The following is a 57671-nucleotide window of genomic DNA, read 5'->3' as shown; positions in this document are numbered from 1 at the left end:
GAGCGCGGTGTGGGGCTGCCAGCCGGGTGCGCGGGCGGCGGCGGCGGCCATGGCCCCGCGCAGCTGGGCGTAGGTGGCGGGCATGATCATGGCCATGTAGCCCAGCGCCTGGGCCTCGCCGCTGGCCAGCGGGGCCTGCTGCCTGCGGTCGCCGCGGTAGCGCTCGCTGAGCGCCTGGGCCTCGCGCACCCAGCGGGCCTCGGGCTGCTCGTCTAGCTGGCGGCGGATGGCCTGGGCCAGGTCGTCGGGAAGCGTGAGCATGGGCGCGCTCCTATGGCTGTGCGGTGGGCAGGTCGGCGGTCGGCTCGGGCGTGGGCGGCTCGGGCGTGGGCAGGTCGGCGGTCGGCTCGGGCGTGGGCGGCTCGGGCGTGGCGCTCGGCGGCTCGCCTGCGGGCGTGGCGGTGGGCAGGTCGGCGGTCGGCTCGGGCGTGGGCGGCTCGGGCGTGGCGCTCGGCGGCTCGCCTGTTGGCGCGGCGGTGGGCAGGTCGGCGGTCGGCTCGGGCGTGGGCGGCTCGGGCGTCCAGGTGGGCCAGACCGGCTCGGGCGTCCAGGTGGGCCAGACCGGCTCGGGCGTCGGGATGATCGGCGCGGCGGTGGCCGACGGCTCGGGCGTGGCCGTGGCGGTGGCCGTAGGTGTGGCCGTGGCGCTGGGCGTGGCGCTGGGTGTGGGCGAGCGCGTGGCCGTGATGGTGGGGCGGATACTGGGCACGGCGGCGGGCGCGGCGGTGGGGCGGAACAGCCCGCCGGTGTTGACGCCCTGGAACATGGCCACGAACACCAGCACCAGCAGCACCAGGCCGCCCGCCACGCCGATGCGCCACGCCATGCTGCCGGAAAGCTCGGCGGGCAGCCGCGCCATGCCGTGGCGCTCGGCGGCGCTGCGGGGCGGCGGCCTGCGCTCGGGCGGGCGGGGCGGCTGCATGTCCTCGGCGCGCTGGGTCGGCTCCTGCGCGCTGCGCAGCGGCTCGGTGAGCAGCTCGGCCAGCATCGGCTCGGGGGTGGGCTGGGCGCGCGGCGTGGCCAGCTCGGCCAGCTGGGCCTGGGCCAGCGGGCGGGTGCCGTGACGCTGGGCCACGCTGTTCAGGGCGGCGGCGAAGGCGGCGGCGCTGGGGTAGCGCTGTCCGGGGCTTTTGGCCATCACGCGGGCCATCACCGCATCCAGCTCGGGCGGCAGCCCCGCGCTCAGCGAGGATGGCGCGGGCGGAGGCTTCTGCACGTGGGCCACGATCAGCTGCGGCGTCGCGCCCGCGAAGGGCACCTTGCCGGTCAGCATCTCGAAGGTCGTCACCCCCAGCGAGTAGATGTCGCTGCGACCATCCAGCGGCTGGGCCGAGGCCTGCTCGGGCGAGATATACTCGGGTGTGCCCATGAACACGCCGGTGCGGGTCAGGCGCTCGCCGCCCTCGTGCTCGGTGGCCTGGGCGATGCCGAAGTCGGTGAGCAGCACGCGCCCCTCAAGATCGACCATCACGTTATGCGGCTTCACGTCGCGGTGGATGGCCCCCTGGCGGTGGGCGTAGTCGAGCGCCGCGCCCACCCGTGCTGCAATAGCGGTGGCGGCGGCCAGCCCCAGCGCGCCGCGCTCCTGGATGATCGTGTGGAGCGTGCGGCCCTCCACGAACTCCATGGCGATATAGCGCACCTCATCCTGCTCGCCCACGTCGAAGATCGCGACGATGTTGGGGTGGCGGAAGTTGGCGGCCGTCACCGCCTCCAGCGCGAAGCGCTGGGCGAACTCGGGGTCGGCGGCGAGCTGGGGCGCGAGCACCTTCAGCGCCACGGGGCGCTGGAGCAGCGTGTCGGTGGCGCGGTAGACCCGCGCCATGCCGCCGCGCCCGATCTCGGCCTCTATCTGGTAGCGGCCGATCCGTCGGCCAACGAGGTAGGTCATAGTTGATGCGTCGGTGTCAAGCGTTCGGCCTGGCGAAGTGCGGGCGGGCGGGGGCGTGGCGGCATTCCAGGGCCTGCGCATGTGGGCTTGGCGCTGTAAACTGCCGTGTCGTTTGCTGCGAATCTCGATCCTAGAACCGAGAACGGTGCCGCACGCCCTATGGTATAATCCCTTACAGCTAGCGCGATTGTACCATATTGCGCGTCGGATTTAAAGCTGCTGCGCTGGCGAAGGTTTCTGGAGGTTTGCAACATGGTGCCATCTCCCTCACCGCTGCTGGTCATACGTCGTCAAAACTCCAGCCCTACCCAGATCGAGTGGGCGCAGACCGCGCTCTCCATCGGTCGCGATACGGCGAACGATATTATTATTGATCATCCGCTGGCCTCGCGCCGCCACGCCCGCCTTGAGTACGATGGCGACGGCTACACCGTGCGCGATCTGGGCAGCACCAACGGCACCTTCGTGAATGGCGACAAGGTCGATGGCGCACGGATGCTTCATAACCAAGATCGGATCTGGGTGGCGGACACAGAGATTATCTTCAATGACCCCGAGGCGACCCAGAAGGGGCCGCTGCCCATAGAGATACTGAAGCAGGTTCAGTCGGCGGTCGAGTCGCCGCTGCGGATCGATAGCCGCGCGAAGGAGGTGTATATCTCCGGCGTGCAGCTCGACCCGCCGCTGACGGTGAAAGAGTTCCAGCTGCTTGAGCTGCTCTACAGCCACATCGGCGAGGTGATCAGCAAAGAGGAGATCGCCAAGAGCGTGTGGGACTACGAGGTGTACGACTACAACGCGATCGACGCCCTGATCTACCGGCTGCGCCAGCGGATCGAGATCGACTCTGGCCTGCCCAAGTTCATCGTGACGGTGCGCGGCTTTGGCTATAAGCTGGTGCTGCCGAGCTAGCGGGCTTCGGCGTCTGGATCTTGGGTGCCCGGCCGATGTGGCTGCTGGCGAAGGAAGAGGGCGCTGGCGTGCAGAAGATGCGGCCAGCGCCGCTGTATAGAGGGATGCTCCTCATGCCACAGACTGTGACGCTCTCGCCGCCGCGCCGCCTGCGCGGCACCATCGAGGTGCCCGGCGACAAGTCGATCTCGCACCGCGCCGTGATGTTCAACGCGCTGGCCAGCGGCACCGCCGAGATCACCCATTTTCTCACCGGGGCCGACTGCCTCTCCACCATCGGCTGCATGCAGGCCCTGGGCGTGCCGGTCGAGCGCGATGGCGACCGCGTGGTGGTGCATGGGGTGGGCCTGCGCGGCCTGCGCGAGGCCGCCGACGTGCTGGACTGCGGCAACTCGGGCACCACGCTGCGGCTGCTGGCCGGGCTGCTGGCCGGGCAGGATGGCATGTTCTCGCTGCTCACCGGCGACGCCTCGCTGCGCTCGCGCCCGCAGAAGCGCATCGTCGGGCCGCTGCGGGCCATGGGCGCAACCCTGGATGGCCGCATGGGCGGCGACCGCGCCCCGCTGATGGTGCGCGGCGCGGCCCTGCGCGGCGGCTCGTACGAGCTGCCCGTGGCCTCGGCCCAGGTGAAGAGCGCGCTGCTGCTGGCCGCGCTGGGCGGCGCTGGCCCGCTCACGCTCAGCGGGCGCACCGACGGGCGCGACCACACCGAGCGCATGTTTGCCGCCATGGGCCTCGACATCCGCAACGATGGTGGCACCATCACCTTCACGCCGCCCGCCCGCGATGCCCAGCTCCAGCCGCTCTCGCTGCGCGTGCCGGGCGATCCCTCCTCCGCCGCGTTCTGGTGGGTGGCCGCCGCCATCCACCCCGACGCCGAGCTGACCACCCTGGGCGTGTGCATGAACCCCACCCGCAGCGGCGCGCTCGACGCGCTGCTGGCCATGGGGGCCGACATCACGATCGCCAACCAGCGCACCGAGGGCAGCGAGCCGGTGGCCGACATCACCGTGCGCTCGTCGCGGCTGCGCGGCACCACCATTGGTGGCGCGCTCATCCCCCGCCTGATCGACGAGATCCCCGTGCTGGCGGTGGCCGCCGCCTGCGCCCAGGGCGAGACCCTGGTGCGCGACGCCGCCGAGCTGCGCGCCAAGGAGACCGACCGAATCGAGACGGTGGCGGCGGGCCTGGAAGCGCTGGGCGCCACGGTCGAGCCGACCGCCGATGGCATGGGCGTCGGCGGCTCGCGGCTGCGCGGCGCGACGCTGCAGAGCCACCACGACCACCGGCTGGCGATGGCCTGGGCGGTGGCCAGCCTGGTGGCTGAGGGCGAGACCCATATCGAGGGTGCCGAGGCTGTGTCCGTTTCTTACCCGGCGTTCTGGCAAACACTGGAGCAGATCACACAATGACAGACATGTTTACCCACCGCGTCGAGATCTTCACACAGAGCCTGGTGATCGCAGGGTCGTACGATCTGGCCATCTACCGCCGCATGAGCGACGCTATCAACGGCGAGCAGCGCCGCTACATCCCGCTGCGCGACTCGTCGATCGCCCCGCTGGAGCGCCTCTCGCAGGCCCAGCGCGTGCCCAACCTGCTGGTAGACCGCCAGGATACCATCCTGGTGGCCACCGTCGAGGAGGCGCTGCCTCCGCCTGACTACCCTCGCGAGGAGCAGCTGCGCGGCGTCGTGCCGGTGGCCGCCATGTTCTTCACCGAGGCCTTCGTGGTGCGCGGCACCTTCCACAAGCGGCCCGACCTGACGCTGCCCGAGATGCTGGAGCGCATCACCGACGACTTCATCCCGCTCAGCCACGTGCAGGTCTTCCCGCTGCTGGGCGGCAGCGCCCCGATCTCGCGCGACTTTGGCGCGCTGGCCCGCGAGAAGGTGGTGGCGCTCTACCCGATCGCCGAGCCGAAGCCCGCCGCGCCTGTGCCTATGCCCCCGCCGCCCGCCGCCGAGGAGCCCGCCGCCGAGGAGCCCGCCGCCGAGGAGTAGCGCCCGCGCAGCATAGCAAAGGCCCCGCAGGTGTAGCCTGCGGGGCCTTGCTGCGCCGCCTAGCTGAGGTACTCGCGCAGGTGGCTGCCAAACGCCGAGCCGCGCAGGCGACGCAGCGCATCCGACTCGATCTGGCGGGCGCGCTCGCGGGTCATGCCCATCTCGCGCCCCACCTCCTCCAGCGTGCGGTGTCGGCCATCCTGGATGCCGTAGCGCAGGCTCAGCACGCGGCGCTCGCGCTCGTTCAGCTCGCCCAGGGCGATGGCCAGATCCTGCCGCATCAGCTGGCGCGTGGCCTGGCTGGCCGGCGACTCCTGCAGCTGGTCCTCGATGAACTCGCCCAGCGTCGACTCGCCCGCCTCGCCCACCGGAAGCTCCAGCGAGATCGGCTGGCGCGAGGCGGCTAGCGCATCGCTTACCTTCTCGGGGGTGCTGCCCAGCACCTCGGCGATCTCGGCGGGGCTGGGCTGTCGCCCCAGCGTGTGCGCCAGCCGCTCGCCCGCGCGGCGGATCTGGCTGATCGAGTCGCCCAGGTGCACCGGCAGGCGGATGGTGCGCCCGTGCTCGGCGATCGAGCGGCTGACGGCCTGGCGGATCCACCAGGTGGCGTAGGTGGAGAAGCGGTTGCCCTTGGTGTAGTCGAACTTCTCCACCGCCCGCATCAGGCCGATGTTGCCCTCCTGGATCAGGTCGAGCAGCGACAGCCCACGGCCCACGTGCTTCTTGGCGATGCTCACCACCAGCCGCAGGTTGGCCTGGATGAGCCAGGCGCGGGCCTGCTCGCCGCGCGCCACGTCGGCGAGCAGTGCGGCCCGCAGCGGCGGAGCCAGATCCTCGCCCGAGGCCAGCCGCCGCGCCGCAGCCTTGCCGCGCTCCATCCGCTGGGCCAGGTCCACCTCCTCGGCGGCGGAGAGCAGCGCCACCTTGCCGATCTCGTTCAGGTAGGACTGGATGGCGTCGAGCGTGGCGGGCTGCTCGCCCGCCAGGTCGACCGCCGTGTCCTCCAGCTCCTCCATCCCATCTTCGTGCTGCTCGGCTGCGGCCTTGTGTGTATATTCCCGCTTGCTCTCGGTGTTGAAGAGCATATGCTCACGTCTCGCCATGGTTCCCCTCCTTTGCGCCTATCTGCGCGTATGCTGAGGTGCTATCTGGCACGGGCTGTGCCATGGGTCTGGGGGCACAGCGAAAGCAGGCTGGCGCGGGGCCGCCAGCCTGCCGAGAAAGCGGGGTGGGTGGCCGCTAGGCGCTCTGCTCGCTGCGCATGTGCAGCTCGCCATCCAGCACGCCGCCCTCCTGCACCACCAGCATGGCGGTTGTCACCTGGCCGTGTACGCGGCCCGTGCCCATGATCTCCAGCCGCTTGCGGCACTCGATGGTGCCGTGGAACTCGCCCGCGATGGTGATCTCCTCCGCCGACAGGCTGGCCTCGACGTTGGCCCCGGCCTCGACGAAGATGTACTGCCGCGACTCGATCGAGCCGCGCGCAGTTCCCTGCAGTCGCACACCGCGCTCGGATCGGTAGTTGCCATCGAAGAAGTCCTCTGGCCCGATCACGCTCTCGACCCCCGACTTGGGCCGCATCGCCGCAGGCGCGGGTGTGGGCGCAGGCGCGGCCGCGAAGCTGGTGGGCACCGACGTGCTGAACGTCGACGTGGGCGCAGGCGCGGGCGCTGGGCTGGGCTGGGCGACCGACGCCGTGCCGCTCAGGCTGAAGGGCGCTGGGCCGCTCGGCATAGTAGGTACGAAGACGCTGGGCGTAGGGATGTTGGGCTGGAACGATGCTGGCTCGCCCTGGGGCGCGCGCTCGGCGGGCTTGCTGGCCAGCAGCATGTCGGGCAGGTCGGGCAGTATGTCAAGATCCACGCTGTCGTCCTCGGTGGGGCTGGCGGGCGCGGCGGGCAGCGGGGAGTCGGTGGTGCGTCGTCCAAACATTGCGGTGCTCCTTCACAAACAGGTAGGGCTGGCGGTCGCATACATCTCTTTCTGATCCAGATTGTATGATCTGGGCCAGCGCCGATCAATCAAAAATTCTTACAGTTCGATTGCAGGCGCTGGTAGTACGCGGCCTAGCGGTGGGCCGTACCCGCCTATCTGTTGCCAATTTTGGGCGAATCTGGCCAAATGGCGGTTTTTTTGACAGACTCTGCTGGCGGATGTGGTATGCTGATGCGTGGAAAACAGCGCATCGAAAAGTGAATACGTTCATCCATGTCTGATGCTATGTTTCCTTGTGGATCGTTCTGCTGTGAGGAGGCTATGAAAGAAGTTACGCGACGCACGTTCCTGAAGCGAGTTGTTGTTGGTGGCGCAACAGTGTCGTGGCTTTGCACGGGTATCGAGTTCGCGCACGCAGCCGGGGCGGAGACCTTCGACCTCCGCATCATCCACACAAACGATCATCACGCTCGGATCGAGCCGGTGTACAACGGTACCCACCCTGTCCACGGTGGCGTCTCGCGCCGCAAGACCCTGATCGACGCCATCCGCAGCGAGGGCGGCAACCAGCTGCTGATCGACGCCGGCGATGTGTTCCAGGGCACCCTGTGGTTCACCCAGTACCAGGGCCTGGCCGACGCCGAGTTCTACAACGGCCTGGGCTACGAGGCCATGACGATCGGCAACCACGAGTTCGACCTTGGGCAGCAGCCGCTGGCCAACTACATCAAGTCGGTCAACTTCCCGGTGCTGAGCGCCAACCTGGTGGTCGAGCCGAAGTCGCCGCTGTATGGCCTTGTGAAGCCCTACATCGTGAAGAGCTACGGCAGCGAGCAGGTCGGCATCTTCGGCCTCACCACCGAGGAGACGTCCACGCTCTCGAACCCCGGCGCGGGCGTCTCGTTCGCCGACCCGGTGGCCACGGCCCGCTGGGTGGTGGCCGAGCTGCACGCCAAGGGCATCAAGAAGATCATCGCGCTGACCCACATCGGCAACGATGCGGACCTCGACCTGGCCCGCAAGGTCGAGGGTATCTCGCTGATCATCGGCGGCCACAGCCACACCCCGCTTGGTCCCCAGGCCGACCCCAAAGGCCCCGCGCTGCCCTACCCGCAGGTGGTGGCCTCGCCATCCGGCCACCCGGTGGTGGTCGCCACCGACTGGGAGTGGGGCCGCTGGCTGGGCGACGTGGAGGTGGGCTTCGACGCCGATGGCCACGTGACCCGCGTGATCGCTGGCCATACCCAGCAGGTGGCCGACACCATCGAGCCGCACGAGGGCTTTGAGGATCGCGTGCTGGCGCTGCGCAAGCCGCTGGATGCGCTACGCACCAAGGTGATCGGCTCTTCCAGCGTGCTGCTGAACGGCGCGCGCACCGATGTGCGTGGCAAGGAGACCAACCTGGGCAACCTGATCGCCGACGCACAGCTGGAGAAGACGCGGCCCAACGGCGCGCAGATCTCGCTGGTAAACGGCGGCGGCATCCGCACCAGCATCGCCGCCGGCGAGGTGACGCTGGGCAACGTGCTTGAGGTGATGCCGTTTGGCAACACCCTGGTGGTGCTCGACCTCACGGGCGCTCAGGTCAAGCGCGCGCTGGAGAACGGCGTGAGCCGCTTCCCCGCCGCCGAGGGCCGCTTCCCGCAGGTGGCCGGGCTGCGCTTCTCGTTCGACCCCAGCAAGGCCGAGGGCAGCCGCATCGTGAAGATCGAGATCGGCAGCGGCAAGGAGTACGCGCCGATCGACCCGGCGGCCACCTACCGCATCGTGGTGAACAACTTCGTCGCCACCGGCGGCGATGGCTACGCGGTGATGGTCGAGGGCAAGAACATCGCTAACGCGGGCTTCGTGGACTCGGATGTGCTGGCCGAGTACATCGCCAAGCACTCGCCGGTCAACCCGCAGGTCGAGGGCCGCATCACCAACGTGTCGGCCACCGCCTCGGTGCAGAGCATCAGCTACCCCGAGTTTGCCTAGCCGCCTAGGCCCGCGCGCGCAGCGCCGCCCCGTCAGCCTCGGCTGGCGGGGCGGCGCTTGTTTGTTGCTTTACCACCAAGATTCTTTATCACGAAGGCGCGAGGCGGGGGATCGATCTACCACCAAGACACCAAGGGCGAGAAAAGAGCTCGGAAACAGCAAAGGGCTAACTCTTTCCGCATGGCCCATGCGGCGAAGGTGCCGCTCGTGTTTTGATGGCCATATGCACGAACATCAGCTGCCAGGGGTCGGCATAGGAACGCTCAACATTGGGGGATCGAAGGGGGTACACCCCCTCGCGGGGTTCCGAGGGGCAGGCCCCTAGGAACCCCGCGCAGGGCATCCACCAAGCAATCAATAACCACCGCTGTCAACGAAAGCGCACCCGAGTCGACCCGACGGCTACGCACATGTTCACCAAAAGGTGCACTGCAAACTCTCGTTGGGCCGACCTGAGGGCACATACCACGAGGACGCGAAGGCGTGAGGCGGGGGACCGATCTACCACCAAGACACCAAAGTTTTGAGGGGCGAATACCAATCCCCAATCCCTATTCCCCGATCCCCAGATCCTCGGGCGTGTTGATGCTGCGGAAGGCCCGCGAGCCATCGGCGAGGCCCAGCTGCTGCGGCGACACCAGGATGGTGCCCGGGCCCCGCAGCAGGGCGTGCATGGCCCGCTCGCCGCTGGCCAGCAGCGCCTGGGCGCGCGGCAGCAGCGCGGCGCGGTAGATGGCGTGCAGCGGCTCGGCGCGCAGGCGGTTGCGCGGGCCGCCCGCCAGCTGCGGGGCCAGCGCGTCGTAGGGGCGCGGCCAGGCCACCATGGCCGCTAGCGCGCTCTGGTCGAGCCAGGGCATGTCGCAGGCCAGGGCCAGGGCGTAGGGGTGTGCTGCGTGGGCTAGCCCGCTGGCCAGCCCGCCCAGCGGCCCCGCGCCGGGGTAGGCGTCGCCCACCAGCCGCGCGGGCAGGTGGCCCCAGCGCTCGGGGTCGTTCAGCACCACGATCACCTCGGCGCAGGCCTGCGCAGCCATGCCCACTGTGTGCTCAAGCAGCGTCGGCCCCGCATCGCCCCACAGCCGCAGCGCGCGCTTGTCGCGCCCCAGCCGCGTGCTTCCTCCGCCCGCCACCACGATAGCGCTTGTCTGCTCTCTGCTCATTCCCGCCCCATAAACCCAGTGCGCAGCGCGATCTCCCAGTCGGGCCTGCCGCTGCGCGCGGCTTGGCCCGCTGCAGCGTGGTGGTCGTAGGGCACCGCCCGCAGCTCGAAGGCCCAGCCGCGCTCGCCGCGCTCGATCAGGGCGTAGCGGGCCAGCGGCGACCCCGCCTCGCTGGCGTGCTGGGGGTCGTCGTCCTCGTAGGCGGGCAGGCCCACGCTGCCGGGGTTCAGGATGGCGGTCTCGGCGTCGAGCTGGAAGAGGCGCTGCTGGTGGGTGTGCCCGCACAGGATGAGCGGCGCGCGCACCTGGCCCAGCCGCTGGCGCACCTCGGCGCGGGTGGCTGGGCGTAGCCGCTGGCCCGCCACCGTCTCCAGCAGGTACTGCGCGTCGCTGTGCGGCGTGCCGTGGCACAGCAGCGTGCCGTCGGCCAGCGTCGCCGTGGCGGGCAGGGCGCGCAGCCAGCCCAGCTGGGCCTCGCCCAGCCGCTCGTGGGCGTAGCGGTCTGAAGCGCCCATCTGCGCGGGCGGGGTGCTGAGCAGCTGGCGCTCGTGGTTGCCCGCGATGCTCTGCCAGCCCTGCCGCATGAGCAGATCGACGGTCTCGGCGGGCCACAGCGGGCCGGATGCGTGGTCGCCCAGGTTGATTACCTCGGCGGCACCGCGCCGCGCGATGTCCTCGATCACGGCCTGGAGCGCCAGCAGATTGCCGTGGATGTCGCTGATGATCGCAATTGGTGGCATAGGCCGCCTTTCCTATCGGGCGCTGGTACGCCGATTGCAGTGCGTGTAGCGCCTATTTTTGACCTACCTGTAGCTGCTGTCAACCGGCAAAAGGATGAAGCTCTATGGCGAGCAAAAACGAGACGCTGCACGGCCAGGCTCCGGACACCGCTCCGGCGGCGCTGCTGGTGATCGATATGATCAACGATCTGGAGTTTGTGGATGCCGACCTGATCTTCCCCCACGCGCTCGCGGCGGCGCACGCCATCGCGGCGCTCAAGCGGCGCTGTCGCCAGCACGGCATCCCCACGGTGTACGTGAACGACAACTTTGGCCGCTGGCAGTCCGACATGGGCAAGCTGGTGCAGCACTGTCTGGAGGACGATGTGCGCGGCAGGCCGATCGTGGAGCTGCTGCGGCCCGAGGAGGATGACTATGTGGTGCTGAAGCCCAAGCAGTCGGGCTTCTTCGCCACCACGCTCGATACGCTGCTGCAGTACCTGCAGGCCAGGGCGCTGATCGTCACCGGCATCGCCGGGGATATGTGCGTGCAGTTTACGGTGGGCGACGCCTATATGCGCGACTTCGACCTCTTCATCCCGCGCGACTGCGTGGCCTCCAACACCGCCGAGCGAAATGAGGCCGCGCTGGGCTATATGCGGCAGGTGCTGCGGGCATGGGTCGGGCCGTCGGCCTCGCTCGATCTGGCCGGGCTGGCGGGCGGGGATGCGGGCGAATCTGACACTGCGAATGCTTAGTGTCTTATTGACAACACAGCGCTGATTCGTCGTATAATGACAGCAAGATATTCGCCACTCTCAGCAAGCGAGGGCACAACAGTATGGCTCAGCCATTTGACTCGATCTACTCACACGGGTTTATCCGCGCGGCGGTGTGTATCCCCTACGTGCGCGTGGCCAACCCTGCCTATAACGCCCAGCGCACCATCGGCCTGGCGCGGCGCGCATCCGAGCGCGGCGCGGCGGTGGCGCTCTTCCCCGAGCTGGGCATCGCCGCCTACACCAACGACGACCTGTTCCACCAAGATGCTCTGCTGGATGCCACGCTTGCGGCGCTCGGCCAGATCCGCGAGGCCAGCCGCGATCTCACGCCGGTGCTGATCGTGGGCGCGCCGCTGCGCTTCGAGCACAAGCTGTTCAACTGCGCGGTGCTGATCTACCGTGGCGACATCCTGGGCGTGGTGCCCAAGACCTACCTGCCCAACTACCGCGAGTTCTACGAGAAGCGCCAGTTCACCTCGGGCCGCGACGCGCTGGCCCGCGAGGTGGTGCTGCTGGGCCAGCAGGTGCCGTTTGGCAACGATGTGATCTTCGCCGCCGATAACATCCCCGACTTCAGCATCCACGCCGAGATCTGCGAGGACGTGTGGACGCCCATCCCGCCATCCACCTACGCCGCGCTGGCCGGGGCCACCGTGCTGGCCAACCTCTCGGCCTCCAACATCACCATAGGCAAGGCCGACTACCGCCGCGACCTGTGCGCCACCCAGTCGGGGCGCTGCGTGGCGGCCTACCTCTACTCCGCCGCCGGGCCTGGCGAATCCACCACCGACCTAGCCTGGGATGGCCACGCCCTGATCTACGAGAACAACGAGCTGCTGGCCGAGGCCGAGCGCTTCCCCGCCGAGGAGCAGATGATCGTGGCCGACATCGACCTGGAGCGGCTGGCCCAGGATCGCATGCGGCTGGGCAGCTTCAACGACACCGTGGGCGACTACCGCGAGCAGCTGCGCGCCATCCGCCGCGTGGGCTTCAGCTTCGCCATCCCGCAGGGCGAGCTGCCGCTGGAGCGCGCGGTCGAGCGCTTCCCCTACGTGCCCAACAACCCGGCCCTGCGCGACGAGCGCTGCTACGAGGCCTACAACATCCAGGTGCACGGCCTGATGAAGCGCCTGAGCGCCACCGGCATGCAGAAGATCGTGATAGGCGTCTCGGGCGGGCTGGATTCGACCCACGCGCTGATCGTGGCCGCCAAGACCATGGACCGCCTGGGGCTGCCGCGCACCAACATTCTGGCCTACACCATGCCCGGCTTCGCCACCAGCGACACCACCTACCGCAACGCGCTGGGCCTGATGGCGGCGCTGGGCGTCACCGCCGAGGAGATCGACATCAAGCCCTCGTGCATCCAGATGCTGCGCGACCTGCGCCACCCCTTCGCCAGCGGCGAGCCGGTCTACGATGTGACCTTCGAGAACGTGCAGGCGGGCGAGCGCACCTCGCACCTGTTCCGGCTGGCCAACTACCACAACGCCTTCGTGCTGGGCACCGGCGATCTGAGCGAGCTGGCCCTGGGCTGGTGCACCTATGGCGTGGGCGACCAGATGTCGCACTACAACGTGAACGCCTCGGTGCCCAAGACGCTCATCCAGTTCCTCATCCGCTGGGTGATCGCCACGCGCCAGTTCGACGACGCGGCCAGCCGCATCCTCCAGTCCATCCTCGATACCGAGATCTCGCCCGAGCTGGTGCCCGGCGACGCCAAGGACGCGCCCAGCCAGTCGACCCAGGCCAAGATCGGCCCCTACGAGCTGCAGGATTTCAACCTCTACTACATCACGCGCTACGGCTTCCGGCCCAGCAAGGTGGCCTTCCTCAGCCAGCACGCCTGGGCCGACAGCGCGCGCGGCAGCTGGCCCGAGGGACTGCGCGAGGACCAGCGCAGCCAGTACGACCTGGCCCAGATCAAGCGCTGGCTGGATGTGTTCCTGTTCCGCTTCTTCCAGATCAGCCAGTTCAAGCGCTCGGCCATGCCCAACGGCCCCAAGGTCGGCTCGGGCGGCTCGCTCTCGCCGCGCGGCGACTGGCGCGCGCCCTCGGACTCCGAGGCGACCATGTGGCTGGAGGAGCTGCGGGCCAACGTGCCGTAGGGGGCAGATTCACCACGAAGATGCGAAAGGGAACCGATTCACCACGAAGACACGAAGGCGCGAAGGGGAGAACCGTTTACCACCAAGACACCAAGACACGAAGGGGTGAAAAGATGTGGGAAATTGCGGCCCCATACGGTTGCGACCCTGCCGCGCCCGCGATGCCATCATTGCCGTAGGGGCGGGCTTCGTGCCCGCATCGCGGGGCACGTTGCGGGGCGCATCGTATTGCGCTGTGGGCATCGCGCACATCGCGGGCGGGTGATAGCGATGCCCATATCGCGGAGGTCGTCGCAGGGCGCATCGTATCGCGCCGTGGAAGGGCATACAGCCCGCCCTTTCACGGCCTGCCGAAAACGCAGAACCGCGCGAAAGTTGCTGGCAGAATCATCGTCGGCTACACTAGGCGCAGCCAACCCACCAGCGATACGATCACCCATCATTGCCCGACAGACAAGGGGAAAGAGCGCCATGCGCATGGAACTACCCGGCCTCCAGCGGCTGACAGAGCACCAGCTCGATGCAGCGGTTGATAGCCTCACTACCGCCTTTCAGGTTGACCCTTCCACCCAGCTCCTGCTCAACGCCCAGCGCCCCAGCCTCGCGAGGGTGCGCGCCTTCTACCGCTTCACCATGCGGGTGGCGTTGCGCCACGGCCATGTGTTTGCGGCGGGCGACCGCGCCCAGGGTGTGTGCGCCTGGCTGCCGCCCGAGCATGTGGATGTGAGCGCGTGGATGTTCCTGCGCGCCGGGGGGGTGCGGCTGGGGCTGGATGTCGACCTGGGCATCTACGCCCGCCTGCTGCGCTACGAGGGCTACGCCGCGCGCATGCACGCCCGGCACGCGCCCTTCCCGCACTGGTACCTGTTCACCATCGGCGTCGCCCGCGACCACCAGGGCCAGGGCCTCTCGGGCAGGCTGCTGCGCCCGGCCATGGCCTTCCTCGATCGGCATGGGCAGCACAGCTACCTTGAGACACACAGCGAGCGCAACATCACGTTCTACCAGAAGTATGGCTACCAGGTGGCCGAGGTGGGCCGCCTGCCCGGCACCGGCGCGCCGCACTGGTGCATGCTGCGCCGCCCGCAGGGGTGATCATTCTGCGCTGGTATGTATGGTCAACACAGCGCTCAGGATACAACATCCTGAGCGCTGTGTTGTCATAGTTTTAGGTCTGTGCCTTGGTACTAACTCCAAGGTTCATTGGCTGGGTCACCAAAACCACGATATAAATTCGGTCCGGTATCGGAAACTAGGATCACCCCATGTTGAGCTGCTATGTTTGATCTTGATGAAATAGACACCATCTTCTAGCGCCGTGAAGTCTACAGGTGGACTGAGAAGAAAATAGGCGTCGTCGATAGACATAAGCAGATTCATGCCAGTGCTATCATAACCATTGTTGCTAGTTTTAGCTTGAACATTTGTTCGAATCGTCAGCGTGTTGGTAGGCAAAAAAACATGTCGTTGTTCCTGGTATGATGTGCGGTGACCAAACCAACCACATACCGAAGGAGCAACCACATGTTAACGGAAGAGATTATCATCCGTCTGTTCTGTATGGTAGACGATACCATTGGTCCTGTCGAAAAACGCTCAGATGCCAAGTTGCATGATAGCGAGATTGTGACCATTGCACTGGTATTTAGCTTACGTGGCGGTCTCTATCGGCGCTTCTATCGTTGGTTGAATCACAACTATCGCTTCTTGTTTCCCAATCTCCCAAGTCTGTCACGCTTGCTGCGCGTATTCAAACGTTGTGCCCAATATACCGATGCATTTTTAGCGGAAGCGACGTTTTTTACGGTTGCCGATACCTATGGCATCGAACGCTGCCACCCACGGCGGGAAGGCCGCAGCGCGCAGCAGGTTGGGAAAAAGGGTCTATCAAATGGTCGTTGGATGATTGGTGTCAAACTGGGTTGGCTGATCAACAATGCGGGGAAAGTGGTGACATGGCAATGGGATACGGCAAACGTGAGCGACCGTGAGTTTCGCGATATGGCGTTGGCCTACAACGGCCAAACCATTACCCTCTGTGATGGTGGATTTCGTCAGCATGCTGCTGTACATGAAAACATGCTGTTTTGGGCAAAGGGGACGTGGAACGAACGATTCATGATCGAAACAAACTTTAGTTGGGCCTGTCTCAGCTTTACCATCAAGAAGATATATCATCGCAAGTCAAGATATATTGATGCGCGGCTTGGATATGTGACTGCACTTATCAATTGTTTACTTGAACTCACATCGAAATCGCGCTCTCTTACGGAATTTGTCATCTAAAAACTAGCAACAATGGTTAAATATGTCTGTGACTTTGTAGTCTGCTTTGAGCGCGGGGTCATCGTCAGTACAATGGGGGAGATCAGAAGTAGCTCGACGCGGCTGATCTGCATGTGCCGCTGTTGCAACCGATGTGTTGAACGGCACTACCATGGATAAAACCAGCGTGAGCATCAGGATAATGTTGAATAAAGCCTTTTGCATCATAGCCCTCTATTGATCAGTAGTTATCTGGAAAGATCCGAGATTGAGATGGTTGGCGTGGGCACGGCAGTTGGCATCTCTGAACAAAGCCATGAAGGGCCTGGTAATAACCCTCCTGACTTGACACCTACATAAAGCGACTCATCAACCATGAGCGGACGTCCTGCAAATTGCGCATTTGTCGCAATACGCGCAATAATCCCATTATTAATTGAACCATATTGACCATATGCGGCATCGGCATGCCACTGCCATTGGTAGGAATGGCTTTCTCCTGGTTCGATCTTGGTAATCATCTGCGCCGGATAAGTAGGGCTCTCTGACCAGCGTATTGGTGCGATTGGTTGTGTGGGATCATCCGTCGCAGGAGTGATGACAATATCAACTGGTGGGTTGCTATCAAGATTGATTGGCTCACGATAGTTATTTTCTAGGCGTACCGTGAAGGTGATGACCTGTCCGATATCGGCACAGTTGGTAGTGGATGAGAGCACAAAATTCATCATGCTAGGGTTAATCCGTTGTCTTGTTGTTATCGGCCCGCGCGTCGGGGGGGTATTGTCCTGCGGGCCGCAGGCGCGTAGGTTCGCCAGGGGCAGCAGGCAGAGCAGCATGCAGCGGCTGGCCAGCAGGGGCCAGTGGCGGGTGGGTGGTGCATCAGGCATGGGCGTTCTCCTTGGGCGGCACCAGGGGCGGCGGGCCGCACCGGCGGGGTGCCGTGGGCTATTTCGTTGGGTGATCTATTCAGGCGGGGCAAGTATAGCCGAGGTGCGGCGTGGTGTCAACGCGCGGTCAGGCGGCGCGTGGGGTGGGGCAATCCGCTACTGCGAACGATCCAAGACATATACGGTGGGCGTGGGCACGGCGGTTGGTAGTTCGGTGCAGAGCCATGGGCCGCGACGGGTTGCATACAATCTTTGTATGCCAACATAAAGCAACTCCTCAACCATAAGGGGTCTATTTGCAAATTGGGCATTAGTTTCTATATGTACAGCTATGCCATCACTCGACCAGTGATCATTCTCATATGCTTCATCGGCACGCCACTGCCATTGGTAGGAGTGGCTCTCTCCTGGTCCGATCTGGGTGATCATCTGCGCCGGATAGGTGGGGCTTTCCGACCAGCGCACTAATCCAATGGGGGCGTCGGGATTGTCTTGAACTGGCGAGATAACCATATCAACTGGTGGGTTGCCATCAAAGGTGACTGGCTCACGATAGTTATTTTCTAGGCGTACCGTGAAGGTGATGACTTGACCCACATCGGCACAGTTGGTGCTGGATGAGAGCACAAAGTTCATCATGGTTGGTTCTATCCATTGTCTCGTCGTTATCGGCCCGCGCGTGGGGGGGGTATTGTCCTGCGGGCCGCAGGCGCGTAGGTTCGCCAGGGGCAGCAGGCAGAGCAGCATGCAGCGGCTGGCCAGCAGGGGCCAGCGGCGGGTGGGTGGTACGTCAGGCATGGGCGTTCTCCTTGGGCGGCACCAGGGTCGGCGGCGGGCCGCACCGGCGTGGGTGCCGTGGGCTATTTCGTTGGGCGATCTATTCAGGCGGGGCAAGTATAGCCGAGGTGCGGCGTGGTGTCAACGCGGGGTTAGGCGGCGCGTGGGGCGGGGCAATCAGCTACCGCGAACGATCCGAGACATACACGGTGGGCGTGGGCACGGCGGTTGGTAGCTCGGTGCAGAGCCATGGGCCACGATGTGCCTATTGTGATTCACCGCAGGCATCGCCCCCATCGCGCGGGGCCTCGATGGGGGCGATGCCTGCGGTGATGGCAGTGCGGGCGGACACCAGATCCGCCCCTACACCCATGGTCGCGCATCGTGGGCATCGGGTGGAAGCGCGATGCGGGCCATGTGGGCGATGAGCGCGGTGCGAGCGGTCACCAGGGCCGTCGCTACGACGCTGAACAGAGATTGCTGATGGAATATACGCGCCGCCCCGACCTGGCAACATCGCACGTTGTGATGAGACTTCATGGCGATGATAGTATTTATCACGCACGAGCATGCTTTTGTGTCGATTTCTTCTCTTTTCGCTACCAATTTGAACGTATCTTTATTATACTGATGATAGGTATAGATGAGAGCAGATGTACCTGAAGCATGCATGGGCAAAGGATACAACCGTGACTGTTGACCAGAATCCTTCATCCACCACGTCCCTCGCTCAGCGCGTCGCCGAGCTTGAGCAGCAGCTCGCGGCGCTGCAGCAAGAATACGCACTTATCACCGACATTCTCGACCACGTGCCGAATCTTGTGCTGTGTAAAGGTCCGCACTCACACATCGTCTATGCCAATCGCGCCTTCCGCGAGTTCTACGGCATGGATCAGCAGCAGATGCAGGGCCTGATCGACGCGCCGTTCGCCGAGCCGGACCACACGCAGCAGTATATCAAAGACGACACCTATGTATTTACGACTGGTGAGACGCTGATCATCGAGGAGCCGGTGAAACATCACGATGGCGATGTCCACCTGTTCCACACGGCGAAATTCGCCCTCCGCGACCCACAGGGCCAGATCACGCACACGCTCGGCATCTCCGAAGACATCACCTCGCGCCGCGAGGTCGAGTCGCGCATCCATATCTACGAGACGGTTGTTAAGAATTTCCCGATCGGCGTGATGGTGCTTGAGATGGATGAGGATGCTGCCGCCTCGTCATCCCGCCTGATCATGGCCAACGCCAGCGCGAGCCGCTTCACCGGCATCGATCTGCAGTCGCAGGTAGGCCGATCGGCCCGCAGCATCTTCGTCACCGGCGAAGATCGGGCGCTTCTGCAGCGCTATGCCGAGGTCATCCACACCCAGCAGGCCAGCCGCCTGGGCGAGCACGCCTATGACTCGGATGAGCTGAGCGATGGCACCTACGCCATCTACGCTCTGCCGATCTCGGGGAACCAGGTGTGCGTGATGTACGAGGATATCACCGAGCACAAGCACGCCGAGCAGGCGCTGCGCAATAACATTCTGCAGGAAGAGGTGATCCGCGCGCAGCAGGCCGCGCTGGAGGAGCTGTCGACGCCGCTGCTGGCGATCAGCGATACGATTGTGGTGATGCCGCTGGTTGGCTCGATCGACTCGGCGCGCGCGCAGGCCGTGATGGATGCCCTGCTGGAAGGGGTTGCTGCGAATCACACCAAAGTCGCCATTGTCGACATCACGGGCGTGCCGGTGGTGGATACGGGCGTCGCGAATGGCCTGATCCGCGCCGCGCAGGCCGTCCAGCTCCTGGGCGCGCGGGTGGTGCTCACGGGCATCCGCCCCGAGGTGGCGCAGACCCTGGTTCAGCTGGGCGTGGAGCTGCGCACGATCGTCACATGGGGCACGCTGCAGGCTGGCATCGCCTTTGCGCTGAAGCAATGATCGGCCCAACGATAACGAATGTGGCAGGCAGGGCGTGATCTGCATCACGCCCTGTTTTTTGTGCGTGCGGCGCTACGACTCGGCGCGATCGATGCGGTGCAGGAACGTCGGCCGGGTGCGATGATCGGCAGGGAGCTAGCTCTTTTTCGGCTAGGGTTGGCTGCCCGCCACGCGCTTGGCCAGCAGGATGTCGGGCTTGCCTGGGCCATTGGCATCGGGCACCACGCCGATGATCGTGAAGCCGCACTTCTGGTAGAACTCGTAGGGGTGGCGGCGCAGGTTTCTGATGCGCCCGATCTGGCCCCAGAGGTCGGCGTACAGATCGCTGCCGCTGAGCGAGGTCATGTTGTCGTCGTCGTCGCTGCCGAGCAAAATAGTTAGGCCGCCGCGCTGCCGCACCTGCGTCTCGAAGTCGGCCAGCAGCGCGCGCCCCACGCCGCGCTCCTGGGCGCTGGGGTGCACCACCAGCGGGTGCAGCTCCCACACGGCGGCGTAGGAGTGGTAGCCGCCGACCCAGCCGAGCAGCCCGCCGTCGTCGCCGAAGGCGGCGCGGCAGATCTTCTCGGGTTCGAGCGCCTCAAGCACCTCGGCGCGGGCCTCGGCCAGGGTGGGCCACGCGGTGGGCCAGTGCTCGCGGAAGCCATCGAACAGCGCGGCGGCGGCCTGCTCGATAGCTACGTTATCGTTGGGCTGTAGGTCTTCAATACGCATAGCTATTCTCCTTCGTGATTCCATAAACCATATTGCGGGCATCGGCTCGGGGGCGGGTTGTATGACTGCCCCTCCGGCGATAAGGCCTGCCCCTAGGAACCCTGCGAGGGGGCATCGCCCTCACATGGTGTCACTTTTCCCGTCGGCACTGGGCGTTTTTTCCTTCAGCGATGGCGGTGGTAGGTGTTTGGTGGGTGTGTGCCCTGCGCGGGCAGCGCCTCGGGGCCAGCCCCTAGGAACCCCGCGAGGGGGCGTTGCCCCCTTCGAAACCCCCAATTTGGAGCATTCCTATGCCGGAATCGGGCATCTGGTGTTCGTGCATATGGCCAGTTGGCCTGAGTGGCACCTTCGCCGCATGGGCCGGGTGGGTGAGATCGAGAATCTTCCATGCGGTGCATGGCCTGGCACGCGTTCTCTCGTCATGTGCCGCATCCGAATGCTCCGCCAGAGAAAGTGACACCATGTGAGGGGCATCGCCCCTTTGACCCCCCAATTTAGGGCGTTCCAATGCTACTCGCTGGCGGTTGCTGTTGGTGTATATGGCCATCAAAACACGAGCGGCACCTTCGCCGTATGGGCAGGCCTTGTGCCCGCCCCGTTGCCTGTGCCGCCCGTATCGCAATCCTACCCGCATGACGCGGCGCGGGTGGGCCTCGTGGTCTGGTGCTCGCGTACGCAGCGGCTGAAGAGGATAACGGAGGTGCATGCCCTGGCACGCTGGATGAGGTACGCCCCTGCTTCCCGACGGCCTGCCAGAGCAGTGGCATCTTCTGAGGGTGAGGCCAGCAAGGCAATCGCTCCTAGTGGTATAGTCGATTAGATACCTAACTAGATATTGTTATCTTATCGTTGGGCTGAAGCGTATCAATATGTGTCGTTGGTTTTCTATCGAAGCAGCTGAGAGATGATAGATTACAACCTAACTATTAAACGGCGCGCACATTATCGTTGGGCTGTATATTAGTCACGCGTATAGCTTTTTTGTAAAGGCCAGTCAATTTCACAAAATTTCCGCCTAACTAATAAGCCTTGATTGGGTCGAATGGTGAAGGTAGATACTCCGCCCACCTTTCCTAACGAAGACCTTCGACATAGTCCTTGGCCTCTTTGAGGCCCCAGCCGGTGGCCTCGCGCACCGCCTTGATCGCGCCGATAATGTTGCCTTGGGCGATCAGCGCGCGCGCCGCCTGCTCGATGTCGCCGGGGGCGGGCGGCGTGGGCGGGGCTGCGCTGGCGGGCGCGGCGGGGCGCTGGCCGCTGCGCTCCCACTCGTCCACATAGTCCTTGGCCTCTTTGAGGCCCCAGCCGGTGGTGTCGCGCACATGCTTGATCGCCTGGATCTTGTTGCCCTGGGCCAGCGCATCCTGGGCGGCCTCGAAGCCGCCGCGCGCTGCCGTGGGGCGCGGCGCGACGGCCATGGCGGCGGGCCTGCCGCGCTCTAGCCCCTCGACATAGTCCTTGGCCTCTTTGAGGCCCCAGCCGGTGGCCTCGCGCGCCACTTTGATCGCCTGGATCTTGTTGCCCTGGGCCAACAGTGGCCGCACCGCCTGCTCGACCTCGGCCATGTTGGCGCTGGGCGCTGGGGGCAGCTCGTGCACCCCGGCGTCGGCGCTGTAGCGGCGGCGGATCATGATCGACGCGATCACAACTGCCACGATGACGATGGCGGCCAGCGGGATGATCGGGATGTCCTGCATTGTGTTCCTCCTTGGTTGTGCGTAGAGGAGTATTTTTTGGCGTATGCTGTCTTTCGCTACCAAACAGCATAAACGATCAGCCGGGCGGCTTTTTGTGCGCTACGAGCAGCATATTGGCGGGGTGATTACCATAACGACACCACCGCTGAGCTTTTGCCAAACGATCAGCCGCCCTCGCTGCTACGCGCCGCGTCGGCGTGCTGATCGGCCAGCTACCAGGGCAGCTGGCCGTGCTCGTCAAAGAAGCCGCCGGATGGCCCATCGGCTGCTAGGGTCGCGAGCCGCGCGGGTATGGCCGCGCCCTGCTCGACCGTGCGGACGCCGCCGGGCGACATGTCGGCGAGCACATAGCCGGGGTTCACGGCATTGACCTTGATGCTGGTGCCGCGCAGCTCGGTGTCGAAGTGGACGGTGATGGCGTTCACCGCCGACTTGGATGAGTTGTAGGCCAGGGTGTTCCACTCGGGCCGCCAGTCGGGCTGGCTGGTCAGCGTCAGCGAGCCAGCGCCTGCGGACATGTTGACGAGCTACGCCGCCGGGGCGCGGCGCAGCAGCGGCAGCATGGCCTGTGTCACGGCTGCCAGGTCAAACCCATTGGTCTCGTAGGTGCGGCGCAGGGTGTCGATGGCCAGCTGGCGGGCGATCTCGAAGCCGATGCCCCTGTTCGCTCCTGTGATCAGCGCGACCTTTGCGATGGCGGTCATCGTCCCTGGCCTCCTTGTGCGGATCGTTGGGCTAGTATGGAAACCGCATACGAGAGCTACACCGCCGCTACCCCATCGATTCTAGGCGGGCGAAGCTGGCCAGCAGCCGCTTCACGCCCTTGCCGTCGAAGGCCACCGTCACCTCCTCATCGCCCTCCACCAGCTTCGAGCTAACCACCACGCCATCGCCAAAGGTGGCGTGGCGCACCTTCTGCCCGGCGAAGAACGCCGCCACGGTCGGCCCCTGCGGCTTGGGCGGGGGCTGGCGCTGCTGGCTGGCCGCCGTCAGGCGGGTGCGCGCCGCCCGCGCGGTGCTGCCCGCGCCCAGGCCGCTGCGCTGGGTGAACATGGACGACTGCTGGGCCTCGGCGAAGCTGCGCTTGGGCAGCTGGCGCACCTTGTCCTTGGGGATGTCGGCCAAAAAGCGCGAGGGCTGGGCGATGTTGGTGCGCCCGTAGGTGGTGCGCTTGAAGGCGTAGTAGAGGTAGAGATGCTGCTTGGCCCGCGTCGCGCCCACGTAGAACAGGCGGCGCTCCTCCTCGAGCGCGCTGCGGTCATCCAGCGAGCGCGAGTGGGGCAGCAGCCCCTCTTCCAGGCCTATCAGGAACACCACGGGGAACTCCAGGCCCTTGGCCTGGTGCAGCGTGATGCAGGTGATCGCGTCGCGGTCCTCCTTCACGTCGTCGATATCGGAGACCAGCGCGACCTCCTCTAGGAAGGTGGCCAGCTGGGCCTCGATCGGCATGTTCTCGTAGTTCTTGGCCACGCTCTGCAGCTCAAGCACGTTGTTCCAGCGGTCTGCGCCCTCCTCCTCGCCATACTCGCGCAGCAGCGCCTGCTCGAAGCCCACGCGCTGCAGCATGAAGGCCAGCATGTCGGGCAGGCTCTGCTGGTGGCGGGCGGCGATCAGCTCCTCGATCAGGCCCAGGAAGTCGAGCAGCAGGCCCTTGATGCGGGCGGCGAAGGGCGCAGGGGCCACGCTCGGGTCGGGCATGTGGCCGGGCTGCTCCAGCTCGGCCAGATAGCGCAGCGCCTCGTAGAGCGGCACGCCCAGCTGGGCCGCCCAGCGCACCAGGTCGTCCTCGGAGCGCTGGCCGATGCCGCGCGCGGGCCAGTTGATGATGCGGGCCAGGCTCACGCTGTCGAAGGGGTTGTAGGACACGCGCAGGTAGGCCAGTGCGTCCTTCACCTCCTTGCGCTCGTAGAACCGCGTGCCGCCCACGATCACATAGCGCAGCCCCTGGGCGATCAGTGCCTCCTCGACCGCGCGCGACTGGGCGTTGGTGCGGTAGAGCACCGCCATGCTGCCGGGCGCGTAGGTGCCGCTGGCCACCAGGCGTGCGGCCTCGCTGCCCACCAGCTGGGCCTCCTCATCCTGGTCGTAGCCCTCTTGGATGGAGACCACCGTGCCCTCGCCGTTCTGGGTCCACAGGTGCTTGTCGCGCAGGCGCTTGGGGCTGCGGTTGATCACGGCCTGGGCCACATCCAGAATGGCCTGGGTGCTGCGGTAGTTCTGCTCCAGCAGCACCACCTGGGCGCTGGGGTAGTCGTCCTCAAACGACTGGATGTTACGGATGTCGGCCCCGCGGAAGGCGTAGATGCTCTGGTCCTCGTCGCCCACCACGAACAGGTTGTGGCGCAGCGCCGAGAGCTGCTTGAGCAGCATGTACTGCACCTTGTTGGTGTCCTGGTACTCGTCGGCCAGGATGTGGCTGTAGCGCTGGTGGTACTTGGCCAGCACGTCGGGGTGCTCCTCGAACAGGCGAACGGTCTGCACCAGCAGGTCGTCGAAGTCGAAGGCGTTGGCCTCCAGCAGCTTGCGCTGGTACTGGGTGAAGCAGCGCGCCGCGATCTGCTCGTTGTAGCTGCGGGCGCTGGCCGCGAAGGCCTGCTCGTCGATATACTCGTTCTTCGCGCCCGAGATGGCCGAGAGGATGGCGCGCGGCGAGAACTTTTTCTCGTCGATATTCAGCTCGCGCAGCACCTGCTTCATCAGGCGCTGCTGGTCGTCGCTGTCGTAGATCGCGAAGTCGCGCGCGCGGCCCAGGTGGCCGATGTCGCGGCGCAGGAAGCGCACGCAGATGCTGTGGAAGGTGCCCACCGTCAGGTCGGCGGCGCGGCCACCGCCCAGCAGCGCGTCGAGCCGCTCGCGCATCTCGCGGGCGGCCTTGTTGGTGAAGGTGACGGAGAGGAGGTTGAGCGGGTCGATGCCGCACGCTTCGATCAGGTAGGCGATGCGGTGGGTGAGGACGCGAGTCTTGCCGCTGCCCGGCCCTGCGAGCACCAGCACTGGCCCATCGGTCGCCTCCACCGCGGTGCGCTGGGCGGGGTTCAGGCCGTGCAGCAACGCTGAGCTCATGGGTGTTTCCTTTATCATGTCGAACAACTGTGTGTATAGTAGCGGCCACCTAGGGCTGTGTCAAGCACAGGGCTGCATTTTTTACCACCAAGGCACGACGGCGCGAGATTAGATCCGAGAGCCGTGTACCACCAAGGGCCTAAGGAACAAAAGTGGGCGAAGAACTATGAGGACGCGAGGACGCGAAGGGTGTAGGGGAATGGGAATGGGGATCAAGAGTCACTATCCCCCCCATCCCATGCGGCGAAGGTGCTGCCGATGTTTTGATGGCCCTATGCGCTAACATCAGATGCCTGATTTCAGTATAGGAGTGCTCCAAATTGGGGTGCCGGGGGGTATTGACCCTCGCGGGGATCCAAGGGCGCGGAGCCCGTGGTGCCGCCCGCACAGGGCATGCACCACCAGCCAAAAATAACTGCTAGCGACGAAGGTGCACCCTGACCGAATTAACGGTAGCGGGCCACTTCATCGAACATGCCTTGGAACACCTGAATAAAGAGACACCATGTGAGGATTACAACCCCACATGGTGTCTCTTTTTCCATCGGCGCTGGGCTTTTTTCTATAAGCGATGGCAGCCGTATGTGTTCAGTGGGTGGATGCCCTGCGCGGGCAGCGCCTAGGGGCCAGCCCCTAGGAATCCCGCGAGGGGGTGTCACCCCCTTCGAAACCTCCAATTTGAGTCGTTCCTATGCTGTTTTCCTGGCGGCTGGTGTTCGTGCATATGGCCAGTTTGCGTGAGCGGCACCTTCGCCGCATGGGCCGGGTGGGTAAGGTTTCCCAATCTGGCGTGCCGTGCATGGCTTGGTACTCCATCTTTTGTCATTTGCCGCATCCGAATGCCCTATGCGAGAAAATGACACCATGTGAGGGCGATGCCCCTCACATGGTGTCACTTTTGTAGGCGAGGCTTCTGAATGCGACAAAGCGAACAAGCTGGCGTGCCAGACCATACACAAAGGATCACATCTTCTAAAAGCGCTCCCTACACCTCATTCGCGCTAACCCATGATCGCGGCATACCAGCCCTCCTTTCCCATGCGGCGAAGGTGCCGGTGATGTTTTGCTGGCCCTATGCACGAACATGAGCTGCTTGATTTCGGCAGAGGAATACTACAAATTGGGGTTCCAAGGGCGCGGAGCCCGTGGTGGGGTTCCAAGGGCGCGGAGCCCGTGGTGCCGCCCGCACAGGGCATCCACCACCATCCAAGAATACCCACTATTCCACGAACGCCCACCCAAGCCAAACGGCCGTTTCGCTAAAACGGCCTCGGAACACCCGATAAAGTGACACCTATTGAGGGGCTACGCCCCCGGCGGGGTTTCTAGGGCGCGGAGCGCACAGGGCATGCACCACCGATGAAGAACCACCATCCGTATCGAAGCCGCAGCCGGGTCATCCCGACCGTAGGCAATGCTGCAAGCATTGCCTACGGTCGGGATGACCCCAAATAACGCGGAAATATCCCCAAAAGCGACACCATGTGAGGGCGAAGCCCCCTCGTGGGGTTCACAGGAGCATGCCCCAGGTGCCGCCCACGCAGGGCATCCACCCACCATGCCAGAACTACCGCCACTGACTACGCTGGGCCGGTCGGTCTAGCACCACGCGCCGCCCTGCTCCTGAACAGGTTTACCTAACAGACGCCCCCGATTATATCCACTTGTTGCCATTCTGTACGCCTCCTGCATCGTTTTCGCACGTATCTTTCTGGCGCTACTACCTACAATCCTAGATACAATACTGTCGCAACTGCTGTGCGCGAGGAGCACCAATTCATGGAGGCTATTCTCACCACAATGGATTGCCTGACGGCGATCTTGACCGGTGCGTTGGGGATGGGCCTGATCGCCGCCGTGTGGCGCGATCGGGCGCACCAGACATACTGGCAGTGTATGATCGCAGGCACCCTGATTGTCGCCTATGCCTTTCGGCAGCTGGCCGATGCGCTGTCGGGTATGATGCTCTGTCTATCGGATGATGGTTCAGCCGCCGCGCGCCTGCTCTGGGATACCATGATGCTCCTGCCGCCGATGGCCTACATCCTGTTCTCCTCGCGCCTAGTTCCCCGCGCCGCCACCCTGGGCCTGAGCCTGAGCCACTGGCGGCAGGCCGAGGCGAAGCTCCAGCAGGAGAACGCGCAGCTGGCCGCCACCGTGCGCGCCCTGGAGCTGCGCACCGAGCAGATGCGCTCGATGAACGAGCTGAGCGAGCTGTTCCAGGCGGCTCAGACGCTGGAGGAGATCGGCGCGATCACGCGGCGCATGGCCTGCGACCTGCTGCCAGTGGATGCGGGCGCGATCTATGTGGCCGACACGCCAGGGGCCGAGCCGCAGCTGCTGGTGGCCTGGGGCATGCACGCCGCGCCGGGCGGGCTGCGCGGCGCGCTGGCCTACACCAGCGCGCCGACGGCGCTGGCCCCGCCGCAGCCCAAGGGCTGGCTGCGCGTGCCGCTGCGCTCGCAGGCCGACGTGTGGGGCGCGCTGGTGCTGCACCTGCCCGAGGCCACGCCCGCCGCCCCCGACGACCCGCTGGAGCAGGCCACCGCCTGGCTGGTGCAGGCCCTGGCCGATCAGGCGGCCTTCGCCGTGGCCAACCTGGCCATGCGCACCTCGCTGCGCGAGCAGGCGATGCACGATCCGCTGACCGGCCTGTGCAACCGGCGCTCGATGGAGCTGTTCTTCTCTAGCGAGATCGGCCACGCCGCGCAGCAGCATAGCTCGGTGGGCGTGCTGCTGATCGACATCGACTACTTCAAGCGCATCAATGATACCTACGGGCATCTGGTCGGCGATGACGCGCTGCGGCTGGTGGCCCGCGCCCTCAAGGATTCGAGCCGCCGGAGCGACGTGGTCTGCCGCTACGGCGGCGAGGAGTTTGTGGTCATCCTGCCCGACGTGAGCGCGCCGGTGCTGGCCGCCCGCGCCGAGCAGCTGCGCACCGCCATCGCCCAGGTGGCCGAGTGCGGCGAGCTGCCCATCCGCAGCATCACGGCCTCGGTGGGCATCGCGCTCTACCCCCAGCACGGCGACACCACCACCGCCGTGCTGGCCAGCGCCGACGCGGCGCTCTACGCCGCCAAGCAGCGCGGGCGCGACCAGTGGGTGCTGGCCGACTACCCCTGAGCCAGCGAGACTATGCCCGGCGGTAGTAGCGCGCCGCAGGCTGTGTTGAAATTGTCATGTTGTTTCAACGTTGCACGGTGGTAGTAGGGGGCGTCGTATCGCTACAATGGTCGTATTCCAAGAGCATATGCAAGCGCCCTACGGCGACGGGAACGACCATGACACTGCGTAGCGAAGATCCTGAGGCACCGCGTGGTGACGATCAAGAAGATCAGCGCATCCCTTTTGACTCGGCATATGGCGAGGCGCTGCGTTCGCATATTATCGACCTTGAGCAGCAGCTCGCCGATCTGAAGGCCATAGGCGACTATTTCGCGCCCTTCTTCACCCACTCGCTGGCGCTGCTGTGCGTGGTGAACACCGAGGGCGTGTTCAAGCACCTGAACCCGCGCTGGCAGGACACGCTCGGCTACCCGCTGGATGCCATCCGCGCCATGTCGCTGGCCGACCTGCTGCACCCCGACGATCTCGCGCCCGCCATGGCGGGCTTCCAGCAGCTGCTAGAAGGCGAGCTGCCCCAGGTGCAGCTGGTGAACCGCTGCCGCTGCGCCAACGGCAGCTACAAGATGCTGCGCTGGCACGCCTCGTTCGACCCCGCCGTGCAGGCGATCTACGCCAACGCCGAGGACATCACCGTGCAGCACCTGGCCGAGGAGGCCACCCAGCGCCACGCCAGCCTGCTGCAGCTCATCCTCGACAGTATGAGCGACGCCGCCGTGGTGGCCGACGACGAGGGCCACATCCTGCTGATCAACCCGGCGGCGGCGGCCATGTTTGGCGATCAGGGCGGCCTGTTCGTGGCCCGCACATCCGAGGATGCGGGCCTGCTGCTGCCCGATGGCCTAACCCCATGCCCCCCCGATGCCATGCCGCTGGCCCGCGCCATCCGCGGCGAGCCGACCGACAATGTGGAGCTGATCCTGCGCAACCAGCTGGCCCCCCAGGGCCGCTGGCTGGCCATGAGCGGGCGACCGCTGCTGGAGAAGGGCGTGCCGCGCGGCGGCGTGGTGCTGTGCCGCGATGTGACCCAGCGCAAGCTGGCCGAGGACGCCGCGCAGATCTACGAGCAGACGGTCTCGAATATGCTGGTGGCCATGCTGGTGTGCCAGCTGGATGAGCCGGCCAGCCCGGCCTCGCTGCGCCTGATCGCCGCCAACGCCGCCGCGCGCATGTACACTGGCGTGGATGCCCCGGCCCGCCTGGGCGAGCGCATCGCCGACATGTTCCCCGCGCTGGCCACCCCCAGCCTGCTGGCCACCTACGCCGACATCGCGATCAACGGCGGCATGTGCGACCTGGGCGATGTGCCCTATGGCGCGTCGTTCTTCTCGCTGCGGGTGTTTGCGCTGGCCGGGCAGCGCGTGTGCATCTCGTTCGAGGACATCACCGAGCGCAAGTATGCCGAGGAGGCGCTGCGCCAGGCCACCGTGCAGGAGGAGATCATCCGCGCCCAGGCGGCGGCGCTGGCCGAGCTGTCGACCCCGCTCATCCCGCTGAGCGAGCACGTGGTGGTGATGCCGCTGATCGGCACGGTGGACAGCAAGCGCGCCCAGCAGGTGATGGACACGCTGCTGCACGGCATCTCTGAGACCCGCGCACGCACCGCCATCCTGGACATCACCGGCGTGAGCGTGGTGGATACCCAGGTGGCCAACGTGTTTATCAGCGCGGCGCAGGCGGTGAAGCTGCTGGGCGCGCAGGTGTTGCTCACCGGCATCCGCCCCGAGGTGGCCCAGACTCTGATCGGCCTCGGCGTGAACCTGGGCGGGATTGTCACCCACAGCTCGCTGCAGAGCGGTATTGCCATGGCGCTGGGGCGCGGCGGCCTGAGGTAGTCTGGCGATTATTCTTGGGCGGGAGGTTCGAGCCTCTCGCCCCTTTTTTGTGGGGCGCGGCGGGTGGTAGAATAGCGGCGGTGCTCGCTTGCTGGGGGCTGCGATGATCCTTTTTAAACGAAATATCCTCTACGTGTGGTTCGACGCCGATACTATCTCGGTGCGCGCGTCGCACAGCGGGCAGGTGCACACCGAGCGGGCTGCGCTGGCCCTGAGCGCCGAGAACACCGTGGTGGCCGTGGGCGAGTCTGCGGCGCAGGCTGTGGCGCTCAGCCCATCGCTGCGCATATGCACGCCCTTCGCCCACCCGCGCATGCCGGTGAGCAATACCCCCGCCGCTGCTGCTTTGCTGCGCTACTGTATCGCGCACCTCCAGCGGCCCAGGCTGCAGCTGCTGAAGCCGCATATCATCATCCACCCGCTGCGCGCCGCGCTGGATGACCTGACGGATCTGGATCTGCTGTCGTACATCGATCTGGCCCAGAGCGCGGGCGCGCGCAGCGCCCATGTGTGGGTGGGCCGCCCGCTGGGCGAGGAGGAGCAGCGGCTGCTCCAGTTCCCCGCCAGCGCGGGCCGCGCGTTCGATAGAGACACCGCGCAGCGGTTTGTGGCGGAGCGCTAGGCTCTACCTATCCCTTGAGCCTATGCGCTCTACCCTAGAAAGTGCGGCATTCGAACACCTTTTGTGGTAGGGCGCGAATCATTCTTTTTTCCTCTGCTCCCCCTTCGCGTCCTCGCGCCTTTGTGGTGAACGTTCCCCACCTTGGAGCCTTGGTGGTCTATTGTTCTCTCTCCGGCCTTCGTGTCTTCGCGTCTTCGCGGTGAAGAATCGCTACCCCTCTGCCGCCACGCGCTCGGCCAGGGCGCGGATGTAGGCCAGGTTGCCGCGCACGCGCTCGGCCAGCGGCTGCTCGGTCGAGAAGTCCTCGAACGAGAGCCAGCCGTCGTAGCCCACCTGCCGCAGCGCCCGCAGCAGCGCCGCGAAATCCACCGCGCCGCTGGTGATGCCCGCCCAGCCCGGCTGCCACTCGGCGCTGCCGTCGGCGCGCCGACCCACCTGCCGCCACGCCGCATTCTTCAGGTGGACGTGGGCCAGGTGCGGCCCCAGCTGCTCCAGCCCCAGCCGGTAGTGCTCGTAGCCCTCGTAGACCATGTTGCCCGCGTCGTGGATGACGCCGACCTCTCGCGGGTCGAAGGGGGCCAGGAACAGGGCGGCGGCGCTGGCGCTGGGCACCAGGTTGCCCATGTGGATCTCGATCAGGGCGCGCAGCCCGTAGCGCCGCGCCATGGCGGCCACCTCGCGGTACTGGGCCTGGGCGCGGTCGCGCTGTTTGACGTAGCTCTCCTTCGGGTCGAAGGCGGGCACGTTGATGCGCAGCTGCCCGACCCCCAGCGCCGCCGCGCCGCGCATGGCCAGGTCCACCGCCTCGGGCTGGGCGCACGAGGCGTAGGTGCCCAGGCTGGGCATGGCCAGCCCCGCGCCCTCGGCGATCTGGCGGATGCGCGGCGCATCCTCCACCAGCGTGGCCAGCGGCCAGGTGCAGCGGTTGCCCGCCCAGAAGCCCGGCTGCTCCGCCGGGGCCTGGTCGATCACGCGCCACTCGATGCCGTCGTACCCGGCCTCGGCTAGGGCGGTGGCCCCCTGCTCGGGCGTGTAGTCCGGCAGGCTCACGGTGAAGATGGCGTATCTCATAGGTGTGCCTCGGTTCTATTCGGCAGGCGAGATATCGCGCCTACCCTCGATTGCTCGTTATAAAGTGTTGGATGAAGACGTGCGGGCGTTGGATGAAGGCTTGTGCACGTTGGATGAAGGCTTGTGCACGTTGGATGAAGGCTTGTGCACGTTGGATGAAGGCTTGCGCACGTTGGATGAAGGCTTGCGCACGTTGGATGAAGGCTTGCGCACGTTGGATGAAGGCTTGCGCACGTTGGATGAAGGCTTGCGCACGTTGGATGAAGGCTTGCGCTCGTTGTTGGCACATCGCCCACATCGCAGCATGCGATGCGGGCGATGTGGGCGGACACAAGATCCGCCCCTACATCGTTGATTGGCGCTGCGATCATTGGGTTCGCTGTTGGCCGGACATAATGCCCGCCCACCGCCCGCTGAACACACCAATGCCCTGTCTCTCCAAATCTTGGAGCCTTGGAGTCTTGGTGGTAAAACGGTTCCCCTTCACGCCTTCGCGTCTTCGTGGTGAACGTTTAACGTGCCAGCAGCCCGCGCAGCGCCCGCGCCGCCACGCGCATGCCCTCCTCGCCGCTGAAGCCGCCGGAGGGGCCAGCGAACTGCAGGTGCGGCTCCAGCGTCAGGTAGCCCTGGTAGCCGCGCTCGCGCAGGGTGGCCAGCAGCTGGGGCAGCTCGCCGTCGCCCTCGCCCGCCGGGGTCACGTAGCCCGTGTCGAGCTTGGCATCTTTGATGTGGATGTGGGTGGTGAACTCGGCCAGCGCGTCCCAGCCCTCGGTCATGGGGCGCACGCCGCACTGCACGAAGTTGGCCGGGTCGAAGGCCATCCGCAGCGCGGGCGACCCCACGCTGGCCAGGATGTCGCGGCAGCGCGCGGGGATGTCGCCGAAGATGCCCTTCTCGTTCTCGTGGAACAGCGTCACGCCCTCGGCGGCGGCGCGGGCGGCCAGCGCGCCCATGCGCGCCACCACCTCGTCGCGGCTGGCGGCGGGGTCGGCCTCATCCACATAGTACGAGAACACGCGGATGTTGCGCGTGCCTAGCGCGTCGCAGGCGCGGATGGCCTGCTCCAGCCGCCCCAGCTCGAAGGCCGCATCCTGCGCGATCGGCGACTTGCCGATCGGGCTGCCCACCGCCGAGACCGCGAAGCCGTGGCGGTCGAGCAGCGCGCGCGACTCCCGCAGCTGGTCGGCGGTCAGGTCCAGCACGTTGATGCCCCAGGCGCTGCGCAGCTCGATGGCCCGGATGTCCTCCGAGGCCAGCACGCGCAGCTGGGTCTCTAGGTCGGCGTCGATCTCATCGCCAAAGGCGCTGATGGTGAACCGATGATCTGCCATGGTGCCCTTCCTTTCTATGCGGTTCGCTAGGCGCTGCGAAGCTGCGTGAGCAGCTGGTGGTACTCGTCGCGGTCGACCGGCAGGCGGATGGCGCGCTCGGTGTGGCTAGAGAGGATGATGGCGTTGGCCAGCTCCAGCGACATCATGGCCTGCTGGCCATCGGCGCGCGGCGCGCTGCCGGTGAGGATGGCGCGGCGCAGGTCGTGGTGCACAGCCACATGGTCGCCATGGCCGCCCGCCGGGATGGCCTGCGCGCCCTGCCCTGGGCTGAGGCTGAAGTGCTCGGTGGTGGCCTGAGGCGCGGCCCACAGCTCGGGCGAGCTGGCGCGGAACACGCTCTGCGGCTGCTCGTAGCGCGTCACGCTCACGCCGTCGCCGCTCAGCTCTAGGCTGGCCTTGTCGCCGAAGATCTGCAGGATCTCTTTGCCGGTCTCCACCGTGCTGCCGTAGAGGTAGCCGGGCGCGCCGTTGGCAAATTCCAGCATAGCCTGGGCGGTGTCCTCGCACTCGATGGCGTGGGCGCGGGTGCTGGCGATGCCCCAGACCTTGGTAGGCATGCCCGCCAGGTGGCACAGCAGGTCGAGGTTGTGGGGGGCTTGGTTCAGCAGCACGCCGCCGCCCTCGCCCTTCCAGGTGCCGCGCCAGCCCGCCGAGCGGTAGTAGGTGGCCGTGCGGAACCACGGTGCGACCATCAGCACGCGCACCAGCTCGCCCAGCTCGCCGCCCTCGATGAATCGCTTCATGAACTCGATCTGGGGCCGGAAGCGCTGCTGGAAGTTGACCGCCAGGATCTTGCCCGCCGCGCGGGCGGCGGCCACCATCGCGTCGCCCTCGGCTGGCTCCACCGCCATGGGCTTCTCGGCCAGCACGTGCGCGCCCGCCCGCAGGCAGTCGATGGCGATGGCCGCGTGCGAGGGGTGGGGCGTGCAGATCACGGCCACGTCGGGGCGGAACTCGGCCAGCATAGGCTGGTGGTCGCGGAAGAAGGCGCAGCCGAGCTGGGCGGCCCGCTCGCTGCCCTTCTGCTCGTCTAGGTCGCTGATCGCCACGATCTGCGCGCCGGGGGTCTGCGCCAGGGCCTGGATGTGGGTCTGGGCGATGCCGCCCGCCCCGCCGACGATCACATAGCGAAGTAGCTCTCCGTAGTCGGTGGTCATAGGCTCTTTGCTCCTTTGCAATTCCGTATTTCAACACGTGTGTGTGCGCGATACCGACAGTTTTTTGCTAGGCACCGCCGCACGACTCGCGCACGTGCAGGGTGAAGCCCAGCGTGATGTGCTGGGCGCAGGGCTGCTCGCCGCCCGCCACCCAGCCCAGCAGCGTGCGGGCGGCGATGCGGCCCGCCTCGGCCACCGGCAGCGAGAGGCTGGTGAGCGCGGGGTAGGTGTAGGCGGCCTGGGGCGGGTCGTCCACGCTCACGATCGCCAGATCGGCGGGGATGCGCGCGCCCGCCTCGTGCAGGGCCTTGAGCGCGGCGGTGGCCATGGTGAAGTTGCTGGCGAACAGCGCGGTGGGGCGCTGGCCCTCGGCCCAGGGGCGGGCCAGGAACTGGCGCACGGCCTGGTAGCTCTGGGCCGCGCTGTAGCCGCCGTCGATCACCCACTCGGGCGGCGGGCGGATGCCGCGCTCGGCCAGGGCCTGGAGCCAGCCCGCGTGGCGCTCGGTGGCGCTGCGCGGGGCCTCGGGGCCGCCCAGCGGCCCGGCCAGCGTGGCGATGCGGGTGTGGCCCAGGCCCAGCAGGTGCTCGGTGGCGGTCACGCCTGCGCCGTGGTCATCTAGCAGCACCTGGCTGATCGCGCGGTCGCGCAGGTGGCGGTTGATCACCACCAGGGGCATGCCGTCCTCGCGCAGCTGGCTGAGGTGCGGGCTGGGGTGGGGCTGCGAGTAGAGCAGGAAGATGCAGCCGGCCACCTGCTGGGCGCGCATGGTCTGGATGGCCTGCTGCTCGGCCTCGATGGTGGGCGCGCTGGTGAGGATGATCTGGAACCCGGCGGCGCTGGCCGCCTCCTCCACGCCCTGCATCACCTCGGCGTGCACCGAGTTCACGATGTCGCTGACCACCAGGCCGATGGTGGCGGTGCGCCGCCGCGCCATGCTGCGGGCGATGGCGCTGGGGCGGTAGTCGAGCGCGCGCATCACGGCCAGCACGCGCTCGCGGGTTTCGGCCCCCACGCGCTGGGTGTTGCCGTTCAGCACATGCGAGACGGTGCCGACCGAGACCTTGGCGGCTTTGGCGATGTCGGTGATGGTGGCGCGCTTGCTCATCGTGGCTGCTCTCCGCTAGGTGAAGCGTTTTACCAATACTAGCGACCATGGCCTGATTTGTCAACATGGGGGACGATTTACCACGAAGACACGAAGACGCGAAGTGAGAAGAGAACCGGTTTACCACCAAGACTCCAAGACACCAAGGGGACAACAGCGGACGAATACCACGAAGGGATCGGAGATCGGGGTAGAGAGAACCGTTTTACTACCAAGACGCCAAGACACCAAGGGGACGAAAGAGGATTTCTACCACCAAGACACGAAGGATGGGGAAAAAGGGATCAGGGATCAGAAAACAAGCAAAATAATGCGAATCCTATTCCCTTCCAAACCTTGGAGTCTTGGAGTCTTGGTGGTTAGAAACTTTGTGGTAAACAGTTCCCGCGATGTGGACTTTTCCGACATGGCCAGCAGCGCGTAAAAATCACGGCGGGTTCGATTGACATGGCCTAGCTTTTTGCGTATGCTACCCTGGTAAAACGATTTACTGGAGATGACCATGCTGGGCGTCCTGGCCACCGTGCTGCTGCCGATCATCGTGGTGGTCGCCGCCGGGTACCTGCTGCGCCAGCAGATGCCGATCGACCTGCTCACGCTCAACCGCATCACCATGTATGTGCTGAACCCCGCGCTGGTGTTCACCTCGCTGGTGGATGCGCAGGTGAGCGGGGGCGACGCGCTGCGCATGGTGGCGCTCTCGTGCGCGCTGATGGTGTGCCTGGGCCTGATCACCATGGCCTGCGGGCGTGGCCTGGGCCTGCGCGGCGGGCAGCTGAGCGCGCTGCTGCTGGCCTGCCTGTTCATGAATACCGGCAACTTCGGCCTGCCGCTGGCCCACTTCGCGTTTGGCGAGGCTGGCTTCGAGCGGGCCGTGCTGTTCTTCCTGCCGCAGAGCATTCTGTCGCAGACCATCGGCATCGGCGTGGCGGCGGCGGGCGCGAGCGCGGCGGCCAGCGCCCGCGACCACGCGCGCACCGTGGTGCTGCGCGTGCTGCGCATGCCGCAGATCTACGCGGTGGCCCTGGCGCTGCTGGTGCGGGCCAGCGGGCTGCGCATGGCCCAGGCGGGCGGCGCGCTCGGCGGCCTCTACCATGGCGTCGACCTGATGGCCGATGCTGCGCTGCCGCTGATGCTGCTGGTGCTGGGCATGCAGTTGGCCCAGCGCGCCGCCTCGTTCGAGCAGCCCCGCCTCACCGCCCTGGCCGTGGCGATGCGCCTGGTGGTCTCGCCGCTGGTGGCAGCGGGGCTGGCGCTGGCGCTGGGCATGCAGGGCCTCGACATGCGCGTAGGCGTGCTTCAGGCCGCCATGCCCACCGCCGTGAATATGACCTTGATCGCCCTGGAGTTCAACATCCACCCGCCATTTGTGGTTAGCGCGGTGGTTGCCTCGTCGCTGGGCAGCCTGCTGACGCTGGCCGTGATCATCACGATGATGCAGTAGAACGTTTCACCAGAACGTTGGCGCAAGAACAAGGAGGTTTATGATGTCCCAACGATGGAGCCTCTCCCCCGACCGCTGCTTCAGCCCCGAGCCGTCGCGCCGCGCCCTGGCCCGCGAGCTGTACGCCCAGGTGCGCGACCTGCCGATCGTCAGCCCGCACGGCCATGTCGACCCGGCCCTGCTCTCCAGCGCCAGCGCCGGGTTCGGCTCGCCAGCCGACCTGTTTATCATCCCCGACCACTACGTGTTCCGCATGCTCTACAGCCAGGGCATCGCGCTGGATGCGCTGGGCGTGCCCCGCGCCGATGGCACGCCCAGCCAGGCCGATCACCGCCAGATCTGGCAGCACTTCGCCGAGAACTTCGCGCTGTTTCGCGGCACGCCCACCGGCCTGTGGCTCGCCGCCGAGCTGACCGAGGTGTTTGGCATTGAGGAGAAGCCCAGCGGCGAGAACGCCCAGCGCCTGTACGACCAGATCGCCGCCAAGCTGGCCCGGCCCGAGTTCCAGCCGCGCGCCCTGTTCAAGCGCTTCGGCATCGAGGTGCTCTGCACCACCGACGCCGCCACCGACACGCTCGACCACCATCGCCGCCTGCACACCGAGGGCTGGCAGCAGGTGCGCCCGACCTTCCGCCCCGACGGCGTGGTGAACCTGGACGCCCCCGGCTGGCGCGGCAATATCGACCGGCTGAGCCAGGTGTCGGGCGTGGATGTGGCCAGCTACGCCAGCTTCATCCAGGCGCTAGAGCAGCGGCGGGCCTTCTTCCGCGAGCTGGGGGCCAAGGCCACCGACCACGCCGCGCTGACCGCCTATACCCAGCGCCTAACCGATGTGGAGGCCGAGGCGATCTTCGCGCGCGCCCTGCGCGGCCAGCCCCAGGCCGACGACGCGGCCCGCTTCACCGGCCACATGCTGATCGAGCTGGCCCGCATGAGCGCCGAGGATGGCCTGGTGATGCAGCTGCACGTGGGCAGCGCGCGCAACCACAACGCGGCGGTGTTCGAGCGCTTCGGGCTGGACAAGGGCGCGGACATCCCGCTGGCCACCGAGTGGACTCGCGCGCTCCAGCCCCTGCTGAACGCCTACGGCAACGACCCGCGCCTGCGCCTCATCCTCTTCACCCTGGATGAGAGCAGCTACAGCCGCGAGCTCGCGCCGATCGCCGGGCACTACCCCGCCGTGCTGCTCGGCCCGCCCTGGTGGTTCTTCGACAGCGTGAACGGCATGCGGCGCTACTTCGACAGCGTGCTGGAGACGGCGGGCCTGTTCAACACCGCTGGCTTCAACGACGACACGCGGGCCTTCGCATCCATCCCCGCCCGCCACGATGTCTGGCGGCGCGTCAGCTGCGACTGGCTGGCCGGGCTGGCGCTGGAGGGCCAGATCGACGAGGACGACGCCCACGCCATGGCTCGGCTGATGGCGGTGGATCTGGCCAGGCGCGCCTATCGGCTCGATGCGTGACAATTCTGAGCGACTCTTGTCACACTTTTGCAAAGGAGTGCGCACATCCGCTCGGTATAATTTTGGGGTGAGATGTCTGTATGGCAGGCTGAAGGTTTGGCGCTTGCCAATGCGCCAGCCCCAAAAGGAACCAGCTGATGAGCGCACCACTCCAACGTGTGATGATGGTTGAAGATGAGCCAGATATCCAGACCATCGCGCAGATGGCGCTTGAGGTGCTTGGCCAGTTCACTGTCGAGATCTGCAGCTCGGGGCCAGAGGCCCTGGCGAAGGCACCGATCTTCCACCCCGACATCATCCTGCTGGATGTGATGATGCCGATGATGGATGGCCCGACCACGCTCAGCGAGCTGCGCGCCAACCCGGCGACGGCGGGCATCCCGGTGATCTTTATGACCGCCAAGGTCCAGTCGCACGAGATCGCCCAGTATCAGGCGATGGGCGCGCTGGATGTGATCAGCAAGCCATTCGACCCCATGCGGCTGCCCGCCAACATCCGCGAGATCTGGGCGCGCAGCTGCACATAAGCGAATCTTTCTGCCGGGGGGACCGAGCGGCCACATGCCTACGGGCGTGTGGCCGCTCGGTTTATGGCGTGGTGAAGAGGTCGGCGGTGCCTCGGTAGGTCTGCTGGTTGAAGGGGGCCAGGCTATCCACCACCTGCTGCAGCTCCTCGTAGCTGAAGCCAAACGACTCGATGATGGTGACGTGCTGCTGCGACCGCTGGCCGGTGTTCCACACCACCTGCGTGCCATAGTGTTGGTGCAGGCCGGGCTTGATCGCGATCAGCGCGCTGTCGCTGTGGCGGAACTCCATGGGCTGAGATGAGAGGTTGGAGAAGATCATGGCCGCGTCGTCGTCTACGGGCGCTGGGATGCCGGGCAGCATGGGCGTGGATGGATCGTACTGCGAGGAGAGCGCCGCCGCCAGCCAGGCGATGGTGCGGCCAGGGTTGAAGGTGGGGCTGTAGATCACCAGCCGCTTCTGGGGGCCAAGATAGATCGCCGCACGCTTGCCATCGACCTGCTCCACCATCATGGCGCGGTCGACGCCTGCCGGGGGGCTGGCGGGCAGCATCCAGCCCCGCTGGTCATCCTCTCGCACCAGCATCTGCGCCCGCATCTCCACCCAGTCGATCAGGAAGGGGATGGTCGGCACGTATAGATCCGCTATGTTTTCGGCGCGGGCAAACGACCCGGTGCCATTGTAGGCCAGCTGGATGCTGAACAGCGTGGCGGTCTGCTCTTCGGGGATCGGCTCCCCGGCGGTGAGCCGCCACATGGTGCGGCTGGCCAGCTGGCCGTCGCCCTGCGGCGTCAGCTCGCGGATCTCGCGCAGCCGCCCGCTGGCCTCGTCGATAGCCAGCAGGATGGTGACGGTGGGCGGGTGCTCCTGGGGCATGCTCAGGCTGGTGGGGCAGGCCGCCTCGAAGCCGATGATGATCTGCTCGCTGCCGTCGGCGCCGCGCTGGCGGCCCCAGCTGCGCAGCGACTTGGCTTGCAGCCCCAGCTCAAGGTAGCGCTGGGCCAAGCCCCACGCGCCATCGGCCAGCCGGGCCTGCAGGAACGGGCCGCGCTGGGCCTCGGGCAGCTTGAACTGAATGTTGGGCGTGTCGGCGGGGTAGAGCAGGCCGTAGATCGACTGCCCGTAGGTGGGCGTGGCGCTGTACCAGGTGTCCTCGCCGCGCGCCAGCAGCAGCTCGTAGGGCGCGCCGCCAGCCGCGTGGGTCAGCTGGGCGCGGTAGCGCTGCTCGCCCTGGTCGAGCCAGAGATCGCCGACCAGATTGGCGTAGAGCTTGTCGCTGAAATCCCAGCGCATCTCGTAGCGGCTATGCCACGTGGGCTGGCCCTCGGGCGCGGTGTAGAGCGTGGCGCGGGCCTGCTCGATCAGCTGGCGCGGGGTGATGCTGGTGCTGCCCATGGCCTGCTGCTGCGGCCTGGGCAGGATGAGCGCGGCCATCAGGCCCAGCACGGCCAGCAGCAGCAGGCCCTGCATCACGATCGGCTGGCGCAGCAGCTGGGCGGCCCTGGCCGCGCGCGGCGCGGGCGCGATGATCGCCTGGATCTGCTCGGCCAGGCGGGCGGGCATGGGCGTGCCGCGCATGGCTCGGCGCATGGCCTGCTCGGCCAGCGCGCGCACCTGGCCGATGGCCTGCTCGGCGGCGCGGCAGCTGGCGCAGCTGGCCAGGTGGCCGCGTATGTGGGCGTTGAACGAGGTGTCGGTGCGGGCGGCCAGGGTGCGGCGCACCAGCTGGCATGTCTCGGGGGCGGCATCCAGCTGGCGCAGCGGCTCGGGCAGATCGGGCAGCGCCGCCGGGGCGACGGCCAGCAGCGCGCTGGCGAGCGCCTGCTCGGCGCGCTGCCGGTCGCCCCCGAACAGCGCGGCCACCTGGGCGGGCTGGTAGTCGTAGCGCAGCGCCATGTCGAGCGCCAGCCGCTGGGCGGCGGGCAGCGCCGCCAGCGCGGCCAGCGGCGGGGCCGGGCTGGCGGCCCAGGGGCCGCCGGGTGCGGCGCTGGCCTCGGCCTCGGGCAGGGCGGCCAGCAGCGCCGCGAGCGCCCCTGGCAGATCGAGCTGGGCGGGCGGCGCGGCGGCCAGCGAGCGCGCGGCGCGCAGCAGCAGCGCCTCGGCCCGCCGGGGGCTGGGGGCGAGCAGCAGCGCGGCCTGGTAGAGCTCGTCGCCGTAGGTGCTGAATGCCTGGGTCAGGGTGCTCTGCTCGCTCACGGTAGCGCTTTCTCCGCTGTAGATGCTAGCCTAGTGCGCCGACTCGACCTCGGCCAGCGGCATGATCGGCACGCGCTGGTCGAGCTGCTGCAGGATGTGCTCGTAGGCCTCGATCGACGCGGCGGGGTCGAACACCTGGCGGGCCTTCTCCCAGCGGGTCTTGTAGACGGTCGGGTCGGAGACCATGTGGATCAGGCCCTCGGCCAGGGCCTGCGGGTCGAGCGGCGGCACCAGCTTGCCCATCCCGGTCACCTGCACGGCCTCGCGTGCGCCGGGGATGTCGGTGGTGACGCTGGGCGTGCCGCAGACCATGGCCTCGATCTGCACGCTCGGGAAGCAGTCGGTGCGCGAGGGCAGCGCGAAGATGTCGCACATGGCGTAGAAGTTGGCCAGATCCTGCGGGCTGTGCAGCAGCCCCAGTGGGGTGAGGATGTCCTTGTTGGCCTCGATCATGGGGTGGCAGGACTCGTAGAACTTCTCGTACACCACGTTGATCTCGCCCGCGAACACGAAGTGCACATCGGGCACGGCCTGCTTGACCAGCGGCATGGCCTGGAGCAGGATGTCGAAGCCCTTCTCCTCGACGAAGCGGCCCGCGAAGCCGATGATCTTCTTGTCCTCGATCCCTAGATCGCGCTTCTTCTGCACGATCGCCTCAAGATCTGGCTCGGGCAGGATGACAGGCGGGTAGATCGCGCCCAGCTTGTGCTTGAACTGCTGCAGGAAGGTCGAGTGGCGGCCATAGTCGGCGTTGTGCACCACCACATAGTTGGAGACATGCAGGCCCAGCGAGAGCACGCGCACGCCCTGCTGGATGATCTGGTTCTTGAAGCCCTTGGGCATCACCACATCGCCCTGGTGGGTGACAAGCGAGGGCTTGCTGAACAGCCGCCCCAGCGCGGTGAGGATGATCGTCTCGGGCATGGGGGTGTGGATGTGGATGACGTCGGTCTCGCGCACCAGCTGGGCGGCGATGATCGGGAAGAGCGGCATGATCACGCCCCGGCTGAAGCGCCCGGCGATCGGCACGCGCACCACGCGCACGTTGTTGATCGTCTCCTGGATGGGCAGGTAGGACTCGTGCTGGGATGCCAGGACCGTGACCGAGTGGCCGCGCTGGGCCAGGCCCTCGGCGATGCGTTTGGCGTAGGCGGTCAGGCCCGTCCAGTGTGGGTAGTAGTAGTCGAGCGCGACAAGTATCCGCATGGGTCTTACCCTTTCATTGTGTGGGGTGCGAAGGATGGCGCGGGAGCTGCAAATATATCGTTTACTCTTTTTCGCCGAGCTAGCCCTGGTTTATATCGCCGCAGCGGCTTGGAATCTTGAATCGTGCTGCTGGCGCTGGCAGCCGTATGATACTATGAAGGTCGCCAAAGCGCTATAGGTATCGAGGTACTACATCACCAAGATTCCAGGCCCTCAGGGGCAAGAAAGCCAGATCGCCACGCCGCGCAGGGGAAAACGGTCGGAAAAATGAGCCTGCCAGCGCTGGGCGCAGCCTTCCCGCTGCGGTGGGGCATATGGCCAGCAGGCATATGCGTGCACCTTCGCCGCATGGGCGAGGCCGCGCGACGCAATCGGCTTCCGGCGTGACGCAATCGGCTTCCGGCGTGACGCAATCGGCTTCCGGCGTGACGCAATCGGCTTCCGGCGTGACGCAATCGGCTTCCGGCGTGCTGCAATCGGCTTCCGGCGTGCGTTCGATGCGCCGACAGCTCTCTACCATCAATATGCTTGGGTGCCAAAAAGGTGAAGCGTGATTCGTGGTGGCGGTTGTGCGATTGGCGGGGATGTGGGGAACGTCGTTGTTGGCAGCCATGGGCTGTTGCTCACTTCCAGGTGGGCGCTTGGGCATCCCTACAGGGCGGCGCGGGGGGCAGGCCCCCGCGCCATGGTCGCTAGTCCTCGGGCGTGCCGCGCGGCTCGCGGTTGATGCTCTCGGGGGCCTCGATCCAGCCGCGCCGCAGGGCGTAGAGCACGGCCTGGGTGCGGTCGTTCAGCGAGAGCTTGCGCAGGATGGACGAGATGTGGTTTTTGACCGTCTGGGTGCTGATCCCCAGATGGTCGGCGATCTCTTTGTTGCTGCCGCCCTGGGCGATCCGCTCCAGCACCTCGATCTCGCGGTCGCTGAGCGGGGTGAACAGCGGGAAGTCGGCGTCGGGCGCGGTGGTGACATCCTGCGGCAGGTTGCGGAACTGCGAGAGCAGGCGGCTGGCCACCTTCGGCTCCTCCAGCACCACGTCGTTGATCACGTACTCGCCGCGGGCCACGCGCCGCAGCACCTCGGCCAGATCCTTGGGGTTGATGTCCTTCGAGCGGTAGGCGGCGGCACCGGCCTGGAGCGCGTTGAATGCCTGCTCGTCGCTTTCGTGGATGCTGAGGATGACCACGCCCAGGTTGGGGTAGTGCTGGCGCATCTGTCGGGTGACATCCAGACCGCTGACGCCGGGCAGGTTCAGGTCGCACAGCACCACGTTTGGCTCCTGGTTGGGCGTGGTGCCCTCTATCCAGGTCAGGGCGTCCTCGCCCGAGCCGGCCTCGAAGACGATGTTGATGTCGTCGTACACCGAGAGGGCGAAGCGCACGCCTTGGCGGAACAGCGGGTGGTCATCCACAATCAGCAGCCTTACGGAAACGTTGGGGGGCACGGCATTGGCTCCTTTCCCTGGGCAGCAAGCCAGCGGCGGTATGCTTCGGCTGGGTCGACCAGCGCGCTCAGGCCGCAGGCGGCCAGCAGCGCGTGGGTGCGGGCGAGCGGCAGCCCCACCACGTTGGTGTAGCTCCCGTGGACTTCGCGCACGAGCCGCCCCCCTAGCCCCTGGATGCCATAGGAGCCGGCCTTGTCCATCGGCTCGCCGGTGGCTACGTAGGCCCGTATGGTTTCCTCGTCGAGCGGGGTGATCGCCACCTGGCTTTGCTCAAGGGCAGCATGGATTCTTCGCTCAGTATCGAACACGATCATGCCGGTGTAGACGGTGTGGGTGCGGCCCGCGAGCCGACGCAGCATGTCGCATGCGTGCTCGGGGCTGGTGGGCTTGCCCAGCACCGCGCCATCTAGCACCACGATTGTGTCTGCACCGATAATAACACTGTGGGGGGCTATCTCGCAAGCGGCAGATGCTTTGCGCCAGGCTAGTAGCGTCGGGTGGCTGTGGGCGGGCAGGTCGGCGGGCGGGAAGTGCGCGGCGACCTCGGGCGGCGGGGTGATATCTTGGTCCTCGGCGTCGGTGGTGTAGGGCTGGAAGGCGACCCCGAGGTAGCCGAGCAGCTCGCGGCGGCGGGGCGAGCCGGATGCGAGCAGGATGCTGGGTTGGGTGTGGGCCATGGCTCTTTCGGTTGGGGCGGGCGCGGCTGTGCTGCCGCGCCCGCCGGTGCGGTCCCCCGTGCGGCTACGAGGGATGGACGGTCGGGTGGTGCTGGGGATGGAACGCGGTCCGCTCGTTGACCGGCTCGTTCACGTACAGGTTCCCCTTGTGTATCTTCAGGTTGAACCCGCACGCCGGGTTGGTGCAGATCCAGGCCTTGTAGAGGATCGACGCGCCGTCGGTCCCGTAGTCTGAAAGCGGCACGAGGTCGCCTTCCCCACATTTCCTGCACACAGGCCAGGCGGTGTGCTCCATAGCTTCCTCCTCTTGACCTCATATGTGCCAAACGGATGTACGTTGGCTCGCCACAGAGAGCGCAAGGATCGTGCCAGCGGGCGGCTGGCCGCTAGGCAGCGCCCGTGGCCAGCTGGCGCACCACCTGCACGATCAGGCGGCGCTCCTCGGCCTTGATCCGGTCGTGCAGGCTGTCCTCGCTGTCGTCGGGGCGGATGGGCACCTCGGCCTGGGCCAGCACGGGGCCGTCATCCACCAGCGGGGTGACGCGGTGCACCGTGCAGCCGGTGATCGGCAGCCCCAGCCGCAGCGCGTCGGGCACCACGTGCGCGCCGCGCAGGGCCGGGATGGTGGTGCCCCCGGCGGTGGTGAAGCTGTCGCCGCCGCCGTCGGGCAGCAGCGCGGGGTGCTGGTTGATCACCAGCGCGCCGCACTGGGCCAGGAAGCTGGCCGAGAGGATGCGCATGAACCCCGATGAGACGATCAGGTGGGGCTGGTAGGCCGCGACCACGGCCAGCAGCCGCTGCTCCCAGGCGGCGCGGGTGGCGGCGCGCTGGGCCTTGGGCGCGCTGGGCAGCGGCACGAAGGCCGCCGGGATGCCCGCGTCGAGCGCGCGCCGCAGCCCGTAGGCGTCGGCGCGGTCGCTGACCACCAGGCCGATGGTCGCGCCCAGGTCGCCCGCGCGCTCGGCGTCGATCAGGGCCTGCAGGTTGGTGCCGCTGCCCGAGATCAGCACGGCGATGGTGTAGGCTGCCATGGCGCTAGATCTTCCCGATGTCGCTGCGGTGCTGCATGCCCGCAAAGCTGATGCCCCCCACCGCCTCGTAGGCGCGGTCGAGCGCGGCGCGCAGGGTGTGGCCGGTGCTGGTGACGCCCAGCACGCGCCCGCCGCTGGTGCGCACCTGGCCCTCGCCCCACTCGGTGCCGGCGTGGAACACTATGGTGTCGCTGCCATCCACCGACTCCAGCCCGCTGATCGGGTCGCCCTTGCGCGGCGACTCGGGGTAGCCCGCCGCCGCCAGCACCACGCAGGCGGCGCTGCCGGGCCGCCACGTGAGCATGGCGGGCTGGATCTGGCCGGTGGCGCAGGCGTGCAGCGCGGCCAGCAGGTCGCTCTCTAGCAGCGGCAGGATGGCCTGGGTCTCGGGGTCGCCGAAGCGGGCGTTGTACTCCAGCACGTAGGGGCCGTCGCTGGTGAGGATGAGGCCCGCGTAGAGCGCGCCCCGGAAGGTGAGGCCGCGCGCGGCCAGCTCGCGCACCACCGGCAGCATGCAGCGCTCGACGATGCTGTCGATCAGGGCGTCGCTGATGCGCGGCGAGGGGGCGAACGCGCCCATGCCGCCGGTGTTCGGCCCCTGGTCGCCGTCGCGCAGGCGCTTGTGGTCCTGGGCGGGCAGCAGCGGCACCAGCCGCTCGCCGTCGCACAGCGCGATCACCGAGACCTCGGGGCCGACCAGCAGCTCTTCGAGCAGCAGCCGCTGGCCCGCGCTGGTGCCGCCCAGCTGCGCGATCGCCTCCAGCGTCTCGTCCACGCTCTCGGGCACGATCACGCCCTTGCCGCTGGCCAGGCCGTCGGCCTTCACCACCCACAGCTTGCCGCTCTGGCGCACGAAGGCGGCGGCATCCTCGGCGCGGTCGAAGGCGTGGGCCTCGGCGGTGGGCACGCCTGCGGCCACCATCACCTCTTTCGAGAAGGTCTTGCTGCTCTCCAGCCGCGCCGCCGCCTGCACCGGGCCGAACACCGCCACGCCCGCCGCCAGGCAGGCGTCGGCCATGCCCTCGGCCAGCGGGGCCTCTGGCCCCACCACCACAAAGTCGATCTGCCGCGCCCGCACCACATCCATGATCTTGGCCACGTCGGTGGCCTCCACCGGGATGTTCTCGCCCAGCTGCGCGGTGCCGGGGTTGCCCGGCGCGATGTAGAGCTTGCCGAGCTGCGGCGACTGGGCGATCTTCCACGCGAGGGCGTGCTCGCGCCCGCCGCCGCCCACCAGGAGAACGTTCATAGCTGTCCTTTTATCGTGGCGTGTGCCTCTACGAGCCAGAATGAAAACGAATGCCTCGCTATTATAAGCGATTCAGGCCGCGCCGCCGCCGTGCTATAATGCGCCGCAGCCCTGGCGGGGCCGCCCGCCGCACGCACAAGCAGAGAGCTTCCCATGAACGATACTGCCCCCGACCCTGCGCCCCAGCCCGCCATCGAGGTCGGCCCCATCCTCGACGCGCTGCGCGCCGAGGTGCGCGCCCGCAGGCTGGCCAGCGCCTCGCCCGCCGAGGATGCCATCCAGCAGGAGATCCAGCGCGCCCTGGATGAGATCGAGCTGCACCGCGTGGTCAGCGCCCACTGGCCGCTGATCGGCCACACGCTGCCCCAGCGCGCCATGGCGGTGATCAACAAGCTGGTGCGCCGCTACCTGCGCTGGTATATCAACCCGATTGTGGAGCAGCAGAACGCCTATAACGATACGGTGGCCCGCACGCTGCGGCTGCTGGCCGAATCGTACGCCGACCTGGCCGCGCAGGTGGCCCAGCCCGCGCCGCCCGCGCCCGCCGCGCCCCCGCCCCCCGGCGGCGGCTCGCCCGCCCCGGATGCGGCCCAGCTCCAGCGGCTGGTGGCCCAGCGCGCCGCCGCCGAGCCGCCCGCGCCGCTGCCCGACATCGAGCTGCGCGCCCAGCTGCCCCAGCTGCGCCTGCGCCAGGGCGTGCTGGCCCACTGGCCGCTGCCCGCCAGCTCGCTGCCCCAGCGCGCCGTGGCCCTGCTGAACAAGCTGGTGCGCCAGTACCTGCGCTGGTACATCAACCCGATTGTGGAGCAGCAGAACGCCGCGAACGCCGCGATCACCCAGGGGCTGGCCAGCTTTGTGCGGCTGGATGCCGAGCGGCGCGGCAGCGCCGCCCAGGCCCGCGCCGCCAGCCGACGGCCCGCCCCTTGACCCCGCCCGCCCCGCCGCCGCGCGGGGCATAGCCACCCGTGACACATGGCCGACACTCTCACCATCGTCTCGCCCTGGTTTGGGGCCGAGACTGCGGGCGGGGCCGAGACCCAGGCCCGCCAGCTCGCCGCCGCCCTGCACGCCCTGGGCCTGCCCGTGGAGGTCTGGGCCACCGACGCCCGCGACTCGTTCGCGCCGCAGGTGCCGCACTACCCCGCCGGGCCGGGCACGCTGGACGGCGTGCCGCTGCGCCGATTCGCCATCACGCCGCCCCGCGCCGAGCCGTATGTGCCCCAGGCGGTGCTGCGGCGCGGCCTGCACGCCAGCCTGCCCGCCTTTCCCGACCACGAGCTGCGCCTGCTGGCCTCGCTCGCATCCAGCGAGGACATGCTGGAGGCGGTGGCGCAGGAGCGCGAGCGGCGGCAGTTTTTGTTCGTGCTCTACCCCTTCCCCACCAGCTTCTGGGGCACGCTGCTGGCGGGCGACCGCGCCCACCTGCTGCCCTGCCTGCACGACGAGCCGTACGCCCGCTACACCACCTACGCCTGGATGTTCCGCCACGCCCGCCGCTCGCTGCACAACAGCCCCGCCGAGCGCCGCCTGGCCGCCCAGCTCTACGGCCTGCCGCCTGAGCAGGCGGTGACGGCGGGCGAGGGCATCGACCTGACGCCCGTGGGCGATGGCGCGGCCTTCCGCGCGCGGCGCGGGCTGGAAGGCCCGCTGCTGATGTACGCGGGCCGCCGCGACGGCAGCAAGAACATCCCGCTGCTGATCTCGTACCTGCGCGAGTACTGGGCCAGGCGCGGCACGCCCATCCGCCTGATGATGAGCGGGCGCGACCCGCTGGATCTGCCCGCATCGCTGGGCGAGCTGGTGCTCGACCTGGGCTTCGTGACACCGCAGGAGAAGGCCGACGCCTACGCCGCCGCCGATATCTTTGTGCAGCCCTCCACCTACGAGAGCTTCTCGATCGTGCTGATGGAGGCCTGGCTCCAGCGCACCTGCGCCCTGGTGCACGCCGACTGCGCCGTGACCAGCGAGGCCGCCCACATCAGCGGCGGTGGCCTGACCTTCGCCAGCTTCGCCGAGTTTGCGGCGGCGCTGGATGTGCTGCTGGCCGCCCCCGAGGCCCGCCAGGCCATGGGCCAGCGCGGGCGCGATTTTGTGCTGGCCACCTGCCGCTGGGAGGATGTGGCCCGCCGCACCGCCGCCGCCATGGGCTTCAACGTGGCCTTCCGCCCCTACGAGGAGCCGCCGCTATGAAGCGCATCCTGATCTGCGCCACCCAGGTGCCCTTTGTGCGCGGCGGGGCCGAGCTGCTGGTCGAGGGCCTGCGCGACGAGCTGCGCCGCCTGGGCCACGCGGTGGATGTGGTGTCGCTGCCCTTCGCCTGGCAGCCCCACGACCGCATCGCTAGCTCGGCGCTGGCCTGGCGCATGCTCGACCTCACCGAGGTGAACGCGCAGCCGGTGGATATGGTGATCTGCACCAAGTTCCCATCCTACGCGGTGCGCCACCCCAACAAGGTGGTCTGGCTGGTGCACCAGCACCGCCAGGCCTACGACTGGTACGGCACGCCCTTTTCCGACTTCGCCAACACGCCCGAGGATCGCGCCCACCGCGATGCGCTGCTGCGGATCGACCGCACCTGCCTGGGCGAGGCCCGGCGGCGCTTCGCGATCTCGCGCAATGTGGCCGAGCGCCTGCGCCGCTTCACCGGCCTGTCGGCCCAGCCGCTCTACCCGCCCAGCCGCTACCACGGGCGGCTGCGCCCCGGCCCCTACGGCGACTACATCCTCTCCGACGCGCGGCTGGATGCGGCCAAGCGCCTGGACCGCCTGCTGCACGCGCTGGCCCGCACCAGCCAGCCGGTGCGCTGCATCTTCGCCAGCGCGGGGCCGGAGCGCGCGGCGCTGGAGCGGCTGGCCGCCGACCTGGGCCTGGGCCAGCGCGTGCAGTTCCGGGGCTTCGTGAGCGACGAGGAGCTGATCGAGCTGTACGCCGGGGCCAGGGCGGTCTACTACGCGCCCTTCGATGAGGACTACGGCTACACCACCGTGCAGGCGCTGGCTGCCGCCCGCCCGGTCGTCACCACGGTGGACGCGGGCGGCGTGCTGGAGTTCGTGCGCGATGGGGTGAATGGCTACATCGCGCCGGATGCGCCCGAGGCGATCGCGGGGCGGCTGGATGCGCTGTGGGCCGACGCCGGGCTGGCGGCCTCGCTGGGGGCCAGCGGCCCGGCCAGCGTGGCGGCGATCTCGTGGGATGCGGTGGCCGCCGCGCTGCTGGGGTAGGGGAACTGTTTCACCACGAGGCCGCGAAGGCGCGAGGGGCATGCAGGAGATGAGGGCGGGCGTGATGCCCGCCCTTTTGTGTGCGCATCGCGCCGAGCCGATGCTCTGCAATGTGATACAACGGGTGTAGGGGCGGATCTGGTGTCCGCCCACATTGTTTGCATCGCGGGGCATCGGGCGCATGTGCGATGGGTGCGATGGGCGGGGCCGTGGTGCTACGCGCGCACGGTGACGCCCAGGCGCTCCAGGTGCTCGGGCTGGTCGGCGAAGGCCACGCGGGCCACCGCCATAAAGTCGCCCAGCCAGTCGTCCAGGGCGTCGATGGCGGCGTCGCGCTCGCGGGTGGCGATCTGGGCCTGGCCGCGCTCGTTTTCTAGGGCGCGCAGGGCGGCGATCACATCGGCCAGGGCGGCGCTGGCCGCTTCTTGCTCGGGCAGGGGTGCGCCGAAGCTGGCCAGCGCGGCGGCGAAGCTGGGGTTGGCGGCCAGCCCCGCGTAGAACTGCTGGGCCTGCATGGACCAGCCGCCGAAGCTCTTGCGGCGCGGGCCGTCGAGCGCGAGGTCGCGGGCGGCGTCGCTGTTGCCCTTGAGCGCCACGCGGGCCAGCTTGAGCTGGCGGGTGTAGATCTGGTCGAGCTGATCCCACAGGTCGTTGAAGGTCTGGGTGGCCTTGTCCTGGTCGCCGTACTCAAGCTGCTGCTTGGTCTGGGCGGCGATCAGGGCCTCTAGCAGCAGGTTGCCCTGCTCTAGCTTGGGCAGCGGGTAGCCGTAGCTGGCGAGGGTGGTGCGGATGTCGTCGATGTTGATGGCATTGGGGATGGCGATCTGGGCGCTTTTGATGATGTCTTGGATCTTTTTGGCCATGGATGCTGCCTTTCTGCCTTGTTGATGGTGATTAAGCTTCCGGCGATGGTGATTAAGCTTCCGGCGATGGTGATTAAGCTTCCGGCGATGGTGATTAAGCTTCCGGCGATGGTGATTAAGCTTCCGGCGATGGTGATTAAGCTTCCGGCGATGGTGATAGTGTCTTCGCGTGGCTGATAGTTTGAGGGGAATATTATTTGTGCTACGTTGTTTATGGTTTGGCTACATCCCATGTAGATGATCTTGTTTTACCACAGTTTGCCAATTATTCAAGATATATCTCGCATATTTTTATTATTGCCTGCCCAAAATGTCTAAGGCGCAAACAAACGCCGTTGCGCGGGGTGTGATGGGGAGCGACGGGTGGCAATGCGGGCGCGCGGCGTGGTGCGCCGATGGGTGTGCGGTGGTCGGGCCGACCGTCGGCAATGTTTGGAGCGCTGCCCGGTCGTGCCGACCTGCTGCGGCCTCGATGATGATGGGTTTTCGTGGTCGGTGAGGGTGTGCCCTACGCGGGCAGCGGCTCGGGGCCAGCCCCGAGCACCCCCGCTTTTGTGTGGTGTTTGCAGCGATGGCGGTGGTAGGTGTTGGGTGGGTGGATGCCCTACGCGGGCGGCGGCTCGGGGCCTGCCCCTCGGAACCCCGCCAGGGGGGCATCGCCCTCATATGGTGTCACTTTTCCCGTCGGCACTGGGCGTTTTTTCCTTCAGCGATGGCATTGGTCGATGTTGGGTGGGTGGATGCCCTGCGCGGGCAGCGCCTAGGGGCCAGCCCCTAGGAACCCCGCCAGGGGGCATCGCCCCCTTGGAACCCCCAATGTTGGGTGTTCCTGTGCTGGCCGCTGGCTGCTGGTGTTCGTGCATATGGCCAGTTTGCCGTCGCGGCACCTTCGCCGCATGGGCCGGGTGGGTGAGATCGAGAATCTTCCATGCGGCGCATGGCCTGGCACGCGTTCTCTCGTCATGTGCCGCATCCGAATGCTCCGCCAGAGAAAGTGACACCATGTGAGGGGCATCGGCCCTCACATGGTGTCACTTTCTTAGTCAGGGCGTCAGGATGTGGCAAGACCCGCAATCATGCGTGTCAGACTATGCACACCACCAGTTGCGCTCCCAGCAAGCAATCCGCCTCAACCCATGATCGCGCCGCGCCATCCCACCCCGCCCATGCGGCGAAGGTGCCGATAGTGTTTTGATGGCCATATGCACGAACACCAGCTACCGGGAAACGGCATAGGAACGGTCAACATTGGGGTTCGAAGGGGCAACGCCCCTCGCGGGGATCCAAGGGCGCGGAGCCCTTGGTGCCGCCCGCATAGGGCATGCACCACCATCCAAAAATGACCACTATCGACGAAGGCGCACCCAAGCCGAACGAATACCAACGCACCGTTTCGCTAAAACGGCCTCGGAACACCCGATAAAGTGACACCATGTGAGGGCATCGCCCCCTTGGAATCCCCAATGTTGGGCATTCCTGTGCTGGCCGCTGGCAGCTGGTGGTCGTGCATATGGCCAGTTTGCCGTCGCGGCACCTTCGCCGCATGGGCCGAGTGGGTGGGGCACGGCGGGCGGGTTTGCGATGGGATGCGGGGCGGGCGGCCACGCGCCGCCCCTACGGGGTGGGCGTGGCGGCGCAGGCGCGGTAGCTGGCATCCAGCGCGGGGCCGAGCAGCAGCAGGGCGGCGATCCGCCGCACCACGGCGGTGACGTGGCGGGCCTCGTCGGGGCTGAGGTCGCGCTCTAGCAGGGGCCGCTCGCGGTAGGAGAGCCATTTCTTGAGCACCTGGTAGCCGCCGATGGTGTATTCCCACACGGCCAGCGGCACGTTGCGCCAGCAGGCGGTGTCGTTCAGCCAGATGTCGCAGGTGGCCCCGCCCAGCAGCGCGGCGGCCTGGCCTAGGGCGGCCAGCTCGTCGGGGCTGGGCGGGCGCTCGCTGGTGCGCCCGCGCGCGGGCATGACGATGCCGCCCCGGCCTCGGTAGCCCCAGCCTGCGGTCAGCGCCAGATCGCCCGACTGCGGCTGCACGGGGCTGCCGTCGGCCCGCCGCAGCCGCGCCATGGCCAGCAGCTCGGGGCGCACGGTGCCGCTGGTGACGCCCGCCACCGGGGTCTCGGGGTCGAGCAGGGCGGCGACCTGCCGCCCCAGCGCCGCCGAGGCCTGCAGCGCGTCCGCCGTGGCGGGCAGCGGCACGCGCGGCCAGTCCTGCCGCAGCGCTCCGGCGTTCTCGCTGCGGTAGGCCGGGGCGTGCAGCGTGGCGATGGCGTGGTAGAACAGCTCCTCGGCGCTGCCGCCGACCGCGCCCAGGTAGGCGCTGGCCTCGGGGGTGAGGTTGGCCTGCGGCTCGGCGGGCGTGTCCTCGCCGAACATGTCGGCTTGGGGGGATGTCGAGGTTTGGGCTAGGAGGAGCGGAAAATAATTTGATAGACCATTGCCAAAGTTATCTGATAGAACATTGACCACATATCCTCGATCAAAATGTTCCATGGGCTGTTTCTGGCGCCCTTCTATCCAGATATTCCCTTCAAACACATGCGGTTTGTAGTCTGTGCGCTTCTCATCAAGCAGCTTGGTCTCTGGCTCCCAGTAAAGCCAGCGCACATCAAACGGGCGGTAGCAGTAGCGGATGATGTTCTCTGGCAAGAAGCCGCGCTTCTGGAGCGTGGTGCGCACCACTTCGGCGGCAAACCGCGCGGTGCTCTCCATTGCGCCTGGGGCGATGCGGGCCATCTGCTCGTGGCTGATCGCGGGGTCGAAGTAGGCCCGCATACGCCGCTCCAGCCGCTCGCGGTCGATGTCCACCACCACATCATCGCGGCTGGTCTTCACGCCAGGAAACGAGATTGGGAAGAGCGCGGGCAGCAGCGGCCATTTGAGGTAGTCGGCTGAGACTTCGCGCGGCTTCAGCGGCAGACCGATAGGAAGGAGTGGCTCAATTCTCGTATAGTTCTGCGCGGGCGCATCTTCGCTGATACTTGCAAGTAATGCGGCGCGGCGCTCTTCGGCGCGGGCCTGCTGCCAATCTCTATAAAGCACCTGCGCAGGCGCGGAATGCTGACGCCGCCGCACCAGCGTGGCAATCGCGGTGCCGATCTTAATGCCCACCGAATTACCTTGGATGGCAAAAACCGTCTCGCTCGTGCGGCCATCGGGTGCATATTCGGAAATAATGCGATCCCCATGGAGGTTGTCGACCCAGATCGAATCGAACACATCCATGTAGCGCTCGCGCATGCCAGTGAACGAGAGGCCATCGAGCCAGGAGTAGTTGGAGATATAGCTGACCACGCCATAGCCGCTGCCCTCCACGATCTGGCGCTCGGCCATGCGGTAGAAGCGCACATACAGATCGTTGAGGCCCTGTCCCTGGGGCGCGGGCGCGTGGGCGGTGGTGCGGTAGGCGTTGGAGAGCGTGCGCTCCTCGCCCATGGCGATGCCGGCGTAGCCGGAGTAGGGCGGGTTGCCCAGCACCACCAGCACCCGCGACTCGTGCTTTACGCGGCTGGCGGCCTCGCGCTCCTGCTCCAGCTCGGGGAACATAAACGGCGCGCGCTCGCCGCCGCGCTCCCAGCCGGTGAGCGCATTGGTCAGGTAGACAGCGGCGCGGTCCTCGCCCTCCAGCGCCGCGCCGTGGCGCTGCAGCAGCAGGCCAAGCTGAAGGTGGGCCACCACAAAGGGCGCGGGCAGCAGCTCGAAGCCAAACACGCGGCTGGTGAGCGCCTGCTTGAGGTCGCTGGCCAGCAGATCATCATCGCCCCTGGCCCGCAGCGTCGCCGCGATCCGCTCGATCACCCCCACCAGGTACGCCCCCGTGCCGCAGCAGGGGTCGAGCACCAGCACATTGGGGTCGGCCAGGCCATCGGCCACGCCCAGCTCCTCGCGCAGGGCGCGGTCCACGCGCTCCACCTGGTAGCGCACGATCTCGGGCGGGGTGTACCACACGCCCAGCTCGCGGCGCAGCTCGGGGTCGAAGGCGGCCAGGAACGGCTCGTAGAAATACTGCACCGCCTCGCGCTCGGCGAAGGCCGTGAAGAACACCGCCCGCTCCACACGGGCCAGCGCCTCATCGGCCCATCTCAGCACATCCAGCAGGCCCAGGGTGCGCAGGCGGTTCTGCTGCACCATCTGGCCGAACAGGCTCTGGAGCACGGGCAGGTGCAGGTAGGAAGCGGCCAGCCGCCACGAGAACTGGTCGGTGCGGTCTGGCTCATCGGCGTGCCAGAGCACCCAGCCGGAGAAGATGCCGTAGAACAGCGTCTGCACCAAGGTCGAGCGGAAGAAGTGGTCGCCGCGCTCGCCCTGGAAGGTGATGCCCAGGGCGGCCTCTAGGCTGCTGCGCAGGCCCGCGTAGGCCGCCAGCGAGCTCTGGCGCTCGACCAGCAGGGCGGCCTCGCGGGCGTAGGCGGCCAGGATGGCGGCCAGATCCTTGGGCGTGCGCAGGGGGGCCTTGAGCAGCAGCACGCGGGTGAGGAAGCCGATCAGGTCATCGCCGCGCTGCTGGGCCAGGGTGTGCGGGTCGGCGGCGCGGAAGGCATCGGCGGTGGGGGCCAGCTCGAAGACCTCGCCCAGCACGGCAGCGCCGCTGGCATCCGCCGTCACCACCGCGAAGGCGCGGTAGGTGCAGGCCAGCACCAGGCCGTAGGCATCGAGGTAGCGCTTGACCTGGGCGCTGGCGGCCAGCGCGCGGATGTCGGCGGCGACGCCCTTCACCTCGACCACGCCACGGGCGGGCAGCAGCCCGGATTTGGGCTGGCCATCGCGGGCGATCTGCTCGCCGGTGTAGAGCGCCAGGTCGGGGATGCCCGCGCCCACGCTGGCGGGGTGGGCGACGGCCAGCACGCGCGGGGCCAGCGCGGCCCCCACGGCGGAGAGCAGGGCCAGCAGCGGCGGGTAGCCGGATGTCTCGGCCACGCCTCCGGCGGCGTAGATCACGCGAAGATCGGTCAGGTAGCGCTCGACATGGTGCATGATGCTGGCTTCCATCTGTGCTGTGGCGTCGCTGCGAGGGGCGCGGCGGGCTGCCCGTTGGGCGTGGGGGCAAGTATAGCATAACCGAGGGAAATGGCCACCACGAAGGCGCGGTGTGAAACGATGACGTAGGGGCGGGCTTTATGCCCGCCCGCATTGTGGGGCATCGTGCGGGTTTGCGATGCGGGCATTGTGTTGCGGCGCGGGCGGCCACGAGGGCCGCCCCTACGGCGCGGCGGGCGCACGCGGGGGCCACCCCTGCGCCGTGCTGGCGGGGGAAGGGCGGCGGGTGCGATGGGGGTGCGGCGGGTGCGATGGGGGTGCGATGTAGGCGGGGGCATCGGGGGGCGTCGTCGATCCCCGATCCCGCTTGCCTGCGGGGCTGGCTGGGGCTAGGCGCTGGCGCTGAGCGCGACCTCGCGCACCGCACCGTAGACTGCCCCGCACACCGCCTCGCGCACCGCCTCGTGGGCGCTGGGCGACCACGAGGTGTCGCCGACCCACACGGCCAGGAGGGCGGGCTGCACGGCGGGGGTGGCCCGCTGCAGCTGGAAGGCCACGTGGGGGAAGCGCTCTAGCTCGTAGATGCCGCGCTCGCGCTCGCGGATCGGGCTATCGGCGAGCTGCGGCAGGCCGCTGGCGCGGAGCCACTGGCAGATCAGGTGGCGGTGGATGCCGCCATCCAGCATGGACTGGATCAGCTGCTGGTCGTGAAAAATGCGCATGCCCATCTCCTTGTGCGTGGCCTCATAATGGCTAGGGGACCATCCCGCAGAGGGTTGCGATGCGCATGTGCGCCGCACGTACCCCGCATCGCCGACGTCTCGCCCCCGCTGATATCGAGCCTCGCGATAGTCATCTGGCTTCTCTGTTTGTCCGACACGGCCCTGTGGCTGGCTAAGATCCTCGCTGATCCTCCCTCTCTCGGCTGCGTGGGCGGGTCTGGCGGCATGGCGCGGGCAGGGTGCTCCCAGGCTGGCGGGCGCGCTCTATCCCGATGAAGCGCATCCTGAAGGTGGCGGCTGGGCGCTTGGTGCCTCGACGTGGCAGCTCGATATGAGAGATTCACATAAGGTCGCCCCCTATTATAACGCCAGATGGCGCAACCGCTGCAGGATTTAGGGGGTGAAAACCCTACCGGCGCAGCGCTACGACGCTGGGGCGAAGACCGCCCCGGGGCAGGCGGCGGGCCGACCCCGCCGCGCGCCCCGGCCCGCCGCTAGATATCGGGCGGCGGCTCCGGCTCGCCCATGATGTCGCCGTGCCAGCGCTCCAGCCACTCCATGGCCTCGTGAAGGCGACCGCGCGGCATGCGGCGGTAGGATGTGATGCCGAACTGGCGGAACAGGCCGCTGTAGGCCCCGGCGTACTCGTTGCGGCGGGTGCGCTCGGCCAGGGCGTGGGCCACGCGGCGCACGGTGCGGGCCAGCGTGGCCGCGTTGGGGTCGTCGATATCCTCCGGGGCGTCCTCGCCGGGCTGGGCGTTGCCGCGCTCGCGGGCGTCGGCGTCGAGCTGGCGCTCGATCAGCATCTGCTGGCGCGAGAGGTTGGCGAGGCCCTGGGCGCTGACGTAGGAGATCTCGGCGGGCGTCTGCAGGTGGCGCTCGGGCAGCAGCACATCCTCGGAGCCGTAGCCCTGGGGCCTGGCGGCCTGCCACAGCAGCGATGCGGCCTCGGCCTGCCACAGCTCCAGCTTGGGGCGCAGGGCGGGCGTCACGGCCTCGGCGTCCAGGGTGGTGAGCCACAGCGGGATGAGGTCGACGCGCAGGCCGAGCATGCGCACCTCGCGGAATCCGTCGTCGGCCAGCACCTGGCGCGCGCCGCTGGCGAGGATGCGGTGGGCCTTGACCCGGCGCTCCTGGGCGGGGGCGGGGATGTCGAGCCGCTCGCACATCAGCCGGATGGGCGCGTAGGTCTGGTTCGGGTCTAGCTCTAGCTCGGCGATGATGTCGGCGGTATAGAAGAACTTCATGTCGCTCCGATCACTTGTCTTGCCCTCATTATACCGCGAGGTGTTTTACCGCAAGATTCTGACCACGGGGTTTTGTGCCACGGGGGCTGGCTTTCCAATCGGCGCTGGGCTTTTTTCCTATGGGCGATGGTGGCGGCGGTAGGTGTTTGGTGGTGGATGCCCTGCGCGGGCGGCGCCTAGGGGCTAGCCCCTAGGAACCCCACGAGGGGGCGTTGCCCCTCACATGGTGTCACTTTTGGGAAGTGTCAGAAGTACACTTTCCAGCGAACGGGCATGGATAGACCGAACGCGTGCTGGCGGTTTTGCCACGCGATGGCCAGGGTGAACAAGCTGCACTGCCATTGG

46 protein-coding genes and 1 pseudogene (1 of these 47 running past the window's edge) are annotated in these 57671 nt (G+C 67.1%); 19 read left to right on the top strand and 28 right to left on the bottom strand.

Going from position 1 to position 57671, the window contains the following annotated elements; genetic code table 11:
• Both F8S13_05475 and F8S13_05470 read right to left on the bottom strand, forming a co-directional pair.
• Window positions 1-261 carry the beginning of an rRNA methyltransferase gene (locus F8S13_05475; protein ID KAB8144327.1) on the bottom strand. The gene continues 732 nt to the left of window position 1, outside the view, so only the first 261 of its 993 coding nucleotides appear in the window; the start codon lies at window positions 259-261; the stop codon falls past the left edge of the window.
• Window positions 262-271: 10 nt separating this feature from the next.
• Window positions 272-1972, bottom strand: a complete 1701-nt coding sequence (locus F8S13_05470; protein ID KAB8144326.1) for a serine/threonine protein kinase — start codon at window positions 1970-1972, stop codon at window positions 272-274.
• Window positions 1973-2143: 171 nt separating this feature from the next.
• Between F8S13_05470 and F8S13_05465 the strand changes: the two genes are divergently transcribed.
• From F8S13_05465 to F8S13_05455, 3 genes are all read left to right on the top strand, one after another.
• On the top strand, window positions 2144-2803 hold the full coding sequence (locus F8S13_05465; protein ID KAB8144325.1) for an FHA domain-containing protein: 660 nt from the start codon (window positions 2144-2146) through the stop codon (window positions 2801-2803).
• Between the two features lie 113 nt (window positions 2804-2916).
• Complete coding sequence (aroA, locus tag F8S13_05460; protein KAB8144324.1) at window positions 2917-4215, top strand: 3-phosphoshikimate 1-carboxyvinyltransferase; 1299 nt, start codon at window positions 2917-2919, stop codon at window positions 4213-4215.
• On the top strand, window positions 4212-4805 hold the full coding sequence (locus F8S13_05455) for a hypothetical protein (protein KAB8144323.1): 594 nt from the start codon (window positions 4212-4214) through the stop codon (window positions 4803-4805). The genes aroA and F8S13_05455 overlap by 4 nt, the downstream gene beginning before the upstream one ends.
• 59 nt (window positions 4806-4864) lie before the next feature.
• Here the strand turns inward: F8S13_05455 and F8S13_05450 are convergent, their stop codons facing one another.
• On the bottom strand, window positions 4865-5890 hold the full coding sequence (locus F8S13_05450; protein ID KAB8144673.1) for a sigma-70 family RNA polymerase sigma factor: 1026 nt from the start codon (window positions 5888-5890) through the stop codon (window positions 4865-4867).
• A gap of 154 nt (window positions 5891-6044) precedes the next feature.
• Complete coding sequence (locus tag F8S13_05445) at window positions 6045-6737, bottom strand: polymer-forming cytoskeletal protein (protein ID KAB8144322.1); 693 nt, start codon at window positions 6735-6737, stop codon at window positions 6045-6047.
• 288 nt (window positions 6738-7025) lie between these two features.
• Between F8S13_05445 and F8S13_05440 the strand changes: the two genes are divergently transcribed.
• Window positions 7026-8717 (top strand): multifunctional 2',3'-cyclic-nucleotide 2'-phosphodiesterase/5'-nucleotidase/3'-nucleotidase, encoded by a 1692-nt coding sequence (locus F8S13_05440; protein ID KAB8144672.1) that lies wholly within the window; start codon window positions 7026-7028, stop codon window positions 8715-8717.
• 551 nt (window positions 8718-9268) lie between these two features.
• Here the strand turns inward: F8S13_05440 and F8S13_05435 are convergent.
• Together F8S13_05435 and F8S13_05430 are read right to left on the bottom strand one after the other, a co-directional pair.
• Window positions 9269-9874, bottom strand: coding sequence for a molybdenum cofactor guanylyltransferase (locus tag F8S13_05435; protein KAB8144321.1), 606 nt, complete (start codon window positions 9872-9874; stop codon window positions 9269-9271).
• A complete protein-coding gene (locus F8S13_05430) occupies window positions 9871-10614 on the bottom strand; it encodes a metallophosphoesterase family protein (GenBank protein ID KAB8144320.1) in 744 nt (247 codons plus the stop codon). The genes F8S13_05435 and F8S13_05430 overlap by 4 nt, the downstream gene beginning before the upstream one ends.
• A 104-nt stretch (window positions 10615-10718) precedes the next feature.
• Between F8S13_05430 and F8S13_05425 the strand changes: the two genes are divergently transcribed.
• From F8S13_05425 to F8S13_05410, 4 genes are all read left to right on the top strand, one after another.
• On the top strand, window positions 10719-11351 hold the full coding sequence (locus F8S13_05425; GenBank protein KAB8144319.1) for a cysteine hydrolase: 633 nt from the start codon (window positions 10719-10721) through the stop codon (window positions 11349-11351).
• A gap of 83 nt (window positions 11352-11434) precedes the next feature.
• Window positions 11435-13483 (top strand): NAD(+) synthase, encoded by a 2049-nt coding sequence (locus F8S13_05420; protein KAB8144318.1) that lies wholly within the window; start codon window positions 11435-11437, stop codon window positions 13481-13483.
• 270 nt (window positions 13484-13753) lie between these two features.
• The gene (locus tag F8S13_05415; GenBank protein ID KAB8144317.1) at window positions 13754-14578 is read left to right on the top strand and encodes a GNAT family N-acetyltransferase; all 825 of its coding nucleotides are present in this window, start codon (window positions 13754-13756) and stop codon (window positions 14576-14578) included.
• 429 nt (window positions 14579-15007) lie between these two features.
• Window positions 15008-15769, top strand: a complete 762-nt coding sequence (locus tag F8S13_05410; GenBank protein ID KAB8144316.1) for a transposase — start codon at window positions 15008-15010, stop codon at window positions 15767-15769.
• A gap of 227 nt (window positions 15770-15996) precedes the next feature.
• Here the strand turns inward: F8S13_05410 and F8S13_05405 are convergent, their stop codons facing one another.
• A complete protein-coding gene (locus tag F8S13_05405; protein KAB8144315.1) occupies window positions 15997-16638 on the bottom strand; it encodes a hypothetical protein in 642 nt (213 codons plus the stop codon).
• A 156-nt stretch (window positions 16639-16794) separates the two neighbouring features.
• On the bottom strand, window positions 16795-17436 hold the full coding sequence (locus tag F8S13_05400; protein KAB8144314.1) for a hypothetical protein: 642 nt from the start codon (window positions 17434-17436) through the stop codon (window positions 16795-16797).
• A gap of 632 nt (window positions 17437-18068) precedes the next feature.
• On the opposite strand from F8S13_05400, the gene F8S13_05395 reads away from it, so the two are divergent.
• Window positions 18069-19346, top strand: coding sequence for a PAS domain-containing protein (locus F8S13_05395; protein ID KAB8144313.1), 1278 nt, complete (start codon window positions 18069-18071; stop codon window positions 19344-19346).
• A 150-nt stretch (window positions 19347-19496) separates the two neighbouring features.
• On the opposite strand, the gene F8S13_05390 is transcribed toward F8S13_05395, so the two are convergent.
• The 5 genes and pseudogenes from F8S13_05390 to F8S13_05370 all read right to left on the bottom strand — a co-directional run bounded on the left by F8S13_05390 (window position 19497) and on the right by F8S13_05370 (window position 24817).
• Complete coding sequence (locus tag F8S13_05390; GenBank protein KAB8144312.1) at window positions 19497-20057, bottom strand: GNAT family N-acetyltransferase; 561 nt, start codon at window positions 20055-20057, stop codon at window positions 19497-19499.
• Window positions 20058-21130: 1073 nt separating this feature from the next.
• Window positions 21131-21475: a hypothetical protein gene (locus tag F8S13_05385; protein ID KAB8144671.1), complete on the bottom strand. Its 345-nt coding sequence runs from the start codon at window positions 21473-21475 to the stop codon at window positions 21131-21133.
• Between the two features lie 12 nt (window positions 21476-21487).
• Window positions 21488-21754 (bottom strand): annotated as a pseudogene (locus tag F8S13_05380) (hypothetical protein).
• A gap of 212 nt (window positions 21755-21966) precedes the next feature.
• On the bottom strand, window positions 21967-22272 hold the full coding sequence (locus tag F8S13_05375; protein ID KAB8144311.1) for an SDR family NAD(P)-dependent oxidoreductase: 306 nt from the start codon (window positions 22270-22272) through the stop codon (window positions 21967-21969).
• Between the two features lie 253 nt (window positions 22273-22525).
• Window positions 22526-24817, bottom strand: coding sequence for an AAA family ATPase (locus F8S13_05370; protein ID KAB8144310.1), 2292 nt, complete (start codon window positions 24815-24817; stop codon window positions 22526-22528).
• A gap of 1779 nt (window positions 24818-26596) precedes the next feature.
• Here F8S13_05370 and F8S13_05365 point away from each other — a divergent pair.
• The 3 genes from F8S13_05365 (at window position 26597) to F8S13_05355 (ending at window position 30400) form a co-directional block, all read left to right on the top strand.
• The gene (locus tag F8S13_05365) at window positions 26597-27943 is read left to right on the top strand and encodes a sensor domain-containing diguanylate cyclase (protein ID KAB8144309.1); all 1347 of its coding nucleotides are present in this window, start codon (window positions 26597-26599) and stop codon (window positions 27941-27943) included.
• Window positions 27944-27999: 56 nt separating this feature from the next.
• Window positions 28000-29778 (top strand): PAS domain-containing protein, encoded by a 1779-nt coding sequence (locus F8S13_05360; protein KAB8144308.1) that lies wholly within the window; start codon window positions 28000-28002, stop codon window positions 29776-29778.
• 103 nt (window positions 29779-29881) lie between these two features.
• Window positions 29882-30400, top strand: a complete 519-nt coding sequence (locus F8S13_05355; GenBank protein ID KAB8144307.1) for a hypothetical protein — start codon at window positions 29882-29884, stop codon at window positions 30398-30400.
• A 210-nt stretch (window positions 30401-30610) separates the two neighbouring features.
• On the opposite strand, the gene F8S13_05350 is transcribed toward F8S13_05355, so the two are convergent.
• Window positions 30611-31471 carry a sugar phosphate isomerase/epimerase gene (locus tag F8S13_05350; GenBank protein KAB8144306.1) on the bottom strand — a complete coding sequence of 287 codons (861 nt, stop codon included), beginning with the start codon at window positions 31469-31471 and terminating at the stop codon, window positions 30611-30613.
• A 64-nt stretch (window positions 31472-31535) separates the two neighbouring features.
• On the opposite strand from F8S13_05350, the gene F8S13_05345 reads away from it, so the two are divergent.
• Window positions 31536-31826: a hypothetical protein gene (locus F8S13_05345; protein ID KAB8144670.1), complete on the top strand. Its 291-nt coding sequence runs from the start codon at window positions 31536-31538 to the stop codon at window positions 31824-31826.
• A 157-nt stretch (window positions 31827-31983) separates the two neighbouring features.
• Here F8S13_05345 and F8S13_05340 read toward each other — a convergent pair whose 3' ends face one another.
• The 3 genes from F8S13_05340 to F8S13_05330 all read right to left on the bottom strand — a co-directional run bounded on the left by F8S13_05340 (window position 31984) and on the right by F8S13_05330 (window position 35067).
• Window positions 31984-32802 carry a sugar phosphate isomerase/epimerase gene (locus F8S13_05340; protein ID KAB8144305.1) on the bottom strand — a complete coding sequence of 273 codons (819 nt, stop codon included), beginning with the start codon at window positions 32800-32802 and terminating at the stop codon, window positions 31984-31986.
• Window positions 32803-32828: 26 nt separating this feature from the next.
• On the bottom strand, window positions 32829-33959 hold the full coding sequence (locus F8S13_05335; GenBank protein ID KAB8144304.1) for a Gfo/Idh/MocA family oxidoreductase: 1131 nt from the start codon (window positions 33957-33959) through the stop codon (window positions 32829-32831).
• 67 nt (window positions 33960-34026) lie between these two features.
• On the bottom strand, window positions 34027-35067 hold the full coding sequence (locus tag F8S13_05330) for a LacI family transcriptional regulator (protein ID KAB8144303.1): 1041 nt from the start codon (window positions 35065-35067) through the stop codon (window positions 34027-34029).
• 502 nt (window positions 35068-35569) lie between these two features.
• Here F8S13_05330 and F8S13_05325 point away from each other — a divergent pair.
• The 3 genes from F8S13_05325 (at window position 35570) to F8S13_05315 (ending at window position 38503) form a co-directional block, all read left to right on the top strand.
• On the top strand, window positions 35570-36511 hold the full coding sequence (locus tag F8S13_05325; protein ID KAB8144302.1) for an AEC family transporter: 942 nt from the start codon (window positions 35570-35572) through the stop codon (window positions 36509-36511).
• 43 nt (window positions 36512-36554) lie between these two features.
• Window positions 36555-37976, top strand: coding sequence for a glucuronate isomerase (uxaC, locus tag F8S13_05320; GenBank protein KAB8144301.1), 1422 nt, complete (start codon window positions 36555-36557; stop codon window positions 37974-37976).
• Window positions 37977-38113: 137 nt separating this feature from the next.
• Window positions 38114-38503 carry a response regulator gene (locus F8S13_05315; GenBank protein ID KAB8144300.1) on the top strand — a complete coding sequence of 130 codons (390 nt, stop codon included), beginning with the start codon at window positions 38114-38116 and terminating at the stop codon, window positions 38501-38503.
• Between the two features lie 61 nt (window positions 38504-38564).
• On the opposite strand, the gene F8S13_05310 is transcribed toward F8S13_05315, so the two are convergent.
• The 7 genes from F8S13_05310 to purD all read right to left on the bottom strand — a co-directional run bounded on the left by F8S13_05310 (window position 38565) and on the right by purD (window position 46302).
• Window positions 38565-40697 (bottom strand): hypothetical protein, encoded by a 2133-nt coding sequence (locus F8S13_05310; GenBank protein ID KAB8144299.1) that lies wholly within the window; start codon window positions 40695-40697, stop codon window positions 38565-38567.
• Between the two features lie 30 nt (window positions 40698-40727).
• Complete coding sequence (locus F8S13_05305; protein ID KAB8144298.1) at window positions 40728-41903, bottom strand: glycosyltransferase family 4 protein; 1176 nt, start codon at window positions 41901-41903, stop codon at window positions 40728-40730.
• 692 nt (window positions 41904-42595) lie between these two features.
• The gene (locus F8S13_05300; GenBank protein KAB8144297.1) at window positions 42596-43345 is read right to left on the bottom strand and encodes a response regulator transcription factor; all 750 of its coding nucleotides are present in this window, start codon (window positions 43343-43345) and stop codon (window positions 42596-42598) included.
• Window positions 43324-44022: a septum formation protein Maf gene (gene maf / locus F8S13_05295; GenBank protein ID KAB8144296.1), complete on the bottom strand. Its 699-nt coding sequence runs from the start codon at window positions 44020-44022 to the stop codon at window positions 43324-43326. The genes F8S13_05300 and maf overlap by 22 nt, the downstream gene beginning before the upstream one ends.
• Before the next feature lie 64 nt (window positions 44023-44086).
• Window positions 44087-44317 (bottom strand): hypothetical protein, encoded by a 231-nt coding sequence (locus tag F8S13_05290; protein KAB8144295.1) that lies wholly within the window; start codon window positions 44315-44317, stop codon window positions 44087-44089.
• 91 nt (window positions 44318-44408) lie between these two features.
• Window positions 44409-45053 carry a phosphoribosylglycinamide formyltransferase gene (locus F8S13_05285; GenBank protein KAB8144294.1) on the bottom strand — a complete coding sequence of 215 codons (645 nt, stop codon included), beginning with the start codon at window positions 45051-45053 and terminating at the stop codon, window positions 44409-44411.
• A gap of 4 nt (window positions 45054-45057) precedes the next feature.
• Window positions 45058-46302, bottom strand: coding sequence for a phosphoribosylamine--glycine ligase (purD, locus tag F8S13_05280; GenBank protein KAB8144293.1), 1245 nt, complete (start codon window positions 46300-46302; stop codon window positions 45058-45060).
• A gap of 153 nt (window positions 46303-46455) precedes the next feature.
• Here purD and F8S13_05275 point away from each other — a divergent pair, with 153 nt between their 5' ends.
• The 3 genes from F8S13_05275 to F8S13_05265 are packed head-to-tail and all read left to right on the top strand — an operon-like array spanning window position 46456 to window position 49523.
• Window positions 46456-47229 carry a hypothetical protein gene (locus F8S13_05275; GenBank protein KAB8144292.1) on the top strand — a complete coding sequence of 258 codons (774 nt, stop codon included), beginning with the start codon at window positions 46456-46458 and terminating at the stop codon, window positions 47227-47229.
• Between the two features lie 45 nt (window positions 47230-47274).
• A complete protein-coding gene (locus tag F8S13_05270; GenBank protein ID KAB8144291.1) occupies window positions 47275-48492 on the top strand; it encodes a glycosyltransferase family 4 protein in 1218 nt (405 codons plus the stop codon).
• Window positions 48489-49523: a glycosyltransferase family 4 protein gene (locus tag F8S13_05265; GenBank protein ID KAB8144290.1), complete on the top strand. Its 1035-nt coding sequence runs from the start codon at window positions 48489-48491 to the stop codon at window positions 49521-49523. Before F8S13_05270 ends, F8S13_05265 begins: the two co-directional genes overlap by 4 nt.
• A gap of 215 nt (window positions 49524-49738) precedes the next feature.
• Here the strand turns inward: F8S13_05265 and F8S13_05260 are convergent, their stop codons facing one another.
• The 4 genes from F8S13_05260 to F8S13_05245 all read right to left on the bottom strand — a co-directional run bounded on the left by F8S13_05260 (window position 49739) and on the right by F8S13_05245 (window position 57326).
• Window positions 49739-50386 carry a hypothetical protein gene (locus tag F8S13_05260; protein KAB8144289.1) on the bottom strand — a complete coding sequence of 216 codons (648 nt, stop codon included), beginning with the start codon at window positions 50384-50386 and terminating at the stop codon, window positions 49739-49741.
• 1614 nt (window positions 50387-52000) lie between these two features.
• Complete coding sequence (locus tag F8S13_05255; GenBank protein KAB8144288.1) at window positions 52001-55354, bottom strand: N-6 DNA methylase; 3354 nt, start codon at window positions 55352-55354, stop codon at window positions 52001-52003.
• Window positions 55355-55746: 392 nt separating this feature from the next.
• Window positions 55747-56079, bottom strand: coding sequence for a hypothetical protein (locus F8S13_05250; GenBank protein ID KAB8144287.1), 333 nt, complete (start codon window positions 56077-56079; stop codon window positions 55747-55749).
• Between the two features lie 494 nt (window positions 56080-56573).
• Window positions 56574-57326, bottom strand: coding sequence for a hypothetical protein (locus F8S13_05245; protein KAB8144286.1), 753 nt, complete (start codon window positions 57324-57326; stop codon window positions 56574-56576).
• Between the last annotated feature and the right edge of the window lie 345 nt (window positions 57327-57671).

Source organism: Chloroflexia bacterium SDU3-3 (assembly GCA_009268125.1).
GTDB lineage: Bacteria > Chloroflexota > Chloroflexia > Chloroflexales > Roseiflexaceae > SDU3-3.
This window is presented reverse-complemented; position numbering and strand designations above follow the sequence as displayed.

Coding starts and splice junctions, on each gene's coding strand:
- F8S13_05470 (KAB8144326.1), bottom strand. CDS start 1,972: ATGCGCAGGCCCTGGAATGCCGCCACGCCCCCGCCCGCCCGCACTTCG.
- F8S13_05465 (KAB8144325.1), top strand. CDS start 2,144: ATGGTGCCATCTCCCTCACCGCTGCTGGTCATACGTCGTCAAAACTCC.
- aroA (KAB8144324.1), top strand. CDS start 2,917: ATGCCACAGACTGTGACGCTCTCGCCGCCGCGCCGCCTGCGCGGCACC.
- F8S13_05455 (KAB8144323.1), top strand. CDS start 4,212: ATGACAGACATGTTTACCCACCGCGTCGAGATCTTCACACAGAGCCTG.
- F8S13_05450 (KAB8144673.1), bottom strand. CDS start 5,890: ATGCTCTTCAACACCGAGAGCAAGCGGGAATATACACACAAGGCCGCA.
- F8S13_05445 (KAB8144322.1), bottom strand. CDS start 6,737: ATGTTTGGACGACGCACCACCGACTCCCCGCTGCCCGCCGCGCCCGCC.
- F8S13_05440 (KAB8144672.1), top strand. CDS start 7,026: ATGTTTCCTTGTGGATCGTTCTGCTGTGAGGAGGCTATGAAAGAAGTT.
- F8S13_05435 (KAB8144321.1), bottom strand. CDS start 9,874: ATGAGCAGAGAGCAGACAAGCGCTATCGTGGTGGCGGGCGGAGGAAGC.
- F8S13_05430 (KAB8144320.1), bottom strand. CDS start 10,614: ATGCCACCAATTGCGATCATCAGCGACATCCACGGCAATCTGCTGGCG.
- F8S13_05425 (KAB8144319.1), top strand. CDS start 10,719: ATGGCGAGCAAAAACGAGACGCTGCACGGCCAGGCTCCGGACACCGCT.
- F8S13_05420 (KAB8144318.1), top strand. CDS start 11,435: ATGGCTCAGCCATTTGACTCGATCTACTCACACGGGTTTATCCGCGCG.
- F8S13_05415 (KAB8144317.1), top strand. CDS start 13,754: ATGCCCATATCGCGGAGGTCGTCGCAGGGCGCATCGTATCGCGCCGTG.
- F8S13_05410 (KAB8144316.1), top strand. CDS start 15,008: ATGTTAACGGAAGAGATTATCATCCGTCTGTTCTGTATGGTAGACGAT.
- F8S13_05405 (KAB8144315.1), bottom strand. CDS start 16,638: ATGCCTGATGCACCACCCACCCGCCACTGGCCCCTGCTGGCCAGCCGC.
- F8S13_05400 (KAB8144314.1), bottom strand. CDS start 17,436: ATGCCTGACGTACCACCCACCCGCCGCTGGCCCCTGCTGGCCAGCCGC.
- F8S13_05395 (KAB8144313.1), top strand. CDS start 18,069: ATGTACCTGAAGCATGCATGGGCAAAGGATACAACCGTGACTGTTGAC.
- F8S13_05390 (KAB8144312.1), bottom strand. CDS start 20,057: ATGCGTATTGAAGACCTACAGCCCAACGATAACGTAGCTATCGAGCAG.
- F8S13_05385 (KAB8144671.1), bottom strand. CDS start 21,475: ATGGCCGTCGCGCCGCGCCCCACGGCAGCGCGCGGCGGCTTCGAGGCC.
- F8S13_05375 (KAB8144311.1), bottom strand. CDS start 22,272: ATGTCCGCAGGCGCTGGCTCGCTGACGCTGACCAGCCAGCCCGACTGG.
- F8S13_05370 (KAB8144310.1), bottom strand. CDS start 24,817: ATGAGCTCAGCGTTGCTGCACGGCCTGAACCCCGCCCAGCGCACCGCG.
- F8S13_05365 (KAB8144309.1), top strand. CDS start 26,597: ATGGAGGCTATTCTCACCACAATGGATTGCCTGACGGCGATCTTGACC.
- F8S13_05360 (KAB8144308.1), top strand. CDS start 28,000: ATGTTGTTTCAACGTTGCACGGTGGTAGTAGGGGGCGTCGTATCGCTA.
- F8S13_05355 (KAB8144307.1), top strand. CDS start 29,882: ATGATCCTTTTTAAACGAAATATCCTCTACGTGTGGTTCGACGCCGAT.
- F8S13_05350 (KAB8144306.1), bottom strand. CDS start 31,471: ATGAGATACGCCATCTTCACCGTGAGCCTGCCGGACTACACGCCCGAG.
- F8S13_05340 (KAB8144305.1), bottom strand. CDS start 32,802: ATGGCAGATCATCGGTTCACCATCAGCGCCTTTGGCGATGAGATCGAC.
- F8S13_05335 (KAB8144304.1), bottom strand. CDS start 33,959: ATGACCACCGACTACGGAGAGCTACTTCGCTATGTGATCGTCGGCGGG.
- F8S13_05330 (KAB8144303.1), bottom strand. CDS start 35,067: ATGAGCAAGCGCGCCACCATCACCGACATCGCCAAAGCCGCCAAGGTC.
- F8S13_05325 (KAB8144302.1), top strand. CDS start 35,570: ATGCTGGGCGTCCTGGCCACCGTGCTGCTGCCGATCATCGTGGTGGTC.
- uxaC (KAB8144301.1), top strand. CDS start 36,555: ATGTCCCAACGATGGAGCCTCTCCCCCGACCGCTGCTTCAGCCCCGAG.
- F8S13_05315 (KAB8144300.1), top strand. CDS start 38,114: ATGAGCGCACCACTCCAACGTGTGATGATGGTTGAAGATGAGCCAGAT.
- F8S13_05305 (KAB8144298.1), bottom strand. CDS start 41,903: ATGCGGATACTTGTCGCGCTCGACTACTACTACCCACACTGGACGGGC.
- maf (KAB8144296.1), bottom strand. CDS start 44,022: ATGGCCCACACCCAACCCAGCATCCTGCTCGCATCCGGCTCGCCCCGC.
- F8S13_05290 (KAB8144295.1), bottom strand. CDS start 44,317: ATGGAGCACACCGCCTGGCCTGTGTGCAGGAAATGTGGGGAAGGCGAC.
- F8S13_05285 (KAB8144294.1), bottom strand. CDS start 45,053: ATGGCAGCCTACACCATCGCCGTGCTGATCTCGGGCAGCGGCACCAAC.
- purD (KAB8144293.1), bottom strand. CDS start 46,302: ATGAACGTTCTCCTGGTGGGCGGCGGCGGGCGCGAGCACGCCCTCGCG.
- F8S13_05275 (KAB8144292.1), top strand. CDS start 46,456: ATGAACGATACTGCCCCCGACCCTGCGCCCCAGCCCGCCATCGAGGTC.
- F8S13_05270 (KAB8144291.1), top strand. CDS start 47,275: ATGGCCGACACTCTCACCATCGTCTCGCCCTGGTTTGGGGCCGAGACT.
- F8S13_05265 (KAB8144290.1), top strand. CDS start 48,489: ATGAAGCGCATCCTGATCTGCGCCACCCAGGTGCCCTTTGTGCGCGGC.
- F8S13_05260 (KAB8144289.1), bottom strand. CDS start 50,386: ATGGCCAAAAAGATCCAAGACATCATCAAAAGCGCCCAGATCGCCATC.
- F8S13_05255 (KAB8144288.1), bottom strand. CDS start 55,354: ATGCACCATGTCGAGCGCTACCTGACCGATCTTCGCGTGATCTACGCC.
- F8S13_05250 (KAB8144287.1), bottom strand. CDS start 56,079: ATGCGCATTTTTCACGACCAGCAGCTGATCCAGTCCATGCTGGATGGC.
- F8S13_05245 (KAB8144286.1), bottom strand. CDS start 57,326: ATGAAGTTCTTCTATACCGCCGACATCATCGCCGAGCTAGAGCTAGAC.